This is a genomic window from Rhodococcus sp. NPDC058532 (assembly GCF_042719255.1).
In the GTDB taxonomy this organism is placed as follows: domain Bacteria; phylum Actinomycetota; class Actinomycetes; order Mycobacteriales; family Mycobacteriaceae; genus Rhodococcus_G.
In genome coordinates this window covers 1-55139 of sequence record NZ_JBHXNU010000006.1, presented here as the reverse complement: position 1 = coordinate 55139, position 55139 = coordinate 1, and the positions used below count along the sequence as shown (strand labels likewise).

55 protein-coding genes, 1 tRNA gene and 2 riboswitches (1 of these 58 running past the window's edge) are annotated in these 55139 nt (G+C 71.3%); of the genes, 34 read left to right on the top strand and 22 right to left on the bottom strand.

Going from position 1 to position 55139, the window contains the following annotated elements; all coding sequences use genetic code 11:
* The 6 genes from ACFWQG_RS09400 to ACFWQG_RS09375 form a co-directional block, all read left to right on the top strand.
* Window positions 1-536 carry the 3' portion of an ABC transporter transmembrane domain-containing protein gene (locus ACFWQG_RS09400; RefSeq protein WP_378507342.1) on the top strand. Its footprint begins 1183 nt before the window's first position, so 536 of the gene's 1719 nt are visible here — the last part of the coding sequence; its start codon lies beyond the left edge, outside the window; it ends in the stop codon at window positions 534-536.
* A complete protein-coding gene (locus ACFWQG_RS09395; protein ID WP_378507341.1) occupies window positions 533-2284 on the top strand; it encodes an ABC transporter ATP-binding protein in 1752 nt (583 codons plus the stop codon). The genes ACFWQG_RS09400 and ACFWQG_RS09395 overlap by 4 nt, the downstream gene beginning before the upstream one ends.
* Before the next feature lie 88 nt (window positions 2285-2372).
* Window positions 2373-3149 (top strand): bifunctional 2-polyprenyl-6-hydroxyphenol methylase/3-demethylubiquinol 3-O-methyltransferase UbiG, encoded by a 777-nt coding sequence (gene ubiG / locus ACFWQG_RS09390; protein WP_378507340.1) that lies wholly within the window; start codon window positions 2373-2375, stop codon window positions 3147-3149.
* 73 nt (window positions 3150-3222) lie between these two features.
* Window positions 3223-4023, top strand: a complete 801-nt coding sequence (locus ACFWQG_RS09385) for an alpha/beta fold hydrolase (RefSeq protein WP_378507339.1) — start codon at window positions 3223-3225, stop codon at window positions 4021-4023.
* Window positions 4024-4157: 134 nt separating this feature from the next.
* Complete coding sequence (locus ACFWQG_RS09380) at window positions 4158-5522, top strand: lysine N(6)-hydroxylase/L-ornithine N(5)-oxygenase family protein (RefSeq protein WP_378507338.1); 1365 nt, start codon at window positions 4158-4160, stop codon at window positions 5520-5522.
* Entirely contained in the window at window positions 5519-5752 is a 234-nt protein-coding gene (locus ACFWQG_RS09375) for an MbtH family protein (RefSeq protein ID WP_378507337.1), read from the top strand. The genes ACFWQG_RS09380 and ACFWQG_RS09375 overlap by 4 nt, the downstream gene beginning before the upstream one ends.
* Before the next feature lie 9 nt (window positions 5753-5761).
* On the opposite strand, the gene ACFWQG_RS09370 is transcribed toward ACFWQG_RS09375, so the two are convergent.
* Complete coding sequence (locus tag ACFWQG_RS09370; RefSeq protein WP_378507336.1) at window positions 5762-7207, bottom strand: threonine/serine exporter ThrE family protein; 1446 nt, start codon at window positions 7205-7207, stop codon at window positions 5762-5764.
* 1 nt (window position 7208) lies between these two features.
* Entirely contained in the window at window positions 7209-7583 is a 375-nt protein-coding gene (locus tag ACFWQG_RS09365; RefSeq protein WP_378507335.1) for a nuclear transport factor 2 family protein, read from the bottom strand.
* A 161-nt stretch (window positions 7584-7744) separates the two neighbouring features.
* Here ACFWQG_RS09365 and ACFWQG_RS09360 point away from each other — a divergent pair, with 161 nt between their 5' ends.
* Together ACFWQG_RS09360 and ACFWQG_RS09355 are read left to right on the top strand one after the other, a co-directional pair.
* Window positions 7745-8158 carry a VOC family protein gene (locus ACFWQG_RS09360; protein ID WP_378507334.1) on the top strand — a complete coding sequence of 138 codons (414 nt, stop codon included), beginning with the start codon at window positions 7745-7747 and terminating at the stop codon, window positions 8156-8158.
* A gap of 121 nt (window positions 8159-8279) precedes the next feature.
* Window positions 8280-8351 (top strand) — tRNA-Thr (locus ACFWQG_RS09355).
* A gap of 53 nt (window positions 8352-8404) precedes the next feature.
* On the opposite strand, the gene ACFWQG_RS09350 is transcribed toward ACFWQG_RS09355, so the two are convergent.
* Window positions 8405-8773 carry a hypothetical protein gene (locus ACFWQG_RS09350; RefSeq protein ID WP_378507333.1) on the bottom strand — a complete coding sequence of 123 codons (369 nt, stop codon included), beginning with the start codon at window positions 8771-8773 and terminating at the stop codon, window positions 8405-8407.
* Between the two features lie 159 nt (window positions 8774-8932).
* Here ACFWQG_RS09350 and ACFWQG_RS09345 point away from each other — a divergent pair, with 159 nt between their 5' ends.
* Together ACFWQG_RS09345 and ACFWQG_RS09340 are read left to right on the top strand one after the other, a co-directional pair.
* Entirely contained in the window at window positions 8933-9061 is a 129-nt protein-coding gene (locus tag ACFWQG_RS09345) for a hypothetical protein (protein WP_378507332.1), read from the top strand.
* 5 nt (window positions 9062-9066) lie between these two features.
* Window positions 9067-9474 (top strand): tail fiber domain-containing protein, encoded by a 408-nt coding sequence (locus ACFWQG_RS09340; protein ID WP_378507331.1) that lies wholly within the window; start codon window positions 9067-9069, stop codon window positions 9472-9474.
* Window positions 9475-9487: 13 nt separating this feature from the next.
* Here the strand turns inward: ACFWQG_RS09340 and ACFWQG_RS09335 are convergent, their stop codons facing one another.
* Both ACFWQG_RS09335 and ACFWQG_RS09330 read right to left on the bottom strand, forming a co-directional pair.
* Window positions 9488-10297, bottom strand: coding sequence for an ABC transporter (locus tag ACFWQG_RS09335; protein WP_378507330.1), 810 nt, complete (start codon window positions 10295-10297; stop codon window positions 9488-9490).
* 65 nt (window positions 10298-10362) lie between these two features.
* Window positions 10363-10677 (bottom strand): DMT family transporter, encoded by a 315-nt coding sequence (locus ACFWQG_RS09330; protein WP_378507329.1) that lies wholly within the window; start codon window positions 10675-10677, stop codon window positions 10363-10365.
* 14 nt (window positions 10678-10691) lie between these two features.
* A riboswitch (guanidine-III (ykkC-III) riboswitch) is annotated at window positions 10692-10757 on the bottom strand.
* A 116-nt stretch (window positions 10758-10873) separates the two neighbouring features.
* Between ACFWQG_RS09330 and ACFWQG_RS09325 the strand changes: the two genes are divergently transcribed.
* Together ACFWQG_RS09325 and ACFWQG_RS09320 are read left to right on the top strand one after the other, a co-directional pair.
* Window positions 10874-11578 (top strand): response regulator transcription factor, encoded by a 705-nt coding sequence (locus ACFWQG_RS09325; protein WP_378507328.1) that lies wholly within the window; start codon window positions 10874-10876, stop codon window positions 11576-11578.
* A gap of 5 nt (window positions 11579-11583) precedes the next feature.
* Window positions 11584-12990, top strand: a complete 1407-nt coding sequence (locus tag ACFWQG_RS09320) for a sensor histidine kinase (protein WP_378507327.1) — start codon at window positions 11584-11586, stop codon at window positions 12988-12990.
* 9 nt (window positions 12991-12999) lie between these two features.
* Here the strand turns inward: ACFWQG_RS09320 and ACFWQG_RS09315 are convergent, their stop codons facing one another.
* From ACFWQG_RS09315 to ACFWQG_RS09300, 4 genes are all read right to left on the bottom strand, one after another.
* Entirely contained in the window at window positions 13000-15330 is a 2331-nt protein-coding gene (locus ACFWQG_RS09315; protein ID WP_378507326.1) for an arylsulfatase, read from the bottom strand.
* A 104-nt stretch (window positions 15331-15434) separates the two neighbouring features.
* Window positions 15435-16577 (bottom strand): 12-oxophytodienoate reductase, encoded by a 1143-nt coding sequence (locus tag ACFWQG_RS09310; protein ID WP_378507325.1) that lies wholly within the window; start codon window positions 16575-16577, stop codon window positions 15435-15437.
* 121 nt (window positions 16578-16698) lie between these two features.
* Window positions 16699-17124, bottom strand: a complete 426-nt coding sequence (locus tag ACFWQG_RS09305) for an HIT family protein (protein ID WP_378507324.1) — start codon at window positions 17122-17124, stop codon at window positions 16699-16701.
* Window positions 17125-17168: 44 nt separating this feature from the next.
* Window positions 17169-17969: an SDR family NAD(P)-dependent oxidoreductase gene (locus ACFWQG_RS09300; protein WP_378507323.1), complete on the bottom strand. Its 801-nt coding sequence runs from the start codon at window positions 17967-17969 to the stop codon at window positions 17169-17171.
* 33 nt (window positions 17970-18002) lie between these two features.
* On the opposite strand from ACFWQG_RS09300, the gene ACFWQG_RS09295 reads away from it, so the two are divergent.
* Window positions 18003-18386, top strand: a complete 384-nt coding sequence (locus ACFWQG_RS09295) for a hypothetical protein (protein ID WP_378507322.1) — start codon at window positions 18003-18005, stop codon at window positions 18384-18386.
* 13 nt (window positions 18387-18399) lie between these two features.
* Here the strand turns inward: ACFWQG_RS09295 and ACFWQG_RS09290 are convergent, their stop codons facing one another.
* Both ACFWQG_RS09290 and ACFWQG_RS09285 read right to left on the bottom strand, forming a co-directional pair.
* Window positions 18400-18882, bottom strand: a complete 483-nt coding sequence (locus ACFWQG_RS09290; protein WP_378507321.1) for a hypothetical protein — start codon at window positions 18880-18882, stop codon at window positions 18400-18402.
* Window positions 18879-19991 carry a MerR family transcriptional regulator gene (locus ACFWQG_RS09285; protein WP_378507320.1) on the bottom strand — a complete coding sequence of 371 codons (1113 nt, stop codon included), beginning with the start codon at window positions 19989-19991 and terminating at the stop codon, window positions 18879-18881. The genes ACFWQG_RS09290 and ACFWQG_RS09285 overlap by 4 nt, the downstream gene beginning before the upstream one ends.
* A gap of 108 nt (window positions 19992-20099) precedes the next feature.
* On the opposite strand from ACFWQG_RS09285, the gene purD reads away from it, so the two are divergent.
* Complete coding sequence (gene purD / locus ACFWQG_RS09280) at window positions 20100-21350, top strand: phosphoribosylamine--glycine ligase (RefSeq protein ID WP_378507319.1); 1251 nt, start codon at window positions 20100-20102, stop codon at window positions 21348-21350.
* Window positions 21351-21431: 81 nt separating this feature from the next.
* Here purD and ACFWQG_RS09275 read toward each other — a convergent pair whose 3' ends face one another.
* Entirely contained in the window at window positions 21432-22550 is a 1119-nt protein-coding gene (locus ACFWQG_RS09275; RefSeq protein WP_378507318.1) for an alpha/beta hydrolase family protein, read from the bottom strand.
* Window positions 22551-22903: 353 nt separating this feature from the next.
* On the opposite strand from ACFWQG_RS09275, the gene ACFWQG_RS09270 reads away from it, so the two are divergent.
* The 4 genes from ACFWQG_RS09270 (at window position 22904) to purB (ending at window position 27947) form a co-directional block, all read left to right on the top strand.
* On the top strand, window positions 22904-24469 hold the full coding sequence (locus ACFWQG_RS09270; protein WP_378507317.1) for a GMC oxidoreductase: 1566 nt from the start codon (window positions 22904-22906) through the stop codon (window positions 24467-24469).
* Between the two features lie 144 nt (window positions 24470-24613).
* Entirely contained in the window at window positions 24614-25756 is a 1143-nt protein-coding gene (locus tag ACFWQG_RS09265; RefSeq protein ID WP_378507540.1) for a pyridoxal phosphate-dependent aminotransferase, read from the top strand.
* A gap of 102 nt (window positions 25757-25858) precedes the next feature.
* A complete protein-coding gene (locus ACFWQG_RS09260; protein WP_378507316.1) occupies window positions 25859-26467 on the top strand; it encodes a TetR/AcrR family transcriptional regulator in 609 nt (202 codons plus the stop codon).
* A gap of 58 nt (window positions 26468-26525) precedes the next feature.
* Window positions 26526-27947, top strand: a complete 1422-nt coding sequence (gene purB / locus ACFWQG_RS09255; RefSeq protein WP_378507315.1) for an adenylosuccinate lyase — start codon at window positions 26526-26528, stop codon at window positions 27945-27947.
* Window positions 27948-27998: 51 nt separating this feature from the next.
* Here purB and ACFWQG_RS09250 read toward each other — a convergent pair whose 3' ends face one another.
* Window positions 27999-28415 carry a MarR family winged helix-turn-helix transcriptional regulator gene (locus ACFWQG_RS09250; protein WP_378507314.1) on the bottom strand — a complete coding sequence of 139 codons (417 nt, stop codon included), beginning with the start codon at window positions 28413-28415 and terminating at the stop codon, window positions 27999-28001.
* Window positions 28416-28505: 90 nt separating this feature from the next.
* Between ACFWQG_RS09250 and ACFWQG_RS09245 the strand changes: the two genes are divergently transcribed.
* Genes ACFWQG_RS09245 through ACFWQG_RS09235 form a run of 3 tightly spaced genes read left to right on the top strand, consistent with a single transcriptional unit; the run spans window position 28506 to window position 31579 of the window.
* Window positions 28506-30350 (top strand): ABC transporter ATP-binding protein, encoded by a 1845-nt coding sequence (locus ACFWQG_RS09245; protein ID WP_378507313.1) that lies wholly within the window; start codon window positions 28506-28508, stop codon window positions 30348-30350.
* Between the two features lie 55 nt (window positions 30351-30405).
* A complete protein-coding gene (locus ACFWQG_RS09240) occupies window positions 30406-30855 on the top strand; it encodes an HIT family protein (protein ID WP_378507312.1) in 450 nt (149 codons plus the stop codon).
* 49 nt (window positions 30856-30904) lie between these two features.
* Window positions 30905-31579 carry a PaaI family thioesterase gene (locus tag ACFWQG_RS09235; protein WP_378507311.1) on the top strand — a complete coding sequence of 225 codons (675 nt, stop codon included), beginning with the start codon at window positions 30905-30907 and terminating at the stop codon, window positions 31577-31579.
* Here ACFWQG_RS09235 and ACFWQG_RS09230 read toward each other — a convergent pair.
* Genes ACFWQG_RS09230 through ACFWQG_RS09210 form a run of 5 tightly spaced genes read right to left on the bottom strand, consistent with a single transcriptional unit; the run spans window position 31576 to window position 35506 of the window.
* Window positions 31576-31893, bottom strand: a complete 318-nt coding sequence (locus tag ACFWQG_RS09230; RefSeq protein ID WP_378507310.1) for a SelT/SelW/SelH family protein — start codon at window positions 31891-31893, stop codon at window positions 31576-31578. The genes ACFWQG_RS09235 and ACFWQG_RS09230 overlap by 4 nt on opposite strands.
* Before the next feature lie 4 nt (window positions 31894-31897).
* Window positions 31898-32662 (bottom strand): ferredoxin, encoded by a 765-nt coding sequence (locus tag ACFWQG_RS09225; RefSeq protein ID WP_378507309.1) that lies wholly within the window; start codon window positions 32660-32662, stop codon window positions 31898-31900.
* On the bottom strand, window positions 32659-33471 hold the full coding sequence (locus ACFWQG_RS09220) for an ABC transporter ATP-binding protein (RefSeq protein ID WP_378507308.1): 813 nt from the start codon (window positions 33469-33471) through the stop codon (window positions 32659-32661). The genes ACFWQG_RS09225 and ACFWQG_RS09220 overlap by 4 nt, the downstream gene beginning before the upstream one ends.
* Window positions 33468-34526 (bottom strand): FecCD family ABC transporter permease, encoded by a 1059-nt coding sequence (locus ACFWQG_RS09215; protein WP_378507307.1) that lies wholly within the window; start codon window positions 34524-34526, stop codon window positions 33468-33470. The genes ACFWQG_RS09220 and ACFWQG_RS09215 overlap by 4 nt, the downstream gene beginning before the upstream one ends.
* On the bottom strand, window positions 34523-35506 hold the full coding sequence (locus ACFWQG_RS09210; RefSeq protein WP_378507306.1) for an ABC transporter substrate-binding protein: 984 nt from the start codon (window positions 35504-35506) through the stop codon (window positions 34523-34525). The genes ACFWQG_RS09215 and ACFWQG_RS09210 overlap by 4 nt, the downstream gene beginning before the upstream one ends.
* Before the next feature lie 30 nt (window positions 35507-35536).
* A riboswitch (cobalamin riboswitch) is annotated at window positions 35537-35727 on the bottom strand.
* A gap of 83 nt (window positions 35728-35810) precedes the next feature.
* On the opposite strand from ACFWQG_RS09210, the gene ACFWQG_RS09205 reads away from it, so the two are divergent.
* The 3 genes from ACFWQG_RS09205 to ACFWQG_RS09195 all read left to right on the top strand — a co-directional run bounded on the left by ACFWQG_RS09205 (window position 35811) and on the right by ACFWQG_RS09195 (window position 39707).
* Window positions 35811-36695 carry a phosphoribosylaminoimidazolesuccinocarboxamide synthase gene (locus ACFWQG_RS09205; protein WP_378507305.1) on the top strand — a complete coding sequence of 295 codons (885 nt, stop codon included), beginning with the start codon at window positions 35811-35813 and terminating at the stop codon, window positions 36693-36695.
* A gap of 18 nt (window positions 36696-36713) precedes the next feature.
* Window positions 36714-38837 (top strand): S9 family peptidase, encoded by a 2124-nt coding sequence (locus ACFWQG_RS09200; protein WP_378507304.1) that lies wholly within the window; start codon window positions 36714-36716, stop codon window positions 38835-38837.
* A 72-nt stretch (window positions 38838-38909) separates the two neighbouring features.
* Window positions 38910-39707 carry a DUF2334 domain-containing protein gene (locus tag ACFWQG_RS09195; RefSeq protein WP_378507303.1) on the top strand — a complete coding sequence of 266 codons (798 nt, stop codon included), beginning with the start codon at window positions 38910-38912 and terminating at the stop codon, window positions 39705-39707.
* On the opposite strand, the gene ACFWQG_RS09190 is transcribed toward ACFWQG_RS09195, so the two are convergent.
* Complete coding sequence (locus tag ACFWQG_RS09190; protein ID WP_378507302.1) at window positions 39632-40354, bottom strand: TetR/AcrR family transcriptional regulator; 723 nt, start codon at window positions 40352-40354, stop codon at window positions 39632-39634. The genes ACFWQG_RS09195 and ACFWQG_RS09190 overlap by 76 nt on opposite strands.
* 83 nt (window positions 40355-40437) lie before the next feature.
* Between ACFWQG_RS09190 and ACFWQG_RS09185 the strand changes: the two genes are divergently transcribed.
* Entirely contained in the window at window positions 40438-40815 is a 378-nt protein-coding gene (locus tag ACFWQG_RS09185) for a VOC family protein (protein ID WP_378507301.1), read from the top strand.
* Between the two features lie 7 nt (window positions 40816-40822).
* Here ACFWQG_RS09185 and ACFWQG_RS09180 read toward each other — a convergent pair whose 3' ends face one another.
* Window positions 40823-41470: an MBL fold metallo-hydrolase gene (locus ACFWQG_RS09180; RefSeq protein ID WP_378507300.1), complete on the bottom strand. Its 648-nt coding sequence runs from the start codon at window positions 41468-41470 to the stop codon at window positions 40823-40825.
* 140 nt (window positions 41471-41610) lie between these two features.
* Between ACFWQG_RS09180 and purS the strand changes: the two genes are divergently transcribed.
* The 5 genes from purS (at window position 41611) to ACFWQG_RS09155 (ending at window position 45549) form a co-directional block, all read left to right on the top strand.
* A complete protein-coding gene (purS, locus tag ACFWQG_RS09175) occupies window positions 41611-41856 on the top strand; it encodes a phosphoribosylformylglycinamidine synthase subunit PurS (protein ID WP_378507299.1) in 246 nt (81 codons plus the stop codon).
* Complete coding sequence (purQ, locus tag ACFWQG_RS09170; protein ID WP_378507298.1) at window positions 41853-42530, top strand: phosphoribosylformylglycinamidine synthase subunit PurQ; 678 nt, start codon at window positions 41853-41855, stop codon at window positions 42528-42530. The genes purS and purQ overlap by 4 nt, the downstream gene beginning before the upstream one ends.
* 91 nt (window positions 42531-42621) lie before the next feature.
* Window positions 42622-43821 (top strand): macrolide family glycosyltransferase, encoded by a 1200-nt coding sequence (locus ACFWQG_RS09165; RefSeq protein WP_378507297.1) that lies wholly within the window; start codon window positions 42622-42624, stop codon window positions 43819-43821.
* A 112-nt stretch (window positions 43822-43933) separates the two neighbouring features.
* The gene (locus ACFWQG_RS09160) at window positions 43934-45073 is read left to right on the top strand and encodes a dihydrodipicolinate reductase (protein ID WP_378507296.1); all 1140 of its coding nucleotides are present in this window, start codon (window positions 43934-43936) and stop codon (window positions 45071-45073) included.
* Entirely contained in the window at window positions 45070-45549 is a 480-nt protein-coding gene (locus tag ACFWQG_RS09155) for a carboxymuconolactone decarboxylase family protein (RefSeq protein ID WP_378507295.1), read from the top strand. Before ACFWQG_RS09160 ends, ACFWQG_RS09155 begins: the two co-directional genes overlap by 4 nt.
* Before the next feature lie 155 nt (window positions 45550-45704).
* On the opposite strand, the gene surE is transcribed toward ACFWQG_RS09155, so the two are convergent.
* Both surE and ACFWQG_RS09145 read right to left on the bottom strand, forming a co-directional pair.
* Complete coding sequence (gene surE, locus ACFWQG_RS09150; RefSeq protein WP_378507294.1) at window positions 45705-46604, bottom strand: 5'/3'-nucleotidase SurE; 900 nt, start codon at window positions 46602-46604, stop codon at window positions 45705-45707.
* A 114-nt stretch (window positions 46605-46718) separates the two neighbouring features.
* The gene (locus tag ACFWQG_RS09145; protein WP_378507293.1) at window positions 46719-47675 is read right to left on the bottom strand and encodes a Dyp-type peroxidase; all 957 of its coding nucleotides are present in this window, start codon (window positions 47673-47675) and stop codon (window positions 46719-46721) included.
* A gap of 132 nt (window positions 47676-47807) precedes the next feature.
* Between ACFWQG_RS09145 and ACFWQG_RS09140 the strand changes: the two genes are divergently transcribed.
* From ACFWQG_RS09140 to ACFWQG_RS09125, 4 genes are all read left to right on the top strand, one after another.
* Window positions 47808-49094, top strand: coding sequence for a M18 family aminopeptidase (locus ACFWQG_RS09140; RefSeq protein WP_378507292.1), 1287 nt, complete (start codon window positions 47808-47810; stop codon window positions 49092-49094).
* Between the two features lie 205 nt (window positions 49095-49299).
* Window positions 49300-50670 carry a DUF4185 domain-containing protein gene (locus ACFWQG_RS09135; RefSeq protein ID WP_378507291.1) on the top strand — a complete coding sequence of 457 codons (1371 nt, stop codon included), beginning with the start codon at window positions 49300-49302 and terminating at the stop codon, window positions 50668-50670.
* A 201-nt stretch (window positions 50671-50871) separates the two neighbouring features.
* Window positions 50872-53151, top strand: a complete 2280-nt coding sequence (gene purL / locus ACFWQG_RS09130) for a phosphoribosylformylglycinamidine synthase subunit PurL (RefSeq protein WP_378507290.1) — start codon at window positions 50872-50874, stop codon at window positions 53149-53151.
* 73 nt (window positions 53152-53224) lie between these two features.
* Window positions 53225-55006: an alpha/beta hydrolase gene (locus ACFWQG_RS09125; RefSeq protein WP_378507539.1), complete on the top strand. Its 1782-nt coding sequence runs from the start codon at window positions 53225-53227 to the stop codon at window positions 55004-55006.
* Window positions 55007-55139 lie beyond the last annotated feature (133 nt).

The following is a 55139-nucleotide window of genomic DNA, read 5'->3' as shown; positions in this document are numbered from 1 at the left end:
CGGCGCTCGCCGAGATCGACCTCGCGCACGCGCGGCGGGCACTGCTCGTCGAGCCGCACCACACCGACCTGTTCGCCGGGACGATCGGCTCGAACGTGGCGGGCGGTCGTCCGGACGCCGACCCCGACGCGGTGCGGCGCGCGCTGGCGGCGTCCGCCGCCGCCGACGTCGTCGGGGCGCACCCGGAGGGCCTGAACCAGCCGGTGACCGACCGCGGTGCCAGCCTGTCCGGTGGTCAGCGGCAGCGGGTCGCGTTGGCGCGGGCGCTGCTCGCGCGGGCCCCGGTCCTGGTCCTGCACGACCCGACGACGGCGGTGGACGCGGTGACCGAACAGGCCATCGCCGACGGCATCGCCGCGATGCGTCACGGTGACACCGACCGCGCCCACACCACGATCCTGATCACCTCCAGCCCGGCCCTGCTCGCTGCAGCGGACCGGGTGCTGGTGCTCGGCGCAGGCTCGGTGGTCACCGAGGGGCGGCACGCGGACCTGGTCGCCACCGATGCGACGTACCGGAAGGTGGTGCTGCGGTGACCGCGCACGACGCTGTGCTGCTGCCGATCGCCACCACCCGGCGGTGCTGGTCGTGGCTGCGCGGCGAACTCGGCAGGCGCCGCCGGTTGACCGCGCTGACCGCCGCGGCCGGGACCGTCGGCGCCGCGACGACGCTGGTCCCGATCTACGCGTTCGGTGTGCTGGTGGACCGGGTGCGGGAGCAGGCGGGCGGGACCGCGATCGTCGGGGTGGTCGCCGTGATCACCGTCGCGGCGATCGTCGGCGGCCTGTTCGCCGGGTGGACGTCGATCCTGATCAGCAGGCTCGGTGAGGGGATGCTCGCGGGACTGCGGGAGGACACCGTCGACCGCGCGTTGACGCTGCCGGTGGCCACGGTGGAACGGGCGGGCACGGGCGACCTGCTGTCCCGGGTCGGCGACGATGTCGCGGTGATCGGCAAGGCGGTCGCGGACGTGGTCCCGAGCCTGGTGTCGGCGGTGCTGCTGGTGGCGTTGAGTCTGGTCGCGATGCTGGGCATGGACTGGCGTCTCGGGGTGGCGGGTGCGGTCGCCCTGCCGCTGTACGGGCTCGCGCTGCGCTGGTACCTGCCGAGGTCGGGGCCGGTGTTCGCCGCCGAGCGGGTCGCGATGGGGGAGCGGGCGCAGGCCCTGGTCGCCACGATGTCCGGTGCCCGCACGGTCCGCGCCTACGGGCTCGAGGACCGGCATCTGGCCGAGATTGACCGGGCCTCCTCGCGGGCGCGGGACCTGGCGACCGGGGTGTTCGCCCTGTTCACCCGGCTGGCCGGACGCGGCAACCGGGCCGAGTTCGTCGGCCTGTCGGTGATCCTGGTCGTCGGTTTCGTGCTGGTCCGCGACGGGCACGTCACCGTCGGTGCCGCCACCGCGGCGGCGCTGCTGTTCCATCGACTGTTCAACCCGATCGGGATGCTGATGTTCACCTTCGACGAGGTGCAGTCGGCGGGCGCGTCGCTGGCCCGGCTGGTCGGTGTCGTCGACATTCCGGTGCCGATCCGCGGTGCGTCCGGGGCGGTCCCGCGGTCCGCGGAACTACGCCTGGACGGGGTTCGCTACAGCTACGACGGTGAACGGGACGTGGTGTGCGGCATTGACATTCGGCTGGCACCCGGGGAGCGGGTCGCGCTCGTCGGGGCCACCGGCGCCGGCAAGTCCACGGTCGCGGCCATCGCAGCAGGATCGCTGGCCCCGACCGGCGGCGCCGTTACCCTCGGCGGCGTGCCCGTCGCCGACCTCGGGGACGGGCTGCGTGAGCGGGTGGTGATCGTCAGCCAGGAGGTGCACGTGTTCGCCGGCCCGCTGATCGAGGATCTGCGGCTGGCCCGGCCGTCCGCCACCACCGAGCAGGCGGAGGCCGCGCTCGCCGCCGTCGGCGCGCTGGACTGGGCGCGGGCCCTCGACCGTGGGCTGGACACCGTCGTCGGTGAGGGCGGGTCGCTGCTGACCGCCGCCCAGGCCCAGCAGTTGGCGTTGGCCCGGCTCGTGCTGGCGGACCCGCTGGTCGCGGTGCTCGACGAGGCGACCGCGGAGGCGGGCAGCGCTGGCGCGCGGGATCTCGAGGCGGCGGCCGAGGCGGCCACCCGCGGCCGCACCACCCTGATCGTCGCGCACCGGCTCACCCAGGCCGCCGCCGCGGACCGGGTGCTGGTGCTCGACCGCGGCGTCGTCATCGAATCCGGGACGCACCCGGACCTCGTTGCGGCGGGTGGGCGCTACGCGACGCTGTGGACGGCCTGGTCCGGGCGGTGACCGCGATGGCACGACGGCGCCGATCGTGCAAGGGTGGTCCGGGGGACGGGTCCGTCCCCGCCGAGACCCAGGACGCGCAGGTGATCCGGTGCCGATCGACAACGACGTCTACGACCGTGTCGGGGACGGCTGGTGGGACGAGGACAATCCGCTCAACATGCTGCACGGGAGCCTGACGCCGGGCCGATTCGCGTACTTCCGTGAGGTGCTCGCCGCGCGGATCGGTGCCGACTTCACCGGGATGTGCGCTCTGGACATCGGCTCGGGCGGCGGCTTCCTCGCCGAGGAGTTCACCCGGATCGGGTTTCGTGTTGTCGGCGTCGACCCCTCCGCCGTCTCGGTGACCACGGCCCGCGCTCACGCCGCGGCGAGCGGCCTCGACATCGACTACCGGCTGGGCTCGGGGGAGCGAATCCCGGTGCGGGACGCGGAGTTCGACGTCGCCTACTGCTGCGATGTGCTCGAACACGTGACCGATGTGGACGCCGTCATCGGGGAGACGGCCCGCGCCCTCAAACCCGGCGGCGTGTTCCTCTTCGACACCATCAACCGGACCCGCACCAGCAGGCTCGTCGCGATCAAGCTCATGCAGCAGTGGCGGTGGTCCCGGCTGTTCGACACCGACGTGCACGACTGGGCGATGTGCATCAGGCCCGCCGAACTGGTCGATGCGCTGGGCCGCGGGGGCCTGCGGGCTGGCGCGATCGTCGGACTAGGACCCCGGTCCCGGAATCCGCTGCGGGTCCTCGACATGGCCCGCGCGTCGCGGGGCAGGCTGCCCTGGGGCGAGGTCAGCCGCCGCCTCGACTTCGGCAGGACCCGGTCCACCGCGATCTCGTACATGGGGCACGCGGTCAAGGCCTGACAGGGCGCGGGGTGCCCGGATCGCAGCAGGGTACGGTGACCAGCGTCGTTGCCGCCCTCGGAAAGGTCTGTTCATGCCGCTCGCCACGATCAACGGGATTCAGCTGAATTACCAGGTCAAGGGCTCCGGAGATCTGGTCGTGCTGATCATGGGGACGGGCAGCCCCGGCCGGGTGTGGGATCTGCATCAGGTGCCCGCGCTGGTCGCCGCGGGCTACCGGGTGTGCACGTTCGACAACCGCGGCATCGCCCCCACCGACGAGTGCGCTGCCGGATTCACGATCGAGGACATGGTCGCGGACACCGCGGCACTGATCGAGCATCTCGGCGGCCCCGCCTACGTCGTCGGCACGTCGCTGGGCGCCCGGATCGCGCAGGAGTTGTCGCTGACCCGCCCGGACCTGGTCCGCAGGGCGGTGTTCCTCGCCGCGCACGGTAGGCGCGACACCCTGCAGAAGGCGCTGCGGGACGGCGAGCGGGAACTGGACGAGAAGGGCATCACCCTGCCCGACACGTACCGCGCCGCGATCACCGCGGTGCTGAACCTGTCGCCCACGTCGCTGGCCGACCCGATGGCCGCGCAGGACTGGCTCGACATTTTCGCGTTCTCCAAGGGCACCCCCTCGCCGGGGGTGCGTGCGCAGGAGGGTCTCGACGACTTCGGTGACCGCCTGCCCGCCTACGGGAGGATCACGGTGCCGTGCCTGGCGATCGGGTTTGCCGACGATCGTCTCGTCGCGCCCGGCCTCGCCGCGGAGGTCGCGAAGGCGATCCCCGGCGCCCGGTACATCGAGTTGGAGGACTGCGGCCACTACGGCTACCTGGAGCGTCCCGAGGCGGTGAACTCCGCGGTCCTCGACTTCCTGAAGGGCTGACGCCCGGGTCCTCGCCGCACCGACCGAACCCCCCTCGTATTAGGGTAGGCTGCGCTACTAATACGGGGGCCTCGGTTCGATGCGGGGTGCCGGAGAACGGGACCGCCGCTCCGCGGCGAGGATGGACTGCTGCCATGACTTCGACTCGGACGAGCGGGGATTCCCGGTCCGAAGTGTTCGACATCGTCGGCGTCGGGTTCGGGCCCTCGAACCTCGCGCTCGCCATCGCGATCGAGGAACACAACGCGGCATCCGCGCCGGAGGATCGGATCCGGGCCTGCTTCGTTGAACGCCAGGACCGGTTCGTCTGGCATCCGGGGATGCTCCTCGACGGCGCCACCATGCAGATCGCGTTCCCGAAGGACCTGGTCACCTTCCGCAACCCGGCCAGCACCTTCAGCTTCTTCTGCTACCTGTTCGACAAGGGCAGGCTGGTCGACTTCGTCAACCATCAGACCTTCTTCCCCAGCCGCCTCGAGTTCAACGACTACCTGCAGTGGGCGGCCGACCGCGTCGACGCCGACGTCCGCTACGGGTTCACCGTGACCGGGGTCAGCGGGGTGCGCTCGGCGGCGGGCACCGTCGACGAGTTCACGGTCGCGGCGTCGGACGGTCGGACGCTGCACGCGCGCAACATCGCGGTCGGCGCCGGGCTGCGGGAGCGGCTGCCGGAGTGGGCGACCCCGTCGCCGCGGTGCTTCCACAATCACCGGTTCCTGTTCCATCTCGACCAGATGCCGGAGCCGCGGCACCAGCGGTTCGCGGTGCTCGGCGCCGGGCAGAGTGCCGCCGAGGTGGTGCAGTACCTGCATCGCAACCACCCGCAGGCCGAGGTGCACAGCGTGTTCTCGCGGTACGGCTACAGCCCAGCCGACGACAGCCCCTACGCCAACCGGATCTTCGACCCGGCCACCGTCGACGAGTTCCACGGCGCCAGCCCCGACGAACGGGAACGGCTGCTCGGCGTGCACAAGGGCACCAACTACTCCGTCGTCGACATCGACCTGATCAACGAGCTGTACACCGCTGAATACCAGGAACTGGTGAGCGGCAGGCGTCGCCTGTTCATGCACCGCGCCTCGGACATCGTGTCCGTGCAGGACGGCGCGGACGGCATCGAGGTCGCGATCCGCAGCAACCTCGACGGGCTCACCGACACGCTGACCTGCGACGCGCTGGTCCTGGCCACCGGTTTCGCCCCGGCGCCGCTCGACGAGCTGCTCGGCGAGTTCGCGCCTGCCTGCGCCGTCACCGACGTGGACCGGGACTACCGCCTCGGCACCCCGGACGACGTGCGGGCAGGCATCTATCTGCAGGGCGGAACGGAGAAGACGCACGGTTTGACCGCGTCGCTGCTGTCGAATGTCGCGATCCGGTCCGGGGAGATCCTCAATTCGATCGTCGTAAGTCGGTCAGCGAGACGCGATCTTGATAGGGTCGAGTCCTCCACAGGGGTGGACAGCACCACGAACGAGTTTGCGACAAGCGAGGCCAAATGAGCACGAATCCCTTTGACGACGAAGACGGTCGCTTCTATGTTCTCGTCAATGACGAGGACCAGCACTCGTTGTGGCCCACCTTCTCCGAGGTGCCGCAGGGATGGCGGATCGTCTTCGGCGAGGAGAGCCGCCAGGCGTGCGTCGAGTACGTCGAGAAGAACTGGACCGACATGCGTCCGAAGAGCCTGCGTGAGGCGATGGAGAAGGACAAGGCCGCAGGCAACGGCTAGCCATCCGGTTCACCGCCGAAACCACCGCGCTCCGGGCCCGTCCTGCCATCGCTGCAGGAATGGGTACCGGAGCGCTTCGGTTCGCGGGAGTCGCCGTGGCCGCCGCAGCGTCCGGGCCAGCCATTCGCCGAGGGTCACCCCGGCCGCGAGCGCGACCCCGATGCCGAGCGCCGACATCAGCGCGCCGATGCCGAGCAGCAGGTCGTTGTTCAGCAGCGCGTACAGGCCCCGGTACAGCGACAGGCCGGGCAGCAGCGGGGTGATGCCCGCGACGGCGATCACCTGCGGCGGCGTCAGCGCCCGCCTGGCGAGCAGGCCGCCAACGAACCCGACCACCGTCGCCGCGATCGCGGTCGCGATCACCGGCCCGATCGACAGGGTCAGCGCGGTGAAGTAGACGAGGATGCCCGCCGCCCCGCTCAGCCCGGCCACCGCGAGCGCGCGCCGCTCCGCGTAGCAGGCGACGGCGAAGAACAGCGCGGTGAACGCGCCGGCGACGACCTGTACGGGGATCTCGCTGAAGCTCGGCGACAGCGGATCCGGAGTGGTGTCCGGCAGCGGCGTCCCCAGCGCGGCCGCGATCCGCAGCGACACCGCGACACCGGCGATGATGCCGCCGGTCAGCATCAACACCTCGAAGAACCGGGCGACGGCCGTGACCGGGGCGCCGGTGATGGCGTCCTGCACCGAACCGACCAGCGCCAGCCCGGACAGCAGCACGATCACCCCTGCCGCGATGACCAGCGACGGTTTCACGTCGAGCCCAAGCGGGTCCCGCAGGGCGTAGAGCACCGCGGCGGGCGCCGCGGCGATGAAGCCGCCGACCACCTGCTGGAAGAAGAACGGCAACCCGAACCGGTTCAGCATCAGGTTCGTCAGGTAGATGACCGCCGTCGTCAGGAAGCTGACCACCGCCACCAGCGCGCCGCCGCCGAGCAGGACGGACGCGGACGCGGCCATCCCGGACCAGCCGAACGTGGCGACCCACCGGTTGTACGGATGCGGCGACCGATTGATCGCACTGATCTCCGCCAACGCGATCGCCGGGTCGAGGGCCTCGGTGCGCAGCTGCCTGGTCAGCTTGTCGACGGCAGCGAGCCGGGTGAAGTCGAGGGAGCGGTAGTGCACGATCCGCATGCTCGTCGCCGGGGGCATCGTCGGGCCGCGGTGGGCGCTGACGCGGATCGCGTTGTAGGTGACGTCCACATCGCAGCGGGCGAGGCCGTAGGTCGCGGCGACGAACCGGACCTGGGCGGCGGTGTCGGTCGCGGACGAGCCGGACGCCAGCAGCACCTCCCCGGAGCGGACCGCGAGATCGAGCACCTCGGCGACCCTCGCGTCGTCGGTCAGGTCGATCGGGCGCAGCGGTGTCGGCGCGGCGACCGGCTCGTCGACGACCGCGCGTTCACCGACGAGGTTGTTCAGGGTGGTGATGGCGCTGCGCCACCGCGACATGTCAGGACACCAGGTCCTCTTCGGTGAGGTCGGTCGCGTCGAACGCGGCGGCCAGGTCGGTGTGCCGGAACACCGACGTCACCTGGTCGTGCACGACGCGGAAGGCGAGGGCAAGCGGAATCGTCTCGCCGGGGCGTGCGGCGACCGACTGCCGCTCCTCGACGACAACCACGCCCTGGTGCACGAACATCCGGCCGGGTTCAAGCGTCAGCCCGGCCGTCGACGCCCACTCCCGCAGGGCGCCGAGACCCTGCCCGGCGCCCTCGGCATCGGCGATCTCGACGTCGTCGCTGGACAGCGCGAGGAGGGTGTCGATGTCGTCGGAGTTCAACGCGTCATGCCACGCGAGGACCGTGGCGATCTCGGATGTACTCATGGATGCCACGCTATCGGTTCCCGGCGCAGCCCGGCGGGTGGGTGGTGTTGGCGCGGCGGCGGCAGAACGGATTCCGGGACGCGAGGGGAATGTGCTCGAACGGCGGGCAGTTCACCGGTAAGGATGATCTCGACCCCCCGTGAACGAGGAAGGATCCACCGATGTTGCGAGGACTCAGCACCGTCAGCTTCTACGCCGACGACGTGGCGGCCGCAAGGGACTGGTACGCCGAGGTGCTCGGCACCGAGGCGTACTTCGCCCGCGAGATCGACGGGCACACCGCCTACGTCGAGTTCCGCATCGGCGACCTGCAGCACGAGCTCGGCATCGTCGACGCACGGTTCGCGCCGCATCCCCGCCCCGAGCAGCCGGCAGGCCAGGTCGTCTACTGGCACGTCGACGACGTCGATGCGGCGTTCGCTCGGCTGCTCGCCCTCGGCGCCACCGTGCACGACAAGCCCCTCGAACGCGGGCCGGGATTCGTCACCGCCTCCGTCGTCGACCCGTTCGGGAACATCCTCGGCGTGATGTACAACCAGCACTATCTCGACGTGCTCGCCGCGACGGGAGCGTGAGCCGCGCCAGCAGGAAGGCTTGCGCGGCAACGTTCCCGCGGGCGGATTTCGCGCGGGCGGTCCGGGCGGTCCCGTGTTCGGGGTGGTCCGGGCGGATGGATATGATGGGCGCGCCCTGCCCGCCTCCTTAGCTCAGTGGTAGAGCACTCGCCTTGTAAGCGAAAGGTCGTCGGTTCAATCCCGACAGGGGGCTCCGTTCGGCCCTGAACTGCGCACCGCAGTTCAGGGCCGTTGTCGTTCCCGGCGTCAGCAGGTGCCCGCGACACCGTCCGCGACGCCGCGCTCGAAGTCGGCCTGCTCCTGCGCCGACTTGCCCGCCCAGTCCGGCTCCGACTTCGCCAGGTTCAGGAACTCGTCGCCGATCGCCTGCACCTTCGCGTCGTCGGCGGCGAGACCGGCGTCCTTCATGGTCTGGATGTAGGACCGCACACCGTTGCAGGTGTCGGTGTACACGTCACCGGTCGAGACGGGATCGGCGTAGCCGCCCGTCGCCGACTCGGCGGCCGTGGTCGCCTCCACCGTCGCGGCATCGGTCGAGTCGGAGCCCGATCCGCACCCGACGGCGAGCACGGAGACGGAGGCGGCGGCGAGGACGGCGAACATGATGCGTTTCATGACCGGTATCTGTATCAGACCGTGCCGGCCCTTCCGACATCGGTCGCATGGTTGCAATCGGCGTGCGGGAGGACGACCGTGGAAGGTGTTCATCTCGTGGGGCCGCCCCCACGCCGAGGCCGCCCCGACATTCGACTCGACGAGAGCCTTGGAGGAATCATGCTTGGACTCGCGATCGGCCTGGGCGGAGCGGCGCTGGGTCTCGGACTCGGACTGCTCGGCGGCGGCATCGGACTTCTGCTCAGCGACATTCGGGCGAAGCAGCACATCCGCCCGCTTCGCCCCTGATCCCGGTGGACAACAGGGAAGACGATCGGCGGCGGCTCGGTGGCGCCCACCATCCGCTCGCGTGGATGCGGTCGCACGCGACCCGCCGGCGGGGCGTGTCGACCGACGCGGCGGTGCCGGACGGCGCCAACGAGGTCCTCGAACGGCTCGCGGACCTGCCGCTCAGCGTGTGGACGTACCGGTTCGACCACGAGTCGGTGCGCCACCTCGGGCCGATGGCGCAGGATTTCGCCGCGACCTTCGCACTGGGGTCGTCGGATCGGGTCATCGCCCAGGTCGACGCCAACGGGGTGTGCATGGCGAGCATCCAGGCGCTATACCGGCGGCTGGTTGAAGTCGAGACCGAACTCGACCGGCTGCGCGTCGCGTCCGGCGCGGCGCCGGGAACGCGGGGCACCGCGGCGTCCGGGTGAGCGCTCCGAACCGTCAGTGCAGCTCGTTTCCGTTCGGCCGTCCGCCCTTGAGCCACCGCCCCGGCAACCGCCCGGCAAGCTCGCCGAGCGGCCCGACGGCCGCGCCGAGCACGCCCACCGTTTCCCGGAGCAGTTCGACGCTGTCGCCCAACTGCTCCAGGTTCGGGGCCAGCGAGGTGAGGGTCTCCGACAGCGACACGATCTGATCGAGGGGACCGCCCTCGGCGATGATCCGTTCCAGCGGACCGTCCTTCGCGAGCAGCGACTCGAGCACGCCGCCCTCCTCGAGGGCGCGGTCGATGATGCCACCCTCCTTGGTCAGGGTTTCCAGGGGGCCCGCGGTCGCGGTGAGCCGTTCGAGCGGGCCATCCTCGGCGGTCAGCCGGTCGAGCAGGCCGCCGGGTGCGAGGAGTCGCTCCACCGGTCCGTCCTCGTCGAGGAGACGATCGACCGGTCCGCCGGGCGCGAGGACCCGCTCCAGGGGCCCGCCGGGTTCGAGGACCCGCTCAAGGGTGCCGCCGGGAGCGGTGAGCCGGTCCACCACGCCACCCGGTTCGAGGATCCGGTCGAGCGGGCCGCCCGGCCGCATCGCCTGCCCGAGGGGGCGCTGATCGGATGCGAGTTCCGCGATCTGCTGGAGCAGCTTCAGCGGTCCCGACGGGTTCGCCGTTGCGAGCCCGCCAAGGCCCGCGACGTTCCCGGTTGCCGACGCGGCCACCGCAACGCGGGCGGCGCCGAGCGCGGACTCGGCAACGCCGAGGGCCGTGTCGGTGAGCGCGAGGCCCACCCGGGCAGGCGCTGTGACCATCGCCACCAGGTTCATGCGGTCACTGTAACCGGACCCGACGGGCACCGGCCCGTGTCACGGCGCCTGCGTCGTGGGGGAGGTCAGTGCAGCGCCTTCAGTCCGATCACGCAGCCGACGATGCCGAGCATCAGCAGCACCTTCATCACCGACGCCGACTCGCTGCCGGTGACCATCGCGTATCCGACGGTGAGGGCGGCGCCGATGCCCACCCACACCGCGTACGAGGTGCCGACCGGGAGGGTCCGCATCGCGTAGGCGAGACCGGCCATGCTGGCGACGATCGCGACCCCGAAGACCGCCGTCGGCCCGAGCCGGGTGAATCCGTCGGACCTGCCGAGGGCGGTGGCCCACACCGCCTCGAGGACACCGGAGATGACGAGGACGACCCATGCCATGGTGTTTCACTCCCAGGGCACCGTCTTGTCGCTGGCCGGGTACGGTGCGCTCGTCCGGATGTCGTCGTCGACGTCCCCCACCGTAGCAACACCGCGGTGGCGGCCCGGCGCCGCCGTGACCAGCGGGCCGCCGATTCACAGGAGACATTCAGCTTCCTGGCGGCTCGCCGGAAGGTGACTGCCCGACACTGGTCGGGTGACTGCCGCGCGGACCGAAGCGAAGATCCTGATCGTCGACGACGAACCGAACATCGTCGAACTGCTCTCGGTGAGCCTGCGGTTCCAGGGATTCGAGGTGGCGACCGCGTCCACCGGCGCGGAGGGCCTCGACCGGGCGAAGGCGTTCCGCCCCGACGCGATGATCCTCGACGTGATGATGCCCGGCATGGACGGATTCGGTCTGCTGCGCAGGCTGCGGGCCGACGGCATCGACGCGCCGGTGCTGTTCCTCACCGCGAAGGACGCCGTCGAGGACAAGGTGTCGGGGTTGACGCTCGGTGCCGACGACTACGTCACCAAACCGTTCAGCCTCGAGGAGGTGGTCGCCCGGCTCCGGGTGATCCTGCGGCGGGTGTCGCGGGACCCGGCCACCGCGGCGCCGGCGCGGATCACGTTCGCGGACATCGAACTCGACGACGACACCCACGAGGTGTGGAAGGCGGGGGAGCCGGTGTCGTTGTCGCCGACCGAATTCACCCTGCTGCGCTACTTCATGGTCAACGCCGGTGTCGTGTTGAGCAAGCCGCGCATCCTGGACCACGTCTGGCACTACGACTTCGGCGGCGAGGTCGGCGTCGTCGAATCCTATGTGTCGTACCTGCGGCGCAAGGTCGACACCACCGAGCCGCGGCTGATCCGTACGCTCCGCGGCGTCGGATACGTCATGCGGGAGCCGAGGTAGCGGGGATGCCGCGGCCGCGCCGGGCTCCGCTGCGGGTCACCCTCGTTGCGGTGCTGCTGGTGCTCGCGGCGCTCGGGCTGCTCGCCTCCGGCGTCGCGGTGACCTCCGCGATGACGAACTCGCTGATCTCCCGGATCGACACCTCCCTGCGCGACGCGTCGCTGACGTGGGCGCGGCCCCGGGTGTACCCACAGCCCCCGCCGCCGTCCGAACCGGGGCCCTCCCGTCCGCCGAGCCCGTTCTACATCCGGACCGAAACCCCGGACGGTCCACCGCCGCTCGTGATCAACGACCAGCCCGTCGACCCGGACCTGACCGAGATCACCGGCGCCGCCCCGGTCACCATCGGCTCGGTCGGGGAGGCGCGCGAGCGGTGGCGGGCGCTGACCACGACAACCCCGAACGGCACCGTCACCGTCGCGGTCCGACTCGACGACGTCGACGCCACCGTCGGGCGCCTCGTCGCCCTGCAGATCGGGATCGGCGTCGGGGTGCTTGCCGTGCTCGGCGTCGTCGGGTACTTCCTGGTCCGGCGCAGCCTGCGGCCGCTCGCCGAGGTCGAGGAGACCGCGGCGTCGATCGCGGAAGGTTCCCTACACCAACGGATCCCGGTTCGGGAGGCCCGAACCGAGGTCGGTCGGCTCACCGTTGCGCTGAATGGGATGCTCGAGCAGATCCAGGCGGCGTTCGCGGCGACCGAGGCCTCCGAGGAGTCGGCACGGCGTTCCGAGGAGCGGATGCGCCGGTTCGTCGCCGACGCCAGCCACGAACTGCGCACCCCGCTGACCACGATCCGCGGATTCGCGGAACTGTACCGACAGGGCGCGGTCACCGATGCCGGGCAGGCGATGACGCGGATCGAGGCGGAGGCGTCCCGGATGGGCCTGCTCGTCGAGGACCTGCTGATGCTGGCCCGACTCGACGCGCAGCGTCCGCTGGCGATGGCCCCGGTCGACCTGCTGACGATCGCGTCCGACGCGGTGCACGCCGCCCGGGCGTCCGTGCCCGACCGGTCCATCGACGTGCAGGTCATCGACGGGCCCGGGCGTCCCGAGGTGCTCGGCGACGACGCCCGGCTGCGGCAGGTGCTGACCAACCTGGTGAGCAACGCCCTCGGGCACACCCCGGCCGACGCGGCGATCACCGTCCGCGTCGGCACCGTCGGCGGGTCGGCGCTGCTCGAGGTCGCCGACACCGGGCCCGGACTTTCCGCCGAGGCGCGGGAGCGGGTGTTCGAGCGCTTCTACCGCGCCGACTCGTCCCGGGCCCGCGGGTCGGGCGGCAGCGGGCTCGGCCTGTCCATCGTCGCGGCCCTCGTCGCAGCGCATGGCGGCACCGTCGCCGTCGACTCGCCGGACAGTGGGGGAGCGGTGTTCCGGGTGCTGTTGCCGCGCACCGGGATCGGTGACTGACCCGGCAGCTCAGGTGTACTCGACGGTGACCCTGTCGATGGTGCCGGTGAACGGGAACGGGGCGCGGTCGTAGTAGTCGAGGGAGACCGGGGACCCGAGGCAGGTGCCGATGTCGAGGCAGTCGTTGGCGGTGAAGAGCAGCGGCGCGCTGACCGGGACGGTTGTCGCGGCAACCTGATTGCCGTCGACGCTCATCCGAACATCGAGGGGGCCGCCCGGACGGGGCTCCGCGTAGCCGGTGGTCACGACGATGGTGTGCCGTCCCGGGGATACCGGTGCGGCGGACCGCATCTTGGTGCGCATCAGGATGAAGAGGTTGTATTCGTAGCAGAGATACCCCCCGTCTAGGAAGCACGTCAGCCCGCCCGCATTGGCCCCAAGCGCATAGAGGACGCCGTGCGCGTCGTCGGGAACGGTGAGGTCGACGGTGACCCGATTGTTCCTGTTTCCGAGGGCGGGAGCGCAGAACTCGGGCATTCGGGTGACGTCCCCGGTGAACTCCCAGCTGGTGTACGGGGTCGAGATGCGCTGCTCGGGGTGCATCGCGACCACCCACAACCCGCCGCCGACCGGGAGGGCATTGTTCTTGGCCGCTTCGATCGCGAACATCTCCCGTAACTGGGCGAGCTTCTCGGGGTGTCGCTCGGCGAGGTCGCGGTTCTGCGTCCAGTCCTCGTCGAGGTGGTACAACTCCCAGGTGTCGTCGTCGGGACTCCAGTCCCGGATGCCGCCGGGCACCCCGGCCAGCCACGGCGCGCGCGGACCGAACGCCGACGCCATCCAGCCGTCGTGGTAGATCGCGCGGCTGCCCATGATCTCGAAGTACTGGGTGAGCTTGCCCGCCTTCGCTTCCCGATCGACCAGGGTTGGCGCGAAGCTGGCACCGTCGAGAGGATCCTGCGGGACACCGTGCACCGTCCGCGGGGCGGTGATGCCGAGGATGTCGTAGAAGGTGGGCACCAGGTCGTTGCAGTGCAGGAAGTGGGGACGCGGCACCGGGTCCGGGTCGACCCGCGCAGGCCAGCGGGCGACCATCGGGTTCCGGGTGCCGCCGAGGTGCGAGGCGAGCAGCTTCATGCCCTTGTATGGTGTGCTGCCCGCCCACGCCCAACCCGCGTGATACATGTTGTCCGTCTTCGGCGAGCCGAGCACGTCGAGCCCGCCGAGTTCGTCGAGCGCGGCGATGTGCTGGGCCGGGGTGCTGGGGATTCCGTTCTGGGCGAGGAGTTCACTGATCGTCCCGTTCTGGCCCTCGCCCGACGAGCCGTTGTCGCCCCAGATGTAGAGCACGAGGGTGTTGTCGCGGTAGCCGAGCCGGTCGAGTTCATCGAACAGGCGCCCCACCTGGACGTCGCAGTGCTCGGCGTATCCGGCGGCGACCTCCATCAGCCTGCGCTGGAACGGCTTCTCCTCGTCCGGGATGTCGTCCCACGCGGTCATCGTCGGGTCGCGGTCGGTCAGTTCGGCGTCCCGCGGAATCCAGCCCCGTTCCTTCGCCCGCGCGAAGACCCGCTCCCGGTAGGCGTCCCACCCGTCGTCGAACTTCCCGGCGTACCGGTCCGCCCATGGCTTCATGATGTGGTGCGGACCGTGCAGGCACCCACTGGCCCAGTACATGAAGAAGGGTCGGTCGGCGTCGAGGGCCTTGTGCCTGCGCAACCAGCCGATGGCGTCGTCCGCGAGATCCTCGCTGAGGTGGTATCCCTCCTCGGGTGTTCGCGGCGGCAGCATCACGGTGGTTCCGCGGACCAGATTCGGTTCGTACTGGGAGGCCTCCCCGGCGAGAAACCCGTAGAAGTAGTCGAATCCGACCCCGGTCGGCCAGTTGTCGAACGGTCCAGCGGCAGTGGTCTCCTCGGCCGGGGTGTTGTGCCACTTCCCGAACGCCGCCGTGGTGTACCCGTACTGGCGCAGGACCTCGGCGCCGGTGGCGCTGGACTTTGGGATGTGGCCGGAGTACCCGTCCCAGTCGTTGGCCAGTTCGGCGATCTGCCCGTTGCCGACCCGGTGGTGGTTGCGCCCGGTCAACAGTGCCGCCCGGGTCGGCGAGCACATCGCGGTGGTGTGGAAGCGGTTGTACGAGACACCCTCGTCGCGCATTCGTTCGAGTGTCGGGGTGTTCACTTCGCCGCCGAACGCGCTCGGCAGACCGGGTCCCGCATCGTCGATCAGGACGACCACGATGTTCGGGGCGTCGGATGCCAGCCGGGAGGTCGGCGGGCGCGGGCTGTACACGGACTCCTGCATCGTGCGGCCCGCGATGCTCCCCGATGGCCTCGGGGGGAAGGGGAGGGTGTCGCCGCCCGCTACCGGCTCGAATCCGAACGCATTGCCCGCCATTGCCTGCTCCCGCCCTCGAGATCACAGCTCTGCCTCGGAGCGAAGATACCCCGAGCCGGCCTCGCTCGCGCGGGACCGGCTCGGGGTATCGGCGGTGCTGGATCCTAGGTCAGGACCGACTCGTGCCTGCGCCGGTCGAACTCCGGCAGCGGTCCGCCCGCACGCAGGGTTTCCGCGATCCGCGGATCGGCCAGGTGCAGTCGGCCGATCGCGGCGAGATCGAATTCGTCTGCGGCGAGCCGCTGTTCGAGTTCGGGAAGGTTGTCGACGGACTCCACCGTCGGGCCTGCCAGGCGTCCGTCGCGCAGCGACTTGCCGAGCCCGACGCAGCCGACGGCCATCGTGATCGCGCCGGTCGTCTGCTTGGCCCAGCCGGCAAGCGAGAGGTCACTGCCGTCGAACGCCGGGGCGTCGAAACGACGGGAGCTGGCGTCAAGGACGTCGGCGCCCGCGTCGACGAGGGCCCCGAGGATGATGCCCAGTTCCTCCGGGGTCTCGGCGTTCCGCGCGGTGAAGTCCTGCTGCTTGTGCTGCGAGAAGCGGTAGATGATCGGCAGGTCGTCGCCGATCGCCGCGCGGATCGCCCGGACCACCGCGGCGGGGAACGCGGTGCGCCGCTGCAGGTCCCCGCCCCAGGCGTCGTCGCGCCGGTTGGTCGACGCCCACAGGAACGCGTCGAGCAGGTAGCCGTGGCCGCCGTGGATGGCGATCGCGTCGAACCCGATCTCGGCGGCGGTGCGCGCGGCGTCCGCGTAGGCCTCGATCACCGCGGTGATGTCGGCCTCGGTCATCGCGGCGGTCGGGACGACCGCGCGCTCGACGTACTCCTGCGGGTAGGAGGTGACGCCCGGCTCGCCCCACACGCCGGACGGGCGCATCGGCGTCACGTCGTCGACGGTGCGCATCGCGCCGAACAGCGGACCGACGTGCCAGAGCTGCGGTGCGATCCGGCCACCCGCCTCGTGCACCTGATCCACCACCCGCTTCCAGCCCTCGCGGGCGGCGGGGTCGTGCAGGTTCGGAACGTCCGGGTGGTCGATCGCGCTGGGGTGGTCGATCCCGACGCCCTCGGTCACGATCAGGCCGGTGCCGCCCTCGGCGCGCCTGCGGTAGTACTGCGCGACGTCCTCGGTCGGCACGCCGCCAGGGGACTGGGTGCGGGTCATCGGGGACATGACGATGCGGTTCGGCAGCTCGAGGCCGCGGATGCGCAGCGGGCGGTAGAGCGGGGAATCGGTGGCGGTCACGTTGGCGGTACTCCTCAGGGACGGTCGGTTGGATCCAATCAACCGTGTCGACCGCCGGGGCGCAGCCCCGTTCCCGCTCGCCGGGACCGCCCCCGGGCCCCGGCGCGGGGCCAGGGGACGGTCAGGCGGGGACGTTCGCGCCGTGACCGAGCTCGCGCAGCGCCGCCTTGATCGTGGCCTGCGCCTGGTCGAGGGACTCCGGCGACGGGTCCGGGTCGGCTCCGGAGATGTTGAAGTCGCCGAGGCTGTACGCCGGGAACACGTGCAGGTGCAGGTGCGGCACCTCGAGTCCGGCGATCAGCAGGCCGGCGCGGGGGGCGTCGAAGCCCGTGCGGACGGCCCGGCCGATGATCTGCGCGACGCGGGAGCACGTGGCGAACACCTCGCCGTCGAGGTCCTGCCACTGGTCGATCTCGGCGCGCGGGACCACCAGCGTGTGCCCGGGGGTGATCGGGTTGATGGTCAGGAAGGCGACGACGTCCTCGTCCTCCCAGACGAACCGACCCGGCAGGTCGCCGGCGATGATCATGCTGAACACGGATGCCATGCGGGTGATTATGCGCCACGGGTCGGGTTGGTGGACCCGGGCGCTCAGCTGTCGAGCGGGACCCGCCTGCTCGCCGCGATCGGGGTCTGTGCCATCAGGCCGCCGTCGAGCACCAGGGTCTGTCCGCTCATGTAGCGGGACTCGTCCGACGCGAGGTACACCATCGCCCAGCCGATGTCCTCCGGATCGCCGATCACGTTGAGCGGGTTGTGGCGGCGGATGTCGGCGACCACCTCGGCGGGGACGTTGTCCCGCAGGGCTGGCGTCATGATCGCGCCGGGGGCGATGGCGTTGCAGCGCACCCTGTCGGGCCCGTACTGGGTGGCGATGTACTGGGTCAGCCGGATCACGGCGGCCTTGGTCGCGCCGTACGCGCACTGCAGGACGTTGCCCGCCAGGCCCGCGACCGAGGCCGTGTTGACGATCGATCCGCCGCCCGCGGAGATCATGTGCGGCAGCGCGAGGCGGGAGGCGACCACCGTGCTGCGGGCGTTGAGCGCCATCGCCCGGTCCCACTCGTCGAGGTCCATGTGGAGCAGGTCGAGATCCTTGCGGGGGTCACTGCCGCCGACGTGGTTGCAGAGCACGTCGATGCCGCCGAACTCGTCGACCGCCGCGCCGATCATCGCGGCGATCGAGTCCTCGCTCAGCACGTCCGCCGCCACGCCGATCGCGCGTCCCGGTCCGTCGCCGCTGATGCCCGATGCGGCGGACTCCGCCGCCGAGCGGTCGAGGTCGGCGACCAGCACCTGCGCGCCCTCGGCGACCATCAGCCGGGCGGCAGCAAGGCCGATCCCGCTGGCCGCTCCGGTGACGACGATCCGCTTACCGTTCAGGCGATCCATGACGTACGTCCTTTCCCTTCGGTGGGCCGGACCATGACGATGTCAGACGAGTTCCTCGAGGTGGTGCGCGGTCCGCTCGACGGGCTCGGCGCGGCGCTGGTCACCTTCGTCGTCGACCGGACCCGGCGCGGGCAGCCGGCCCGGCCCGCCGCGGTGTACGCGGCGCTGATGCGCGCGTCCGACCGGCCCGCGGTCCGCGCGCACCTGCAGGAGGCGATCGACCAGATGATCGTCGTGCCACTGACCCCGCGACTGCGCGGGGACGACGCCGAGCTGCGCGCGCACCTGATCGGCACCCAACTGGCCGGGCTGATGGCCGCGCTGTACGTGATGGAGAGCCCCTGGCTGCTCGCAACGCCGACGGACGGGATCGTCGCCCGGTACGGTGCCGCGCTGCAGGCGCTCGTCGACGGCTGACCGCGCCGAGCGGTCAGCCCTGCGGGGTGGGCCGCGGCGCCGTCGAGCGCCGCGCGACCTGCTGCTCGACCTCGTGCAGCGCGCCCCGGATCATCGCCCCGTACTCGTCGTCGCCGAGCGTGCCCTCGCACCGCCGTGCCGCGGCGAGATGGTCACCTGCGGCGTCGAACGAGCCGAGCCTGCGGAGGTTGTCCGCGATGTTCAGGTGCAGCGACGGGTAGAAGCCGGCCACCCGGAGGCCGGGGTGATGCCGCTCGGTGCGCTCGTCGGTCAGCGCGGCGGCGGCGTCCAACGCGCGGACGTCCCAGACCAACGCCTGTGCCGGGTCGGTGTGCAGGTCGGCCACATAGTGAGCCAGGGTGCAGCGGTGCAGGGCGTCCCCGGACGGGGTGATCTCCTCCCACAGGTCGAGCAGGCGGGCGCGGGCGGCATCGGTTGCGCCGCCGCGCCCGAGCATCGTTGCCTCGGCGATCGCGTCCATCGTTGCGTCGGTCATGCGGGGTCTCCTTCGTGCGGGGTGGGGTGGGCGACGGGCATCACCAGCGTCGTCAGGTCGCCGTCGTCGGCGGACCGGACCAGGACCGGAAGGTCCGGGCCCGCGATGTCGAGCATCAGGTCGGGGCCCGCGGCGACGGAGATCGCCGGGTACAGGGTGGTGATCTCGAAGGCGAGGGTGGTCGCGGCGCCCACGGCCGTCGCGGGCACCGGCACCGGCCGCGGCTCCGGGCCCGGTGATGCCACCGTCACGGCATCGCCCGCCGCCGCCAGGACCACCCGGTCGCCGGTGCGCTGCTCGACGGCCCGCACCAGCGCGGCCCGGTCCAGCACCAGGCGGGTGCGCACCGGCGGGATCCCGGCGACGACGGCGCGATGGTCGGGGAACGGGTCGGTGAGCAGCCCGCAGGTGCGGGCCCCCGCCTCGGCCGCGTCGACGATCAGGTCCGCGGCACCGGCCCGCAGGTCGACGACCGGCCGGCGCCGAATCCACGCCGCGGCCAGCCGCAGGTCGTCCCCGGCGACGGTGCCGGACCAGTCGGGGGCGCCGGGCCGGTCGAGGGTGATCGTCCGGGTGGACAGGCGGTAGCGGTCGGTGGCGGTGAGGGTCAGGCTGCCGTCCACCGCCTCCAGGTGCACGCCGGTCAGCACCGGGTGCGTGTGGTCGTGCGCGGTCGCCGAGAGGACCTGGTCCACCGCGGCCGCGAGCACCGGGCCGCCGACCGTCGCGACCGGCGTCCACGACCCGACCCCGCCGAGACCCGCACGGACCGCGGCTGCGGTGGCCCGTGCCTGCCCGGCGCGGGCGGCGAGGGCGTCGACGTGCTCCTCGATCAGCGTGCCCGCCCGCCCGGTGTCGGCGTCCAGCACCGCGGTGACAGCGGCGAGCGGCATGTCGATCTCGCGCAGCAGGCGCAGCGTGACCGCCCGCTCGAGTTGGCTGGGCGCGTAGTAGCGGTATCCGGTCGCCGGGTCGGTCCACTCCGGATCCAGCACGCCCGCATCCGCGTAGAAGCGCAGCGCGCTCGGGGTGATCCCGCTGGCCCTGGCGAAGGCGCCGATCGGCAGCAGGTCGTCGGGGCGGGGGAACGGGTCGGGGGAGTTCGGCACGGGAACCATCATTGGGTCTCGACCAACGTGAAGGTCAAGCAGTCGAGGGGGGGACGCCGTGCGACCTGACGTCGCGCCCCAGACGGACCGGAACGTAGTCTGAGGTTCGTGCGCGTACTCGTTATCGGCTCCGGAGCCCGTGAACATGCCCTCCTGCTCGCCCTGTCCCGCGATCCGGGGGTGACGGCGCTCATTGCGGCCCCCGGCAATGCGGGCACCGCGAAGATCGCCGAGCAGCATCCCGTCGACGCCGCCTCCGGTGACGCGGTTGTCGCCCTCGCGAAGCAGGTCGAGGCGGACCTGGTGGTGATCGGGCCCGAGGTGCCGCTGGTGGCTGGCGTCGCCGACGCCGTCCGCGCCGCCGGGATCGCCTGCTTCGGGCCGTCGGCGGACGCCGCCCGGATCGAGGGCTCCAAGGCATTCGCGAAGGACGTGATGGCCGCGGCCGGGGTGCGGACCGCGCACAGCGAGGTCGTCGACAACCCGGCCAGGCTCGATGAGGCCCTCGACCGGTTCGGCCCCAATTGGGTCGTCAAGGATGACGGGCTCGCCGCGGGCAAGGGCGTCGTCGTCACCACCGACCGGGCCGCCGCGCGCGCGCACGCCGCCGACATCCTCGAGCACGGGCACCCGGTGCTGCTGGAGTCGTTCCTCGACGGGCCCGAGGTGTCGCTGTTCTGCCTCGTCGACGGCGAGACCGTGGTCCCGCTGCTCCCCGCCCAGGACCACAAGCGGGTCGGCGACGGTGACACCGGCCCGAACACCGGCGGCATGGGCGCCTACACCCCGCTGCCGTGGCTGCCCGCCGACATGGTCACCCGGATCGTCGACGAGGTGTGCGTCCCCGTCGCCGCCGAGATGGTGAAGCGGGGTTGCCCGTTCAGCGGCCTCCTATACGCGGGCCTGGCGATCGGTGCCGACGGCCCCGCCGTCGTCGAATTCAACTGCCGCTTCGGCGATCCCGAGACCCAGGCCGTGCTGGCGCTGCTCGAGTCCCCGCTCGGGGAGGTGCTGAACGCCACCGCGACCGGCACCCTGTCCTCGCTGCCGCCGCTGCGCTGGCAGGACGGCGCCGCCGTCACCGTCGTCCTCGCCGCCGAGAACTACCCGGGAACGCCCCGCACCGGTGACGCGATCGTCGGTGCCGACAACGACGGGGTCCTGCACGCCGGAACCAAGGTCGTCGACGGCGCGGTCGTCTCCGCGGGTGGTCGGGTGCTCAGCGTGGTCGGGACCGGGGCGGACCTCACCGCAGCCAGGGTCGACGCCTACGCCAAGCTCGACGCGATCAAGCTGCCCGGCGGGCACTTCCGCACCGACATCGGCCTCGCCGCGCTCGAGGGGCGCATCAGCATCTGACCGTCGCGGCCGAGAGATCGAGTGAACGGCACATTCATTCGATCTGATCGACTGAACGCTTCCGTTCACTCGGTGGGTCGGTCAGCTGAGGATCCGTTCAAGGAAGGCGCCCGCCGCCGGAATCGATTGGGCCAGACCGCCGACGTGCCCGCCGCTCGGCAGTGCCAGCTCGAGTCGTTCGCCGGTGAGCGCGAGCTCGGCGGCGAACCACAGGGTCAGCGGCGGCGGCACCACCTGGTCGTCGAGTCCCTGCACCAGCATCACCGGCCGGTCGACGCCCGCCGCCGACACCCCGAGGTAGTCGGTCAGGGCCTGCGGGACGGGGGTGCCCGCGAGCGGGAGCGCGAACATGTCGCCGACCGGCAGCGCGTTCGCGCGGGGCTTGAAGTCGGCGAGCGGGGTGCTGTCGGCGGCGTCGACCAGCGTGCGCCCCGCGGGGGTGAGGTACCGGTCCAGGTCGAGATCGGGCCGGGACTCCCGCAGGCCCGCGGCGGTGTACGCCAGGTACAGGGTGAGCCCGTCGAGGCGCACATCCGGGAAGTCGGGGCCCGCGAGCCCCGCCAGCCGGTCCAGGTTGGTCGGTGCACCGCTGGCGAAGGTGCCACGGAAGTCCAGGTCCGGCGCGAGGGCATCGGCGCGGGTCGCGGTCGCGAGCGCGGCATGCCCACCCTGGGATTGGCCAGCCACCGCCCAGCGGGACGACGCCGCGGGATACAGCTGCCGCGCCGCCCGAACCGAGTCGACGACGTTGCTGGCGGCGACGTCGGCATTCAGGTACGGGTGGACGCCGGGGGTGCCGAGGCCCGCGTAGTCGGTTGCGACGACGAGGAACCCGCGGCGGAGCCAGTCGCCGAACAGGTCGCGGTAGAGCTGATGGTTCACGCCGGTGCGGGAGGGGGCGTCACCATCGGCCATGCCGACGGTGCCGTGCGCCCACGCGACGATCGGCCAACCGCCCCGCGGCGGGACGCCGTCCGGTTCGAATACCAGGCCGCCGGACAGTCCGTCCGCCCCGGAGGTCCGGTAGGTGAACCTGCGGACCTCCGCCGCGCCGGGGACCGCCGCCGCCGGGCCTGCCGGGGCGCTCGCGACGACCGGACCGGGGGTGGGGTCGGCTCCGGCGGATCCGGCACCGGTGCCCGCGGCGATCACGAGGGCGGCGGCGAGCGCGGTTGCCGCGCGTCGGGCGGCGGTGGGCATGGCGGCCTTCCGGTCGGGTGCGACGAATCGTTGCCGACCCTAGTGAGGGATCGGCCCGCCGTGGGGTGCGTCGTCGCCTGCCCGCTGCCTGCCGGGGCGGCGGGGCAAGCACCCTACCGTGGAAGGGGCTGCCGCGGGGCGGCTTTCAGCTCATGCGCATCATTCGCACGAAGCACAAGAACTACTCGCCGGTAACTGTCGTTCCGGAGGGGTCACGGCTGTATAACGAATCCGACCAGATCTGCTTGTGACCGAAAGAGGTTTCGTTGAGCGAGTTTCGGACCACCCGTGGCAATGCCATCACGTCTTCCCGGTTGAACCGCCGAAGGTTCCTGGCGGCATCGGGTGTCGCGGTGGGAGCCGCTGCCCTGTCCTCCTCCTGGGTCTCCGCGGCCGCCGCGCCGCGGAGGGCACTCAACAGCGGTGACCGGGTGCCCGCCCTGATCATCGGCAGTGGCTACGGCGGTGCGGTCACCGCGCTGCGCCTGGCCAAGGCGGGCATCCACGCACACGTCGTCGAGATGGGCCGCGCCTGGGACACCCCCGGCTCCGACGGCAAGATCTTCAGCGGAATGCTGAACCCCGACAAGCGGTCCACCTGGCTGGCCACCTCGACCGACCAGCCGGTCAGCAACTTCATGGGCTTCGGCATCAACAAGAACGTCGAGAAGTACGTCGGCATCCTCGATTCGGAGAAGTTCTCCGGCATCAAGGTCTACCAGGGCCGCGGCGTCGGCGGCGGATCGCTCGCCAACGGCGGTATGGCCGTCACCCCGAAGCGCGCCTGGTTCGAGGAGATCCTGCCCTCGGTCGACTCGACCGAGATGTACAACACCTACTTCCCGCGCGCGAACGCGGGCCTGGGGGTCAACAGCATCGACGAGGCGTGGTTCGAGACCACGCCGTGGTACCAGTTCGCCCGCGTCGGCAGGAAGACCGCCAAGCGGTCCGGATTCTCGACCACCTTCGTCCCGAACGTGTACGACATGGAGTACATGAAGAAGGAGGCCGCCGGTCAGGTCACGACGTCGGCGCTGAACGGTGAGGTCATCTACGGCAACAACGCGGGCAAGAAGTCCCTCGACAAGACCTACCTCGCCGAAGCGGCGGCCACCGGCAAGCTGACCATCACCACCCTGCATCGGGTCACCAAGGTCGCGCCCGCCGGAGGCGGCGGCTACGACGTCACGATGGAGCAGATCGACGAGCAGGGCAACGTCGTCGCCACCAAGACGGTGACCGCGGACAAGGTGTTCTTCGCCGCGGGCAGCGTCGGCACCAGCAAGCTGCTCGTCGCGATGAAGGCGCAGGGGCACCTGCCGAACCTCTCCTCGGAGGTCGGCGAGGGCTGGGGCAACAACGGCAACATCATGGTCGGCCGCGCCAACCACGCGTGGGACGCCACCGGCAGCAAGCAGGCCACGATCCCGACGATGGGCATCGACAACTGGAACGACTCCGCGGCACCGATCTTCGCCGAGATCGCCCCGCTCCCGGCCGGTCTGGAGACGTTCGTCAGCCTTTACCTGGCGATCACGAAGAACCCGGAGCGGGCCCGGTTCGTGTACAACTCGGGCACCGGCAAGGTCGACCTCACCTGGCAGCAGTCGCAGAACCAGAAGGGGATCGACATGACCAAGGCGGTCTTCGACAAGATCAACAAGAAGGAGGGCACGATCTACCGGACCGACCTGTTCGGTGTGGTCAAGACCTGGGGCGACCACTTCACGTACCACCCGCTCGGCGGCTGCGTGCTGAACAAGGCCACCGACAACCATGGCCGCCTGCACGGCTACCAGGGCTTGTACGTGATGGACGGCGCGCTGGTTCCGGGCAACACCGGTGTCAACCCGTTCGTGACGATCACCGCGCTCGCCGAGCGCAACATCGAGAACATCATCGCCACCGACATGCGCTGATCCGCCGTCGACGGGGTGTTCGGGCACGCGGCAATGGGCCGTGAACGGTGTCCGGACACCCCGTCGGGGCATTGCGGGGCGGGCAGGTAGCGTCGGGACGTGTACGCAGAATCCCAGCGGTCCCGGGTCCCCACCTTCCACGTGATGGACGTGTGGAAGGCGGCCACCGAGCGGGCCCGCACCCACGGCGACGTGCTGACCCTCGCGGCGGGTCAACCGTCAACGCCCGCACCGGCGCCCGTCCTGCGGGCCGCGCGGCAGGCCATCGACACCCACGTGCTCGGATACACCGAGACCCTCGGCATCGCCGCGCTGCGGGAGGCCATCGCCGGGTACCACTCCGCACGGTCGGGGATCGCGGTCGACCCCGACAACGTCGTCGTCACCACCGGCTCCTCCGGGGCGTTCACGCTGCTGTTCCTCGCCGCGTTCGACGCGGGCGACACCGTCGTCGTCGCGCGCCCCGGCTATCCCGCCTACCGCAACACCCTCACCGCGCTCGGCTGCCGGGTCGTTGAACTCGACTGCGGACCGGAGACCCGCTACCAGCCGACCGTCGCGATGCTCGACGCGCTGGACACCGCACCCGCCGGACTGATCGTCGCCAGCCCGGCCAACCCCACCGGCACCGTCATCGACCCGGCCGAGCTGGCCGCGCTGGCCCGCTGGTGCGAGGACCACGGGACGCTGCTGATCTCCGACGAGATCTACCACGGCATCGAATTCGGCACCTCGACCGAGCCGGGTGGGGTGCCGGTGGCCGTGACCAGCGCGTGGGAAACCTCGCGGGAGTCCGTAGTCATCGGGTCGGTGTCGAAGTACTTCTCGATGACGGGGTGGCGGCTCGGCTGGGCGCTGGTGCCCGACGCGATGCTGCGCCCCCTGCAGCGGCTCGCGTCCAACATGACCGTGTGCCCCCCGGCGATCTCGCAGTACGCGGCGGTGGCGGCATTCACCGACGAGGCGCTGGCCGAACTGGACGGGCACGTGCGTCGGTACGCGGTCAACCGCGACCTGTTGCTCGCCGAACTTCCGCGCCTCGGCATCACCGATCTCGCGCCGGCGGACGGCGCGTTCTACGTGTATGCGGGGATCGGGCACCTGACCGACGACTCGACGGCCTGGTGTGCGGACCTGTTGCGGGAGACCGGGGTTGCGGTCGCGCCTGGCGTCGACTTCGACACCGTCCACGGCGACCGGACGCTGCGGATGTCGTTCGCAGGCGCGACCGACGACATGACGGAGGCGCTCGCCCGGCTCGAACGCAGTGCGGCACTGCGGCGCTGACGCTCACCGGGCACTGCGTCGCTGACGCTCACCCGGCGGGCGGGGTGAATGCGAATTCATCATTTCCGCACCGCCGTTCGTGACCGCTGCGAAGATGATCCGATGACCGCAGCGGCGACCCCCAAGGGCGAGAAGCGACGACTGGCCCTCGTCGACGCGGCGGCCGACCTTCTCGTCGAGGGCGGTTTCGACGCCGTCCGGCACCGGGCGGTCGCGGCGCGGGCGGGGGTGCCGTTGGCGTCCACCACGTACTACTTCGCCTCGCTCAGTGACCTCACCGCCGCCGCCGTCGAGCGGTGCGGCACCCGCGAGCTGGCGGTGATGCGCGCGCGGATCGACGACGTGTCGCAGTGCAGCCGCGGCGATGCGGCGACGGTCGAGTTGATCGTCGACATGCTCGTCGGCGTCTTCGAGGGGCCGACCAGCCACGACCAGCTCGTCAACCGGTACGAGCGGTTCGTCGCCTTCGCCAGGCACCCGGAGCTGCGGGAGGTGCAGCGGCGCCTGCGGTCCGAACTCGACGCGCTGATCATCCTGGTGCTGCACCGGTCCGGGAGGGATGTGCAGGCGGACGGTCTGCGTCGGCTGGTGTATGTCGTCGACGGTGCGGTCGTCGGTGCGCTGAGCGAAGGTGACCCGGACCCGAAGGCGGTCGCCCGCGAGATGTTGACGCAGGTGATCGACATCGTCGCCCCGCCCGTGCCCGCCTAGCCGGGCCGGGTGTGGCCGTGGACCCGGCCGCGGGGGTGTGGCCGTAAACTGGGTGTCCGTGAGCCGCATCCCGAACGTCCTTGCCACCCGCTACGCCAGCCCCGACCTGAAGGCGCTGTGGTCGCCCGAACACAAGATCGTCCTCGAGCGTCAGCTGTGGCTCGCGGTCCTGCGGGCGCAGGCCGAGCTCGGGATCGAGGTGCCCGCGGCGGCGGTCGCCGACTACGAGCGGGTCATCGACACCGTCGACCTGGACTCGATCGCCGCGCGGGAGCGCGTCACCCGGCACGACGTGAAGGCCCGGATCGAGGAGTTCAACGCCCTCGCCGGCCACGAGCACGTGCACAAGGGCATGACCAGCCGTGACCTCACCGAAAACGTCGAGCAGCTGCAGGTGCTGCGCTCACTCGAGCACGTCCACGCGCACGGCGTCGCGGTCGCGGCGCGGCTGGGGGAGAAGGCCGCCGAGTACGCGTCCCTGGTGATGGCCGGGCGCAGCCACAATGTCGCCGCGCAGGCCACCACCCTCGGCAAGCGGTTCGCCTCGGCCGCCGACGAACTGCTCGTCGCCCTGACCCGGCTGCGGGACCTGATCGACCGCTACCCGCTGCGCGGCATCAAGGGTCCGATGGGCACCGCCCAGGACATGCTCGACCTGCTCGGCGGGGACGCGGAGAAGCTCGATGCACTGGAGGCGAAGGTCGCCGAGCATCTCGGCTTCGCGCACGTGCTGACCAGCGTCGGGCAGGTGTACCCGCGGTCGCTCGACCACGACGTGCTGTCCGCGCTCGTCCAGGTCGGCGCCGGGCCGTCGTCGTTCGCGCACACCATCCGGCTGATGGCCGGGCACGAGCTGGTCACCGAGGGCTTCCAGCCCGGTCAGGTCGGTTCGTCGGCGATGCCGCACAAGATGAACACTCGCTCCTGCGAGCGGGTCAACGGTCTGCAGGTGGTGCTGCGCGGCTACGCGTCGATGGCCGCGGAGCTGGCAGGCGCGCAGTGGAACGAGGGCGACGTGTTTTGTTCGGTGGTCCGCCGTGTCGCGCTGCCGGACGCGTTCTTCGCGATCGACGGCCAGATCGAGACGTTCCTGACCGTGCTCGACGAGTTCGGCGCCTACCCGGCGGTGATCGAGAAGGAGCTCACCCGCTACCTGCCGTTCCTGGCGACCACCAAGGTGCTGATGGCCGCGGTCCGCGCCGGCGTCGGGCGGGAGACGGCGCACGAGGCGATCAAGGAGCACGCGGTCGCGGTCGCGTTGGCGATGCGGGAGCAGGGCAAGGAGCCGGACCTGCTGGATCGGCTCGCGGCGGACGATCGGCTGCCGCTCGACCGGGCGGCTCTCGACGCGGCCCTCGCCGACAAGTCGGCGTTCATCGGTGCCGCCGAGGCGCAGGTCGCGGCCGTGGTGCGGCGGGTCGAGCTGCTCGTCGAGCAGTACCCCGACGCGGCGGGCTATGCGCCGGCTCCGATCCTCTAGGCGGCTCCGCCGCCCGTGAGTCCTTTTGGCCCCTAGGTGGGCCAAAAGGACTCACGGGCGCCGCAGGCGCTCCAGGATCCGGCGCAGCTCGGCGCGGTCGTGGTCGTCGAGGGCGGCGAAGTAGTCGTCGGCGTCAGCGTCGCGGGTCCGCCGCAGGTCGGCGACGGTGCGCAGGCCGGACGGGGTGAGTCGGACGCAGATCGCTCGACGGTCCGCCGCGTCCGGGACCCGCTCGACCAGCCCGCGGTCCTGGAGCCGGTCGACCACCTCGGTCGCCGAGCGGGGTGCGATTCGCAGCGACTTCGCGACGTCGCCGAGCCGTGGTTCGCCGCGCCCGATGACGTGCAGCGCCCGGTATTCGTGCGGCGTCAGCTGCCACGGTTCGAGCGAGTCCAGCCAGCGCCCGCGCAGCCCCCGTGCGGTCGACATCACGAGATCCCGGAGCGTGTCGGGACGGTCGGTGGTCATGGTGATTCACCCTACAGCTGCTTGACGGTTACCTCATGGTGAGGCAACCTCAGTATGTCTTACCCCGACACTTTCGAGAGGGGTGGTCACATGACAGGCCCCCACTTCGGCGGACCCGGACCGGGACGCCCGACGAAAATCGATCCCGCCGATCGCGCCCAACTGGCCGAGCAGCCGGTGAGTCTGCGCCGGATCGGCGCACTGTTCGCCCCCTACCGCACCCAGATCGCCGTCGTCGTCGCGTTGATCGTGGCGTCCTCGGTGATCACGCTCGCCAACCCGTTCCTCGTCCGCGCCGTCATCGACCGCGCCATCCCGCAGCAGGACGTGCCGCTGCTGGTGTGGGCGGTGATCGCGATGCTCGCCGTGACCGTCGCCGGCTCCGTCCTCGGCGTCGTCCAGACCTGGATTTCCACCACCGTCGGCCAGCGCATCATGCACGGCCTGCGTACCAGCGTGTTCACCCACCTGCAGCGGCAGTCGCTCGGCTTCTTCACCCGCACCCGCGGCGGCGAGATCCAGTCCCGCCTCACCAACGACATCGGCGGCATGCAGACCGTCGTCACCTCCACCGCCACGTCCATCGCGTCGAACGTCACCACCGTCGTCGGCACCGCGGTCGCGATGGCCGTGCTCAGCTGGCGGCTGTCCCTGCTGTCGCTGATCGTGCTGCCGCCCGCGATCTGGCTCACCCGCCGGGTCGCGCGGATGCGACGGGAGATCACCGCGCAGCGCCAACGCACCCTCGCCGACCTGCAGACCCAGATCGAGGAGTCGCTGTCGATCAGCGGCATCCAGCTCGGCAAGACCCTCGGCAACGGGCCCGCGATGTCGCAGCGGTTCGCGGACACCTCCGCACACCTGTCCGACCTCGAGGTCCGGGCGCAGCTGTCCGGCCGCTGGCGGATGGCCACGATGAACATCGTCTTCGCGGCGATCCCTGCGCTGCTCTACCTGGTCGCGGGCCTGCCCGGGACGTCCGGTGGCATGTCGATCGGCACCCTGGTCGCGTTCACCGGCCTGCAGGGTGCCCTGTTCCGGCCGCTGATGAGCCTGCTCGACGTCGGGGTCTCGGTGACCAGCTCGCTGGCCCTGTTCAGCCGCATCTTCGAATACCTGGACCTGCCCGTCGAGATCGACGACCCGGAGCGTCCCGTCCCGATGCCCCGCGGCGCGGTCGCGGGCACCGTCCGCTTCGAGGACGTCACCTTCCGTTACCCGGGCGCCGACCGCGACGCCGTCGGCCGCGTCACCCTCACCACACCGGCGGGCAGCTCGCTCGCCCTGGTCGGCGAGACCGGGTCCGGCAAGACCACGCTCGCGTCGATGATCGCCCGGCTGCACGACCCGACCTCGGGCCGGGTCAGCATCGACGGCGTCGACCTGCGCGACATCACCCTTGCCGAGCTGTCCGACCTGGTCGGTGTCGTCTCCCAGGAGACCTACCTGCTGCACGCCAGCATCCGCGACAACCTGCGGCACGCCAGCCCCGCCGCCACCGACGCGCAGATCGAGGACGCCGCCCGCGCCGCCCAGGTGCACGAGCTGATCGTCTCGTTGCCCGACGGCTACGACACCCTGGTCGGGGCCCGCGGCCACCGGTTCTCCGGCGGCGAGCAGCAGCGCCTCGCGATCGCCCGCACGCTGCTGCGGGACCCGCGGATCCTCGTCCTCGACGAGGCGACCAGCGCCCTCGACAACGAGACCGAGGCCGCCGTGCAGCGCGCCATCGACGCCGTCAGCCGGGGGCGCACCACGATCACCATCGCGCACCGGCTGTCCACGATCGAGGGCGCCGACCAGATCGTGGTCCTCGACCACGGCCGTGTCGCCGAACGCGGCGACCACGACGAGCTGGTCGCCCGCGGCGGCCGGTATGCGGCGCTGCTCGAGCGCGGCGGCAGGCCGGCGGCCGAGCTCGTCCCCGCCGGGTAGCGGACGCCGGGACCCGCACGCCACGCCCGGGCGCGGCGTGCCTACGGTGGCGGGCATGCCCTGCGTCTTCTGCGCCATCGTCGCCCGCACCGCCGAGGCGAGCATCGTCCACGAGGACGAGCACACGCTCGCGTTCATGGACATCCGCCCGTTCACGCCGGGACACCTGCTCGTGGTCCCGAGGGTGCACGCGTCGGGGCTGGCCGAGCTCGACCCGGAGGACGGGCGGCGGGTGTTCGCGGTCGGGCAGCGGATCGCGACGGCGCTGCGGGCGGGCGGTCGCGGGGTCCCCGGCGAACCCGAGGACGGCCCCCGCGCGGACGGGGTCAACCTGTTCCTCGCCGACGGGGTCGCGGCGGGCCAGGAGGTGTTCCACGTCCACCTGCACGTCATCCCGCGGAGCGCCGGCGACGGGTTCGGGCTGCGGGGCAGGCCGACGACCCCGCGCCGCGACGACCTGGATTACCTGGCAGGCACGATCCGGCGACGGCTCGGCACCGGCTGATATGTAGCATGCACATCGCGTGTTTCGTGAAGATCCGGAGTGAGGCGACGTGACCGAGCAGATTCCCGACCAGCAGCTTCTCTACGTCAACGACGGGCTGTCCGACGAGGAGATCCAGCAGCAGGCCGACCGCTATGGTCCGTTGACCGACAGCGTCCGGGCGCTGATCGCAGCCACCCTGCAGACCGAGGTCGACGACCCGGAGATTCGGCGCGCCAGGGAACTCGTCGAGGAGGCCACCGCGCTGCTGCGGGCCAAGGCGATCCCCGGGCCATATGGGGTCCGCTGGGGCGCCTCCGGGCGGAAGCGGGCCTGGGGCAACGCCGCCGACGGGCTGCGCAACGCGGTCGCGCCGCCCCTCGACATCCAGCACGACGCGGACGGGCTCGGCTGGGCCGAATTCCACCTCGGACCGCAGTACGAGGGCCCGGCCGGACTCACCCACGGCGGGGTGTCGGCGCTGATCCTCGACCAGCTCCTCGGGGACACCGCGGTCGCGGCGGGCAGCCCCGGCATGACCGGGACGCTCACCCTGCGCTACCGGCGTCCCACCCCGCTCGGCAGGCTCCGCGCCGAGGCACGGTTCGACCGGATCGAGGGGGTCAAGGCGTTCGTGAAGGGGCACATCGCCGACGCGGACGGGGTGACCGTCGAGGCCGAGGGCATCTTCATCCTGCCGCGCTGGGCGCGGGAGGCCACCGACGCCGCGGCCACCGCCGGTTAGGACAGGCCGGTTGCCGGCCTGCCGCTGCGCGGGTCCACCGGCCGGTCCGCGTGGCCCAGGTCCCGGCCGGGGGCGACGACGTCACGGACCCGCTGCTTGAGCACCTTCGCCTCCGGGAACCCGCCGTCGCGGGACCGATCCCACACGGGGGTGCCGTCGACGTCGACGACGAACACCCCGCCGGTGCCGGGGACGAGGGCGACCTCGCCGAGGTCGGCGCCGAACGTGGTCAGCAGTTCCTGCGCCAGCCACGCCGCCCGCAGCAGCCACTGACACTGCGTGCAGTACGTGATGCGCACCCGCGGGGATCCCATCCGGTCAGCCTGCCAGCTCGGGGTCGGCCGGGTCCCTGCGCGCCCGGCGCTGCCCCGCCCACGCGGTGACCGGTCGGCCCGCGATCAGGTGTTCGTCGACGAACCGGTCGACGCGGTCCGCCGTCAGCTCGGAATACCAGACGTCGTCCGGGTACACCGCCACCACCGGCGCCTGCGAGCACGGAAACATGCAGCCGGTCAACGTGATCAGGACGTCGTCGTCGCCGAGGCCCCGAGCGGTGACGGCGTCGTCGAGGGCCCGTCCGGTCTCGGCGCCGCCGCGCGCCGAACACCGCGGTCCCCGGCACACCAGCACGTGCCTGGTGAAGCCGGGCACCTCGTCCCACGCGGGGGAGGTGAGCGGTGCGGTGGTGGTGCGGGCCGGGGAGGTCGGTCCGGTGATCGCCGCCTCCAGCAGATCCGGGTAGGTGGCGGTGTCGGTGAGCGGTGCCGCGATCCGCACATCCGGGGTGGTGGCGTCCCCGCGCCCGCGCAGCCAGTGCCCGATCACCCGGCGGAACCACGCGTCCATCTTCCGGTCGAGCACGGTCTGCGCGCTCACCACGATCACCTCGGACGCGCCCGCGCCCGCGGCCTCGTCCAGCGCGGCCGTCACGGTCGTCCCGGTGCCGCCGAGGACCGCGGTCCGGTACTCGGTGCCGGGGTGCCTGCCGCGCAGCACGCCGACCGCGCCGAGCACCTGGTCGCGGGGGTCGTCGCCGCGGTCCGTCGGGGCGGTGACAATCACCCAGCGTCGAAAATCGTTCATGGTGTTGCCCTTTCGATGTCCGCGCCGCGCGTGCCGCACAGCACCACCATCGGGCGCCCGGTGCGGGGATGCGGCTGCACGAGCGCGTCGAGGCCGTACACGTCGGCCAGCAGGTCCGCGGTGAGGACGGTTTCGGTGGGCCCCTCGGTGATCACCCGGCCGTCGTGCAGCACCACCAGGTGATCGCAGTACATCGCCGCCAGGTTCAGGTCGTGCATCGCTGCGACCGTCGTCAGCCCCCGCGCCCGGATCAGGTCCAGCAACTCCAGTGACGCGGACACGTCGAGGTGGTTCGTCGGCTCGTCCATCAGCAGCACGCACGGCCGCTGCGCGAACGCCCGCGCCAGCTGCGTCTTCTGCCGCTCGCCGCCGGACAGGTTCCGCCACACCCGGTGTCGCAGGTGGCCGATCCCGGCTGCCGCGAGGCCGTCGGCGACGAGGTCGCCGTTGCCGAGGCCTGCGGGGCGGGCCCAGCCGCCGCGGTGCGGAATGGTGCCGAGCTCGACGATCTGCTCCACCGTCAGGTCCAGGTCGGTCGCCGAATGCTGCTCCACCAGAGCGACGGTGCGCGCGAACTCCCGACGGGCGATCGCGGTTGCGGGGTCGTCGCCGAGCAGCACTCGTCCGCGGTCGGGGCGCACGAGCCGGGCCATCGCCGACAGCAGCGACGTCTTGCCGGAGCCGTTGGGGCCGATCAGCCCGGTCACCCGCCGGGACGGCGCCCGGCAGCTGACCCGGTCGAGGATCGTTGCGCCGTCCACCGACCAGGTGAGGTCCTCGACGCGGACCTCGGGGGAGTGGTGGCTCATCCGCGGGCCCCCCGCCTGCGCAGCAGCAGGACGAACACCGGGACGCCGACCACCGCGGTGACGATGCTGATCGGCAGCTCCCGCCCCGGCAGGATCGTGCGGGCCGCGACATCCGCCCACACCAGCAGCACCGCGCCGACGAGTGCGACGACGGGCAGCAGTCGGGCGTGCAGCGGTCCGGCGAGCATCCGGGCGGCGTGCGGGACGACGAGCCCGACGAAGCCGATCACCCCGGCCTGCGCGACGAGGGCGGCGGTGCACAGCGACGCCACCCCGTACAGCACCCAGCGGGAGCGGTCGACGTCGGTGCCCAGGCTCGCGGCGGCGCGCTCGCCGAATGCGAACGAGTCCAGCACCCGGGCGTGCCCGAGCATCACGACGGCGGTGACCGTCACGACCGCGGCGATCGCCACCAGCCCCGACCACCGCACCCCCGCGACCGACCCGAGCGTCCACTGCAACACCCGATGGGCGGCGTCCCGGTCCCCGAGCAGCACCAGCGCCGACGTCACCGCCGCCGCGAACTGCCCGACCGCGATGCCCGCCAGCACCAGCCGCCCCGGCAGCAGGGCGCCCGACCGGGACGTCGAGATGAGGAACACCAGCAGCAGGCACCCGAGCGACGCGACGAACGCCGCCGCCGCCACCGACCCGACCCCGAGGACGCCGGCCGTCCCGACCCCGGCGGTCAGGGCGAGCACCGCACCGAGCGAGGCGCCGCCGGACATGCCGAGCAGGTAGGGGTCGGCGAGCGGGTTGCCGGTCAGCGACTGCAGCACCGCCCCGCACAGCGCAAGCCCGGCCCCGACCAGCGCCGCAGCGAGCACCCGGGGCAGCCGCAGGTCGACGACGATGTGCGTGGTCAGCAGGTCGGTGCCGGGACCGAGCCCGAGCCGCCCGGCGACGGCCTCGACGACGGTGCCGATCGACAGGTCGGCAGCCCCGATCGTTACCCCCGCCGCGCAGCTCACCGCGAGCAGCGCGGCCAGTGCCAGCGTCCAGCCTGCTGCGGTCGTCGACCGGACCCGGGTGGGCACCCGGGTTGCCGCGCTCATGCCGGGCCGCCGCCCAGTTGCTCGGCGACCAGGGTCGCGCCCTCGATCAGTCGCGGTCCGGGGGTGCTCGCCGAGAACGGGACGACGACGAACGCATCGCCGCGCACCGCGGTCAGGTCCCGCAGCGCCGGATCGGCGCGCAGGTACGCCTTCTTCTCCTCGGCGGTGTCCCACGACGCGTCGGCCAGGACGATGACGTCGGGGTCCGCGGCCAGCACCGTCTCCCAGCTGCCATCGGCCCAGGACCCGTCGACCCCGGCGAAGATGTTGGTGCCGCCGACCGCGTCGATGATCAGCTGCGGGCCGCCCGCATTGCCGCCGACGTACGGGATGTCGGTGTTGCTGTCGTACCAGAAGATGCTCTTGCCCTCCGCCGGTGCGGCTGCCTCGATGCCCGCGACCGTCTCGCGCATCTGCGCGACCACCGCCGCCGCCTCGGACTCGCGGCCGAACAGGGTGCCGTAGTCGCTGATCTCGGTGCCGATGGAATCCCACGCGACCGGCGGGCGCGCCGCGCGGTTCGGGCAGCCGAACGGCGAGACGTAGGTGCCGATGCCGAGGTCGTCGAACGAGTCCTGCGAGCCGACGGCCTTGTCGTCGAACGCGGTCGCATACGACGCCAGCACCAGATCCGGTTTCGTCTCGAGCAGCGCCTCGCGGCTCGGGTAGTCCTGCTCGTTCAGCGGCGGCACCTGCGCGTACGCGGCCTGCCACTGCGGGGCGATGGTGTCGTCGAGGTATGCGGTGCCGACCAGGGCGTCCTGCGCGCCGATCGACAGCGCCGTCTCGGTGGCCCCCTGGTTGAGGGTGACGCCGCGTTCGGCCGGGCCGTCGAGGGTGACGGTGCGTCCGCAGTTCTGCAGGGAGATCGCGGCGGTGTCCGGGGCCGGGTCCGACCCGGCGCACGCGGAGAGAAGGAGCGTGGCCGCTGCGGTGGCAGCGACGGCGGCGAGGGCGCGGGGTGAAACGGGGGTACGCAAGGTGACCCGCCTTCCATGACTCGTGGAAAACGTGCAGGCAGGTGTCGCGGCCGGTCTCCTGGCTCGGCAGGGTGACCGCCGACCACGCCTTCCCGGATGTGCGCATCCAGTGGCTGGGGCGAGCCCCGGGTGGTCGACCAACCTGCCCACAGTGGCGAGTACCGCGCCGGATTCGTACCGGACTTCCCGTTCACCGTGACACCGGGAGGAAGGATAGTCGACGGCCCGCCCGCCGCCCTGCCCCGCTTGTCCGGTTCGCCGCGGCTCCGGCGGCCGACGGACCGAAACCCGATAGGGTTGGTTCGTGCGCCCCTCACTTTCCGACTACGCCCACCTGGCCGGCGGCAAGGTCCGCGACCTCTACACCATCGACGACGAGCACCTGCTGCTCGTCGCGAGCGACCGGATCTCGGCCTACGACCACATCCTCAGCACCCCGATCCCGGACAAGGGGCGGGTGCTGACCGCGATGAGCGTGTTCTTCTTCACCCGGCTGACCGCCCAGAACCACCTGGCGGGCCCGCCGGACGACGAGCGGATCCCCGCCGAGGTGCTCGGCCGGGCCCTGGTGGTGAAGAAGCTGAACATGGTGCCCGTCGAGTGTGTTGCGCGCGGCTACCTCACCGGGTCGGGGCTGGCCGACTATCAGAGCACCGGCGCGGTGTGCGGTGTGCAACTGCCGGAGGGCCTGGTCGAGGCGTCGCAGCTGCCGGAACCGATCTTCACCCCGGCGACCAAGGCCGCGCTCGGCGACCACGACGAGAACGTCGACTTCGCGACCGTCGTCGACCAGCTCGGCCAGAACCTCGCCTTCAAACTGCGCGAGGACACCCTCGACATCTACACGCGCGCCGCGATTTTCGCGTCTGAGCGCGGAATCATCCTCGCGGACACCAAGTTCGAGTTCGGGATCGACGCCGACGGCAACCTGGTGCTCGCCGACGAGGTGCTCACCCCCGACTCGTCGCGGTACTGGCCCGCCGACGGCTACGAGGCGGGCCGGGTGCAGCCCAGCTTCGACAAGCAGTTCGTCCGCAACTGGCTGACCGGTCCCGAGTCCGGCTGGGACCGGGCCTCGGACACCCCGCCGCCGCCGCTGCCGCAGGAGATCGTCGACGCCACCCGCGCCCGCTACATCGAGGCCTACGAGCGGATCTCCGGGCTGTCCTTCGCCGACTGGATCGGGTGACGACATAGGCTGACGGGCATGAGCTCGCCTGATGCCGCACCCCCGGTCGCGAAGAAGGTCCCCCAGCCGCGCACCCATCACGGCGACACGTTCGTCGACGACTACGAGTGGCTGCGGGACAAGAGCGACCCGGAGGTCGTCGCGTATCTCGAGGCGGAGAACGCCCACACGGACGCGCGGACCGAGCACCTGGGGCCGCTGCGGGAGGCGATCTTCGGCGAGATCAAGTCCCGCACCCAGGAGACCGACCTCTCGGTGCCGTCCCGGATGGGGCAGTGGTGGTACTACTCGCGCTCGTTCGAGGGCAAGCAGTACGGGGTGCACTGCCGCTGCCCGATCGCGTCCGCCGACGACTGGACCCCGCCGGTGCTGACCACCGACGCCGAGATCCCCGGCGAGCAGGTGCTGCTCGACGGCAACGAGCTCGCCGAGGGGCACGACTTCTTCGCGCTCGGCGCGCTGTCGGTGACCCTCGACGGCAGCCTGCTCGCGTACTCCGTCGACACCGCGGGCGACGAGCGCTACCTGCTGCGGTTCAAGAACCTCGACAGCGGCGACCTGCTCGCCGACGAGATCGCTGGCACCGCGCCGGGCGCCACCTGGTCGCTGGACAACCGGCACGTCTTCTACCTGACCGTCGACGAGGCGTGGCGCCCGGACACCGTCTGGCGGCACGAATTGGGCACCCCGCGGTCCGCGGACGTGCGGGTCTTCCACGAGCCCGACGAACGGTACTGGGTCGGCTTCGGATCCACCCGCAGCGAGAAGTACCTGACGATCTGGATCGGGTCGAAGATCACCTCCGAGATCTGGTACCTCGACTCGGCGGACCCGGAGGGCGAGTTCACCGTCGTCCTGCCCCGGGAGGAGGGCGTCGAGTACGCCGTCGACCACGCCGTCGTCGGCGGCGAGGACCGCTTCCTGATCCTGCACAACGGTGCCGCGGACGGGGTGAAGGCGGAGAACTTCACCCTCGTCGACGCCCCGGTCGCCGACCCGACCGAGCAGCGGACGCTGATCGAGCACCGCGCCGATGTTCGGCTCGAGGACGTCGACGCGTTCGCGGGCCATCTGGTCGTCACCTACCGGCGGGAGGCGTTGACCCGGCTCGCGGTGTGGCCGCTGACCGGGGCGGGCTACGGCGAGCTGCGCGAACTGGAGTTCGGTGAGGAGCTGTACTCGGTCGGCGCGGGCTCCACCCCGGAGTGGGAGAGCCCGCTGCTGCGGCTTGGGTACACCTCGTTCATCACGCCGAGCCGCGTGTACGACCTCGAGATCGCGTCCGGGGCCCTGCTGCTGCGCAAGGAACAGCCGGTCCTCGGCGGCTACGATCCCACCGACTACGAGCAGCACCGGGACTGGGCGACCGCCGCGGATGGGACCCGGATCCCGATCTCGATCGTGCGTCGTCGCGGCGCCGACGCCGACCCGGCGCCGCTGCTGCTGTACGGATACGGCTCGTACGAGTCCAGCATCGACCCCGGGTTCTCGGTGGCGCGGCTGTCCCTGCTTGACCGCGGGATGGTGTTCGCGGTCGCGCACGTACGCGGCGGCGGCGAGATGGGCAGGCACTGGTACGAGGACGGCAAGATGCTGTCGAAGAAGAACACCTTCACCGACTTCGTGTCCTGCGCACGGCATCTCGTCGACACCGGGCGCACCGCACCGGATCGGATGATCGCCGACGGGGGCAGCGCGGGCGGCCTGCTCGTCGGTGCGGTCGCGAACCTGGCGCCGGAGCTGTTCGCCGGGATCCTGGCGAACGTGCCGTTCGTCGACCCGCTCACCTCGATCCTCGACCCGTCGCTGCCGCTGACCGTCATCGAATGGGACGAGTGGGGAAATCCCCTCGCGGACAAGGACGTCTACGACTACATGCGCTCGTACAGTCCGTACGAGAACGTCGGCGCCCACGACTACCCGGCGATCCTGGCGATCACCAGCATCAACGACACCCGGGTGCTGTACGTGGAGCCGGCCAAGTGGGTCGCGAAGCTGCGCGCGACCAAGACCGGCGCCGCCCCGCTGCTGCTGAAGACCGAGATGAGTGCCGGGCACGGCGGGGTCAGCGGCCGGTACGAGAAGTGGCGCGAGGTGGCGTTCGAGTACGCCTGGGTGCTGGACACGGTCGGTCTCGGCTGACGTCGGGCGGGTCCCCCGGATGCACCACTGCGCGTCAGTGCCCGTTCACCTTCGGCTGCCACGCTGGGGGTCATGACCGCAACGCTGATCGTGTCGGTGTCGGGAATCCGGGACGAGACCCGGGAGCTGGTTGCCGGGTTCGCGGGTGCGATGGACGCCCGCGGGGTCCGTCTGTCGCTGCTGGTGGCGCCGCGGCTGAAGGACAAGTATCGGCTGGTGCGCGACGAGCCGACCCAGGACTGGTTGCGCGCCCGCCGGGACCGGGGCGACGCCATCGTCCTGCACGGCTACGACCAGGCCGCGACCAAGAAGCGGCGCGCCGAGTTCGCCGCCCTCCCGCAGCACGAGGCGATGCTGCGTCTGGTCGCGGCGGATCGGGTGCTGGAGGAGACGGGGCTGCGGACCCGGGCGTTCGCCGCGCCGCGGTGGCAGGCGTCACCGGGGGCGGTCGCCGCGCTGCCCGGCGCGGGCTTCCGACTGCTCGCGGGACTGTCGAGCATCGACGACCTCGACCGCGGCACCGCGGTGCGGGCCAGGGTGCTCGGCGTCGGGGGCGGGTTCGGCAGTGAGCCGTGGCGGTGCCGGGCGCTGGTCCTGCGGGCCGGTCGGATCGCCCGCCGCGGCGGCACCGTCCGGCTCGCGGTCACCGCAAAGCAATTGGCGCACCCCGGTCCGCGGCAGGCGATCCTCGACGCCGTCGACCTCGCGCTGCACCATCGGGCGGGCCCGGACGCCTACCGTTGGCGTCCGCGTCGCGGGGGGCATCGAGGTGGCGTGAGGGCCGGCCCTGCGCGTCACGCGCGGGTCGGTCCGGTCAGCGCGTCGAGGACCCGCTCAAGCCCGAACTCCCAGGCGGACTCGGCGCTGTAGGAGCTGTTCATGGCCTCGCCCGCTGCGGCGCCGACCCGCCGGGCGAGCGGATGCGCGTCGCCGAGATAGCCGCCCAGCGTCGTGTGCCACCGCACCCACGCCTCGGCCATGTCCGCGGCGTGCGGGTCGGGCCGCCGGGATCGGGCGGCGGACCGGACGAAGTCGGTGACGAAGGTGAGGGCGGCGTCGCGGGCGACGTCGCCGAGGCCCATGCCGTCGAAGGCGTGCAGGTCGTGGTCGTACTTGGCGATCGTGCCCGGGCCGAAGGAGGCGCGTTCGTCGGTGACGTCGAGCAGCCACGGGTGCCGGGTGTGGAGCGCGAGTTCCTGGCCGGCGAGCTGGCGGATCCGGTCGCGGCCGGTGCCCGCCGGGTACGGCGCGGGCGTCCAGCCCGCCCGGACGGCGTCGACCATGAGCACGAGCAGGTCGTCGCGGGACCCGACGTGGGTATAGAGGGCCATCGACGAGATGCCCAGGTCGGCGGCGAGGCGGCGCACCGTCACGGCGTCGATTCCCTCGGCGTCGGCGAGGGTGATCGCGGCGTCGACGGCCTGCGAGGTCGTGACCTTCGAGCGCGGGCCGCGGCTGCCGCCGGTCGGGGCGGCGGGGTGCTCGCGCCACAGCAGGTCGATCAGATCGCGCGCCATCGGACACCTCCACCGGTGGGAATACTTCGCCGCGACACGTACTTTATACATTGCATAAGGTTTCTCGTCTCGATGGAGGTCGCATGAAGATCACCGGTACCGCCCTGTCCCTGAACGTCGCGGACCCCGCCGCGTCCGCGGAGTTCGCCGCCACCCATTTCGGTTTCACCGAGGCCATGGCCGACGACGGCTTCATCTCCCTCGCCCACCCGGACGCGGGCGTCAACGTGATCTTCCTGCGCACCGGACTCGGCACCTTCAAGCCGGCGTCGATCGCCGGACCGGCGGGGCAGGGCCTGCTGATCGTGTTCGTCGTCGACGACATCGACGCCGAGTTCGCCCGCATCGCCGCCGCGGGCGCCGTCGTCGTCACCGAACCCGAGACCGAGCCGTGGGGTGAGCGCTACTGCCAGTTCGCGGACCCCAACGGCCTGGTGTGGCAACTCGTGCAGTGGGTGTGAATCCCGCTCAGGACAGCTCGGTCCCCGATTCCCCGGGCAGCACCCGGAACTCGGTGCCGTCCGGGGCCATGTCGGTGTAGCGGCCGTAGAAGATCCCGGTCGCCTCGTTCGCGAGGATCGCCTGGTGGATCGGCACCGCGACCCGCGGCGCGACGGCGCGCAGGTAGTCGATCGCCTCGGCGATCTTCAGCCACGGCGCGGCGGCGGGGAGCGCGAGCACGTCGACCCGCTCGTGCGGGATGTACAGCGAGTCGCCGGGGTGCAGCAGCCGGGCCGGGTTGTCGTCGTCGCCGAGCAGGAACGCGGTGTTGTCGATCACCGCCAGGTCCGGGTGGATCACCGCGTGCCTGCCGCCGGTTCCCCGCAGATGCACCCGGCCGACGTCGAACGCGTCACCCGGGCGCACTGGGGTCCACCGGTCGCCGAACTGCGCGGCGGTCTGCGGGTCCGCGAACAGGGCGGCGCCCGGATTGGCCTCGACCAGCGCGGGCAGCCGGGCCGTGTCGGCGTGATCGGGATGCTGGTGGGTGATCGCGATCGCGTCCAGGCCGGTGATCCCCTCGAAGCCGTGCGAGAAGGTGCCGGGATCGAACAGGATCGTCGCGCCGAGGTGCTCGACGAGCAGGCAGGAGTGGCCGAAGTGGGTGAGCCGCATGCCCCCGAGTATGCGCTGGTTCACACCGCGGCGGGGCACCCGCGACCGTGTGCGCGAGCCAGCGGGGCGGACCGGTAAACTGCCAGTTGCCCGGCGTGATTCTCCCGGGCACAACCGCAGCACCAAGCGAGGAGCAGCACGTGGCCCGTGTCGTTGTCGAAGTCATGCCCAAGGCCGAGATCCTCGACCCGCAGGGGCAGGCCATCGTCGGGGCGCTGTCCCGGCTCGGCTTCGCTGGCGTGTCCGATGTCCGCCAGGGGAAGCGGTTCGAGTTGGAGATCGACGGCAGTGTCGAGGACGCCGAGCTGGAGAAGATCGCCGAAGGTCTGCTGGCCAACACCGTGATCGAGGACTGGGTCGTGCGGCGAATCGACGTCGAGGCATGAGCGCCCGCGTCGGAGTCATCACCTTCCCCGGCACCCTCGACGACGTCGACGCCGCCCGCGCCGTGACCCTCGCTGGTGGCGAGGCCGTCAGCCTGTGGCACGGCGACGCCGACCTCAAGGGCGTCGACGCGGTCATCGTCCCCGGCGGCTTCTCGTACGGCGACTACCTGCGCTGCGGCGCGATCGCGCGGTTCGCCCCGGTGATGGGCAAGGTCGTCGATGCCGCGAAGGGCGGGATGCCGGTCCTCGGTATCTGCAACGGCTTCCAGGTGCTCTGCGAGGCGGGCCTGCTGCCCGGCGCGCTGACCCGCAACCAGGGTCTGCACTTCATCTGCCGCGACCAGTGGCTCAAGGTGGAGTCCACCTCCACCGCGTGGACCAGCCGCTACGAGTCCGGCGCCGAGATCCTGATCCCGCTCAAGTCGGGTGAGGGCCGCTACCAGGCGTCCGAGCGGGTGCTCGACGAGCTCGAGGGGGAGGGCCGCGTGGTGTTCCGCTACTCGGGCGACAACCCGAACGGGTCGCAGCGCGGCATCGCGGGCATCGCGTCCGAGAACGGCCGCGTCGTCGGTCTGATGCCGCACCCCGAGCACGCGACCGAGCCGCTCACCGGCCCGAGCGACGACGGGCTCGGCATGTTCTACTCGGCGCTGGAGAGCGTCGTCTCCGCCTGATCGGACGCTGACGGGAGGCCCCGGAAACTCACTGGAGTTTCCGGGGCCTCCCGTGTTCCTATGGCCGGGTCACCCGCACCGGAAGGAACCGATGTCTACCGCGCATATCGCCGTGATCAGCATTCCCGCACCCGGCCACGTCAACCCGAGTCTCGAGATCGTCCGGGAGCTCGTCGCGCGTGGTCACCGGGTCAGCTATGCGAACGACCCGTCGATGGCGGCGGTGATCGAAGCCGCCGGCGCCGAGCTGCGGCCCTATACCTCGACGTTGCCCGGCGTGAACACCGGCGACTCGGGGACCGCGTCGGAGAAGTCCTGGGACGGCGACATGATCGACCAGTTGACGTTGTTCCAGGAGGACTACGAGTCGATGCTGCCGCAGCTGCGGGCGCTGTACGACTCCGACCGGCCGGACCTGTTCCTGTACGACATCGCGGGCGGTCCGGCGCGGATCCTGGCCGAGGAGTGGGGGATTCCGATCGTGCAGCTGTCCCCGACCTACGTCGCGTGGGAGGGCTACGAGGAGGACATGGCCCCGGTTCTCGCCCCCATCCGTGAGGAACCGAAGGGGATCGCGTACCGGGAGCGGCAACGAAAGTTCCTGCAGGACAACGGTGTCACGGCCGACCCCGACGCCTTCTTCGGGCGGCCGACGCGCGCGGTGGTGCTGATCGCGAAGTCGATGCAGCCCAACGCGGACCGGGTGGACGAGGACGTATACACCTTCACCGGGCCTGCCCTTCCGCTGGATCGTGCGTCGGAGGGCACCTGGACGCGTCCGGCAGGCGAGTCGAAGCTGCTGCTGATCTCGCTGGGTACCGCGTTCACCGATCAGGCCGATTTCTACCGCCGCTGCGTCGCGGCGTTCGGCGATCTCGTCGGATGGCACGTCGTCCTGCAGATCGGCACCCAGGTCGACGTCGCCGATCTGGGTACGGTTCCCGCCAACGTGGAGGTGCACCGCTGGGTGCCGCAATTCGACATCCTCCGTGAGGCGGATGCGTTTCTCACCCACGCGGGGATGGGCGGGTCGAGCGAGGGAATGGTCACCGGGACACCGATGATCGCGGCGCCGCAGGCCGTCGACCAGTTCGAGAACGCGGACGCGCTCGTCACGGCCGGGGTGGCGGTGCGCGTCGACAGCGAGTCGGCGACCGTGGCGGAGTTGCGGGACGCGCTCCGGACCGTGGACGGTCCCGAGATCCGCAACCGCAGTGATGCGCTCGCCGACGAGCTCCGGGCCGCGGGAGGGGTGCGGGTCGCGGTCGAGGTGATCGAGGGTTACCTCTGACCCTCGGCCGATCACCGAGCGCAGCGCCGCGAGTTCGGCGGCGAGCGCGTCACGGCCGGTGATCTGGTTGAACCTCTGCGGGAACCTGTTTCAGGTGGGTACCGTTCCCGGCATGATCACCACCGTCGTGTGGGGCACCGGTAACGTCGGCCGGGCGGCGATCCGTGCCGTGGACGCGCACCCCGCGCTCGATCTCACCGCCGTCCTCGTCCACAACCCCGACAAGGTCGGTCGCGACGCGGGCGACCTCGGCGCCGCCGGGCGCGATCTCGGGGTCGCGGCGACCGACGACATCGACGCGGTCCTCGCCGCCGGGCCAGCCGCCGTCGTGTACGCCGCCTCCGGGGACGTCCGGCCGGCCGAGGCGCTCGCCGACATCTGCCGGGCGATCCGGGCGGGCGCGGTGGTCGTCAGCCCCGCCCTGTACCCGCTCTACGACCACCGCAGCGCCCCGCCGGAGCTGCGGGACCCGATCCGCGCGGCCATCGCCGAGGGGGGCGGCTCGTTCTTCGCCTCCGGCATCGACCCCGGATGGGGCAACGACGTGTTGCCGATCCTGCTCAGCGGCCTCGCGACCCGGATCGACGCGATCCGCTGCCAGGAGATCTTCGACTACACCACCTACGACCAGCCCGATTCGGTGCGCTACCTGGTCGGGATGGGGCAGCCGATGGACTACCTGCCGCCGATGGTCGCGCCGTCCGTTCCCACCATGGTGTGGGGCGGCCAGGTTCGGATGATCGCGCGGGCGCTCGGCGTCGAGCTCGACGAGATCCGCGAAACCCTGGACCGGCGGGCCCTCGACGCCACCGTCAGCACCCCGGCCATGGGCGACTTCGAGGCGGGCACCCAGGGCGCCCTGCGGTTCGAGGTCCAGGGCATCGTCGACGGCGACCCCGTCATCGTCATCGAACACGTCACCCGCATCCACGCCTCCTGCGCCCCCGACTGGCCGACGCCGCCGGATGGGGACGGCGCGCACCGGGTGATCATCGAGGGCAGGCCCCGGATCGAGGTCGCCGTCGAGGCAACCGATGAGGGCGGCAACCGGTCGGCGGGCGGCAACGCGACCGCGGTCGGGCGGCTGGTCGGGGCCATCGACTGGCTCGTCGACCACGAGCCGGGACTCTACGACGCACTCGACGTGCCGCTGCGCCCCGCGGTCGGCAGGCTGGCAGTGCACGGCACATCGGCAACTCACGGGACCGGGGCAACGCACGGGACCTCGGCACCGGAAAGGACCCCGGCATGATCATCGACCTCCCCGAGGACAAGGACCCGATCGGCTACGTGTGGGGCGAGATGGTGCCCGGCATCGGGATCCCCGCCTCCCAGTTCTCGCTGTCCGTGTACGAGCACTCGACGATCGACCTGCGCGCCTTCGAGGCGGCCCGGTTGCGGATCGCGCAGATCAACGGGTGCATCTTCTGCCAGGACTGGCGCACCGAACGCGACGGCGTCAAGGTCGAGGACGGGTTCGACGAGGCCGTCGAGAGTTGGCGCACCACCGAGACTTTCGACGATCGCACCCGGCTCGCCGCCGAGTACGCCGAACGCTACGCACTCGACCATCACGGCCTCGACGACGAGTTCTGGGCGCGGATGAAGGCGCGGTACACCGACGCCGAGATCGTCGAACTGTCGATGAGCATCGGCGCGTGGCTGGCGTTCGGCAGGCTCAACCACGTGCTGGGCCTGGACACCGCCTGCGTGCTGCCGGGGCACTGAGGTGGGCTAGGGGTGATCAACCCATAGACCAAGGGTGATCCCCACCGGCACCGCCCGGACCGGTGTGGAGCCCCGCCGATGAGGTCCAGGCAGGGAGGCGACACTCGGGCGGTGGGTCGGCATCCGGGACGGGACGCGGACCCACCGCAGGCGCGTCAGCTCAGGGACCTGACCAGGCCGGTGATCGTTGCCGCATCGGCGCGGTCCGCGGTGCGGTCGGCGTCGAGGAGGGTAAAGGTGACGAACCCGGCGTCCAGCTCGGCGAAGTCCGTGCCCACCGCGGGCGGGGTCGCGGCCCGGCCGGGCTTGATCTCGTAGGTGGTGTCGTCGATCCGGGAGTACCGGATGTCCGCCGCGGACGCGGACGACATCGGCGTGTACTTCATCCCCTTTGGCGCGGTGGCGCCGTCCTTGAGCAGCGGGTAGTTGATGTTGAGGACGGTGCCGGGGGAGGTGCGCGGGACCCCGCCGTCGAGGATCCGTACCAGCAGGGCCGCGGTCTGGTCGTATGCGGGGACGAGCTCCGGGTCGCGGCTGGTATCGGTGCTGATCGCGATCGCGGGGATGCCGAAGGCGCCGCTCGCGACGACGGCGGCGCCGACGGTCCCCGAATAGTTGGTGTCGAAGCCGACATTGGACCCGACGTTCGTCCCCGACACGACGAGATCGGGCTTGGCGTCCTTGAACACCTCGTTGATCCCGAACATCGCGGACCCGGCCGGTGTCGAGGTGACCGAGTACACCTTCGGATCGCCGCTCGGGTGGGTGACCGTCAGCTTGCCCTGGAAGTCGATCGCCGCCGACTTCCCGCTCTGGTTCTGCGCGGGCGCGACCATCGTCACGTCGTGACCGGCCGCGGTCAGTGCCCGATAGGTCGCGGTGATCCCCGGCGCATCCCAGCCGTCGTCGTTGGTCAGCAGGATCCGGAGCGGGCCGGGGGTGTCGCCGGACGGCGGTGCCGCACTGGATCCCTCGAAGGCCGAGGCGCCGGACGCGGCGGTGAGTAGCACCGCGGCGGCGGCAACGGTGACGATCAGCGGGCGGGTGAATCGCACGGGAGTGTGTCCCTTCTCAATGACAACGGGGATGCGAAGGTACGGGTCTTCGCCTCCGGATTCGTGATCCGTGTCACTGAGTGGGACCGGGGCAGGCTCGCCGCGGTACGGCGGCTACGCGGGGGCCGCGGGCAGCGCGTCGAAGAAGTCGGCGCTCGGCGTGAAGAACGCCGAGCCCGTCACCGCGACCGAAAAGTCCAGCAGCCGATCGTAATTGCCGCGCGGATCGCCGAGGAACATGTTCTCCAGCATGCGCTCGGTGACCGCCGGATCCTTGCAGTAGCCGATGAAGTAGGTGCCCATCTCGCCGCCGACCCGGCCGTACGGCAAGTTCGCGCGCAGGATCTCCAGCGCGTTGCCCTGCTCGTCCTTGATCGCGGTCAACGCCACGTGCGAGTTCGCCGGCTTGACATCGTCACCCATCTCGATGTCCTCGAGTTTCGTTCGGCCGATCACGTTTTCCTGCTCGGGCACCGGCAACGCCTCCCAGGAGACCAGGTCGTGCACGTACCGCTGCACGTGCACGTAGGAACCGCCAGCGAAGTGCGGGTCCTCCGCGCCGACGGTCACCGCCGCGACCGCCTTGGTCCCGCTCGGGTTCTCGGTTCCATCCACGAACCCGATCAGGTCCCGGTTCTCGAAGTACTGGAAGCCGTGCACCTCGTCGACGACGGTGACGGCGTCGCCGAGTCGCTTGGTGATCTGGTGCGCCAGTTCGAAGCACGCGTCGATCGTCATCGCCCGAATGTGGAACAGCAGGTCGCCCGGTGTCGACGGTGCCTGGTGCGTGCCGCCGCGCAGCGCCGGGAACGGATGCAGGGCGGCCGGACGTGGGCCGGTGAACAGCCGGTCCCACGCGGCCGAGCCGATGCTGACGATCAGTTCCAGGCCAGCGCCGGGCACCCGCAGTCCCACCGACCGGCGCAGTCCGGCGGCCTCGGCGAGCACCCGACGGGCGACATCCTCGCCGTCGTCGTTGATCGTGACGACCAGAAAGACCGCCGCAGGTGTCAGCGGGTAGGACACCGTCTGAGGTTCGGGAGTGGCTGCGGCGGGCGATGTTTCAGGCATTCGGTACTCCCGTGATTGGGGCGGGCGGCAGAGCTGATCCGGTCCGTCAACCCTAGACGAGCCCGGACCGGCCGGACGGGATCGGTTTCCGCGTATCGGGGCAGGAGTCCGGACGGTTCTAGGATCACGGTCATGTCCACGATGACCGACGCCACCGCTTCCGGGCTCTGTTCCTTCGTCGATGCCTCGCCGTCCCCGTTCCACGTGTGCGCGACCGTGGCGGCCGAGCTGGCCGCGGCCGGCTTCGTCGAACTGCGCGAAACCGATGGCTGGCCCGCAGCGCCGGGCCGGTACTTCCTGGTGCGCGGCGGGTCGCTGGTCGCGTGGAGCACCGAGGAGGCCGGGTCCGGGGCGGCGCCGTTCCGGATCGTCGGGGGGCACACCGACAGCCCGAATCTGCGGGTCAAGCAGCACCCCGACCTCGACTCAGCTGGCTGGCAGATGGTCGGTCTCGAACCGTATGGCGGTGCGTGGCTGAACTCGTGGCTGGACCGCGACCTCGGCATCTCCGGTCGGCTCAGCGTTCGGGAGGGAAACGGACTGCGGGAACATCTGATTCGGGTGGATCGGCCGATCCTGCGGGTGCCGCAGCTGGCGATTCACCTGTCCGAGGAGCGCAAGGGCGTCAGCCTCGATCCGCAGCGGCACCTGAACGCGATCTGGGGGGTCGGGTCGTCGCCGCGCAGCTTCCTCGCGTTCCTCGCCGGGGAGGCCGGGGTCGACGCGGACGCGGTGCTCGGCTGGGAACTGATGACCCACGACCTGGCGCCGAGCGCGGTCGTCGGACTGCACGACGAGCTGGTGTCCGCGCCGCGGCTGGACAACCAGGGCACCTGCTACGCGGGCAGCCGGGCGCTGCTCGCCGCGGCCGAGGCCCCTGGCGAGGCGATCCCCGTCCTCGCGCTGTTCGACCACGAGGAGGTAGGGTCGATGTCCGACCGGGGCGCCTTCTCGGACCTGCTGAACTCGGTGCTCGAGCGAATCGTGCTCGGTCGCGGCGGCGGCCGCGAGGACTTCCTGCGTGCGATGGCGGGGTCGGTGTGCGCGTCCGGGGACATGGCGCACGCCACCCACCCCAACTACCCGGACCGGCACGAGCCCGCCCATCGGATCCTGGTGAACGGGGGACCGGTGCTCAAGGTGAACCAGAACCTCCGCTACGCCACCGACGCCGCTGGCGCTGGCGCGTTCGCGTTGGCGTGCGATCGTGCCGCGGTTCCGCTGCAGCGGTACGTGCACCGCGCGGACCTGCCGTGCGGATCGACGATCGGGCCGATCACCGCATCCCGGACCGGGCTGTCCACCGTCGACGTCGGGGCGCCGCAACTCGCGATGCATTCGGCGCGGGAGCTGATGGGCGCTGCGGACGTCGCGTCGTACGCGGACGCGCTCGCCGCGTTCCTTACGCCGCAGGAGTGACCACCGGCGCCCGCGCCGTGACTGTCGATCGAACACCGGATGGCGTCCGCCCCGCCGACCCGGTGACGATGTGCGTACCGGGACCCGCTCCAGATAACAATTGCCTCATCAGTCCCAGCAGCCACTCCGGTGTCGTGGTTGGGTGGGTGCGGCGGGGCCGGGTGGGTCCGCGGGTCACGTCCGTCGATCGGGAGGACACACGCTCGTGCACAGTCCCAGTCAGTCGAAGTCGTCCGTCCTCGGCCGCGGCCGGGCCGCGGCGGTCGCCACCGGGGTCGCGGTGCTGATCGCTGCCACCGCAGCGGCGCCGTCGTCGGCACAGTCCCTCGGATCGTCGGGGTCCTCGGGGTCGTCGATCACCCCGCCCGGTGGGCCGTGCGGCCAGAATTCCGGCGGCTCCGCCGGTTCGATCGGCAGGGCGCTCCCGTGGATCACCGGGTCGCCCGACGGCGCGGTGCCCCGGCTGACCGGCGCAACGAAGGCGATCGAGATGGTCACCGGGCCCGGCAGCCCGAACGACACCATCGACCGGTTCAGCGTCTCCGGAACCGATCTCGGGATCATGTGGGACAACGGGGGCGCCGGCGCCGATCACCGCGTGCTCATGGCGTTCGGCGACACCGTCGGCGAGTGCGGTGTCGACGACGACGACTGGCGCAGCAACGTGCTGTTCCGCAGCTCGGACACCACGCTCGCCGACGGGATGCGAATCGACAGTTCGCCGCTGGACCGGCCCAACCACTCGAAGGAGATCATCCCCGGCTTCGGCATCCCCGGCGAGTACACCACCATCCCGACCGCGGGCATCGCGATCGGCGGCAAGCAGTACGTGCGGTACATGTCGGTCCGCAGCTGGGACACCCCCGGTGAGTGGACGGTCAACTATTCCGCGATCGCCGTCTCCGGCAACGACGGGGAGACCTGGACATCGGACGTCGCGTCGGTGCGGGCCAATGTCGACGGTCTCGGCATCCCCGGCATCCCCGCGGTGGACCCCGGCAATGCGAACTTCCAGCAGAGCGCGTTCGTGGACGGTAAGGACGGCTTCGTCTACGAGTACGGCACCCAGTCCGGCCGCAGCGGCGGTGCCCGACTGGCACGGGTGCCGAGCAACCAGATTCTGGACCTGACCGCGTACCGGTACTGGGATGGCAGCGCGTGGGTCGCCGAGATGACTCGGGCGGTGCCGGTCATCCCGGCGCCGGTCAGCGAGCTGTCCGTGCAGTGGAACGACTACCTGAACAAGTACGTCGCGATGTCCACGGACGTCACCGGGCTGGTCATCCGGCAGGCGGACCGGCTCGAGGGTCCGTGGTCCGGCAAGCAGACCATCGTCAGCTCGGTCCTGCTGCCCGGCCTGTACGGCGGGTTCATGCACCCGTGGACGCGGGGGCAGCATCTCGAGTACGTCATCACCACCTGGGATCGCTACAACGTCATCTACATGCGCACCGATCTGAGCGGGCTGCGGATGGCGTCGACGGACCAGGTCGACCGGCCGGACCCGGCGACGACCGGCGACGCGGAGCTCCTCGGTGTCGACGTCCCCGCCGAGGGGCAGACGATCGACGGCTGAGCGACCGGCGCCGGCCCGGCAGCGACCCGAAGGTCCTGCCGGGCCGGTCCGTTCGGCTCGACGGTGACCCCGCGCTGACGTGACCGTGCCCACGTGCGGTGACCAGTGCGGAAGGTGTCGGGGCAGCGGGCTAGACTTTGCGCTGGCAGCGCCTCGCCGGACTGCCCATTCGATTCCTCCAGGGAAGGGACCCGACTCCCCGTGTCACCGCAGGTCGATACCGTCACCCACGCCGCAGCGACCCCCGACGTCGCCCAGCCCTACCGGGAACTGGGACTCAAGGACGACGAATACGCCCGGATCCGGGAGATCCTCGGCCGCCGTCCCACCGACGCCGAACTGGCGATGTACTCGGTGATGTGGTCCGAGCACTGCTCCTACAAGTCCTCCAAGGTGCACCTGAAGTACTTTGGGGAGACCACCACCGACGAGATGCGGGCGTCGATGCTCGCGGGCATCGGGGAGAACGCGGGCGTCGTCGACATCGGCGACGGCTGGGCGGTCACCTTCAAGGTGGAGTCGCACAACCATCCTTCGTACATCGAGCCGTACCAGGGCGCCGCGACCGGCGTCGGCGGCATCGTCCGGGACATCATGGCGATGGGTGCCCGCCCGATCGCGGTCATGGATCAGCTGCGCTTCGGTGCGGTCGACCACCCCGACACCCGCCGCGTCGTCGACGGTGTCGTCCGCGGCGTCGGCGGCTACGGCAACTCCCTCGGCCTCCCGAACGTCGGCGGCGAGACCGTGTTCGATGCGTCCTACCAGGGCAACCCGCTCGTCAACGCGCTGTGCGCCGGCGCGATGCGGGTCGAGGACCTGCACCTGGCGTTCGCGTCCGGCGTCGGCAACAAGATCATCCTGTTCGGTGCCCGCACCGGCCTCGACGGCATCGGCGGCGTGTCCGTCCTCGCGTCGGAAACCTTCGACGAGAGCGCGGGCGGGCGCCCGAAGAAGCTGCCCGCCGTCCAGGTCGGCGACCCGTTCACCGAGAAGGTTCTCATCGAGTGCTGCCTCGACCTGTACCGGGAGAAGCTGGTCGTCGGTATTCAGGACCTCGGCGGCGCCGGGCTGTCCTGCGCCACGTCGGAGCTCGCCGCGGCAGGCGACGGCGGCATGCACATCAGCCTCGAGCAGGTGCCCACCCGCGCCACCGGGATGACCGCAGCCGAGGTCCTCTCCAGCGAGTCCCAGGAGCGCATGTGCGCCGTGGTGACCCCGGAGAACGTCGACGCGTTCATGGCCGTCTGCAAGAAGTGGGACGTACTGGCCACCGTCATCGGCGAGGTCACCGACGGTGAACACCTCGTCATCGACTGGCACGGCGAGACCGTCGTCGATGCCCCCGCCCGCACCATCGCCCACGAGGGCCCCGTCTACGAGCGTCCGGTGCAGCGCCCGGACAGCCAGGACGCGCTGGTCGCGAACACCACCGCCGGGCTCAAGCGTCCGGAGACGGACGCCGAGCTCGAGGCGACACTGCTGAAGATGGTCGGTTCTCCGCAGCTGGCCAGCCGCAAGTGGATCACCGAGCAGTACGACCGCTACGTCCGCGGCAACACGGTCCTCGCCGAGAACGCCGACGGCGGCGTGATCCGGGTCGACGAGAAGACCGGCCGCGGCATCGCCCTCGCGACGGACGCGTCCGGCCGCTACACCGCCCTCGACCCGTACACGGGTGCGCAGCTCGCGCTGGCCGAGGCGTACCGCAACGTCGCCGTTACCGGAGCCACCCCGAAGGCCGTCTCCAACTGCCTCAACTTCGGGTCCCCCGAGGATCCGGGCGTCATGTGGCAGTTCCAGCAGGCGGTGCGCGGGCTCGCGGACGGCTGCGCGCAGCTCGGCATCCCGGTCACCGGCGGCAACGTCAGCTTCTACAACCAGACCGGCGCCACCGCGATCCTGCCGACCCCCGTCGTCGCCGTGCTCGGCGTCATCGACGACGTGCACCGCCGCATCCCCACCGGTCTCGGCCTGGAGCCGGGGGAGACGCTGATCCTGCTCGGCGACACCGGGGACGAGTTCGACGGCTCCATCTGGGCGCAGGTCGAGCACGACCATCTCGGCGGGGTCCCGCCGAAGGTCGACCTCGAACGCGAACGCCTGCTCGCCGACATCCTGCTCGCCGGGTCCCGCGACGGGCTGATCTCCGCCGCCCACGACCTGTCCGAGGGCGGTCTCGCGCAGGCCGTCGTCGAGGCCGCGCTGGCGGGGGAGACGGGCTGCCGGATCCTGCTGCCCGAGGACGCCGACCCGTTCGTCACGCTGTTCTCCGAGTCCGCGGGCCGGGTGCTGGTCGCGGTGCCGCGCACCGAGGAGACCCGCTTCACCGGCATGTGCTCGGCCCGTGACCTGCCGTGGGTGCGGATCGGCGTCGTCGACGAGGGCTCCGACTCCGTCGAGGTCCAGGGGCACTTCTCCGTCACCCTCGACACGCTGCGCGCGACCTCCGAAGGAACGCTGCCTGCGCTGTTTGGATAGCCATGTGACCGACACGGAAGCGACCCGGGAACCCGGGACGGACCAGGCAGCCGCCGAACCGTCCCGGGTTCCGGTGCGTTCGGGCGAGGACCGCGCCCTCGATCGGTGGGTCAACCGGGTCCGGGAGTGGACGGCGCCGTGGGCGCCGGAGCGGCTCGCCGACAAGCATCCGTTCGTCGCGTGGGCGTGGGGCCTGCTCAGCCTCGACTTCACCGGCGTCGCGTTCGGTGCCCTGTTCTTCTGCTGGTCGCTGACCCCGTCGCTGCTGCCGCGGGACTGGCTGTACCAGGGCCTGATCGGCGGCATCACCGCGGCGATCGGCTACGCCGTCGGGTGCGTCCTCGGCTGGGGTGCGCACCGGTACTGGCTGTCGAAACTGTCGTGGTGGCCGCCCCCGGCGCGGGTGACGACACCGATCAAGGTGGCCGTGCCGGTGCTGTCCGTGATCGCCGCGCTGGTGATGCTGGTGTACTCGGCGAGCTGGCAGCGGGAGCTGGCCGCGCTGATGGGCGCCGAGGGCACCACGACCACCGGCTACCTGCGGACCCTCGGCCTGAGCGTGCTCGTCGCCGCGCTGCTGATCTCGCTGTGGCGGGTGCTGCGGGACCTGGTGCGGCTGATCGCCCGCTACCTGAACACCTGGCTGCGGGTGCCCCGGTCCGCCGCCGCGCCGATCGGGTTCGCCCTCGTCGCGTTCCTCGGCTACACCCTCGTCACCGATGTGCTCGTCAACGCTGCGTACTCGTTCGTGAACTCGGCGTTCAGCCTGCAGAACGACGAGACCAGGGAGGGTGTGGTGCGGCCGATCCGGCCGGAACGGTCCGGGAGCGTCGAGTCGTACGCGCCGTGGGACACCCTGGGATACGAGGGACGCGAGTTCGTCTACCGAGGACTGCACGCGGACCAGCTCGCCGCGTACAACGGCGCCCCAGCGCAGGAGCCGATCCGGGTGTACGCCGGTCTCGGCACCGCCGACGACACCAATGCCCGACTCGACGTCGTGATCCGGGAACTCGAACGCACCGGCGCATTCCAGCGGGAGGCGCTGGTCGTCATCCCGACCACCGGCACCGGCTGGGTCAACCCGACCGCCGCCGACGCCGTCGAGCTGATGTACAACGGGGACACCGCACTGGTCGCGAGCCAGTACTCGTACCTGCCGAGCTGGATCTCGTTCCTCGCCGACCGGGAGAAGGCCGCCGAGGCGGGCCGGGCGCTGGTCCACCGGGTGCACGACCGCTGGCTGCAGGAGCCCGCCGCGACCCGGCCGAAGCTGTTCGTGTACGGCGAATCGCTGGGAACCCAGGCGGGCGAGGCCGCATTCGACGGGCTCGCCGACATCCGGGAGATGGTCGACGGGGTGCTGTGGGTGGGGCCGCCGAACACGAACCCGCTGTGGCGCACCCTCGTCGCGCGCCGCGACCCGGGCAGCCCCGAGGTTCAGCCGGTGTACTCGGACGGGCTGGTGGTCCGGTTCGCCGAGGACGCCGCCGCGATCGGCGCGGAGCCGGGGCCCTGGCTGTACCCGCGGGTGCTCTACCTCCAGCACCCGTCCGATCCGGTGGTGTGGTGGAGCCCGGAGCTGATCTTCAACCGCCCGGACTGGCTGTCCGAGCCGCCCGGCTACGACCGGCTGCCAAGCATGCGCTGGTTCCCGTTCGTCACGTTCTGGCAGGTCGCCGCGGACCTGGCGAATGCGGCCGGGGTCCCGGACGGGCACGGCCACAACTACGGAACCACGGTGCTCGACGGATGGGTCGCGGTCGCCGCCCCGGACGGCTGGACGCAGGCGGACACCGAACGCGTCCGCGCGGTGCTGGACGCGAACGCGGGTCGTCAGGGCCCCGAGAAGTGACCATCCACGACCGAGTGAACGGAACCGTTCAGTCGATTAGACCTGAATCCACCGATGGAGATCGGCGGTACAACGTGTCATAGAAGGGCAGGTGCCCTCTGCGCTGGGATGATCGTTCTTGCGAAGGAATGAT

Excerpts from the sequence above, each read along its gene's own strand:
- ACFWQG_RS09385 (WP_378507339.1), top strand. The coding sequence starts at position 3,223 with ATGCCGCTCGCCACGATCAACGGGATTCAGCTGAATTACCAGGTCAAG.
- ACFWQG_RS09380 (WP_378507338.1), top strand. The coding sequence starts at position 4,158 with ATGACTTCGACTCGGACGAGCGGGGATTCCCGGTCCGAAGTGTTCGAC.
- ACFWQG_RS09375 (WP_378507337.1), top strand. The coding sequence starts at position 5,519 with ATGAGCACGAATCCCTTTGACGACGAAGACGGTCGCTTCTATGTTCTC.
- ACFWQG_RS09370 (WP_378507336.1), bottom strand. The coding sequence starts at position 7,207 with ATGTCGCGGTGGCGCAGCGCCATCACCACCCTGAACAACCTCGTCGGT.
- ACFWQG_RS09365 (WP_378507335.1), bottom strand. The coding sequence starts at position 7,583 with ATGAGTACATCCGAGATCGCCACGGTCCTCGCGTGGCATGACGCGTTG.
- ACFWQG_RS09360 (WP_378507334.1), top strand. The coding sequence starts at position 7,745 with ATGTTGCGAGGACTCAGCACCGTCAGCTTCTACGCCGACGACGTGGCG.
- ACFWQG_RS09350 (WP_378507333.1), bottom strand. The coding sequence starts at position 8,773 with ATGAAACGCATCATGTTCGCCGTCCTCGCCGCCGCCTCCGTCTCCGTG.
- ACFWQG_RS09345 (WP_378507332.1), top strand. The coding sequence starts at position 8,933 with ATGCTTGGACTCGCGATCGGCCTGGGCGGAGCGGCGCTGGGTCTCGGA.
- ACFWQG_RS09335 (WP_378507330.1), bottom strand. The coding sequence starts at position 10,297 with ATGAACCTGGTGGCGATGGTCACAGCGCCTGCCCGGGTGGGCCTCGCG.
- ACFWQG_RS09330 (WP_378507329.1), bottom strand. The coding sequence starts at position 10,677 with ATGGCATGGGTCGTCCTCGTCATCTCCGGTGTCCTCGAGGCGGTGTGG.
- ACFWQG_RS09320 (WP_378507327.1), top strand. The coding sequence starts at position 11,584 with ATGCCGCGGCCGCGCCGGGCTCCGCTGCGGGTCACCCTCGTTGCGGTG.
- ACFWQG_RS09315 (WP_378507326.1), bottom strand. The coding sequence starts at position 15,330 with ATGGCGGGCAATGCGTTCGGATTCGAGCCGGTAGCGGGCGGCGACACC.
- ACFWQG_RS09305 (WP_378507324.1), bottom strand. The coding sequence starts at position 17,124 with ATGGCATCCGTGTTCAGCATGATCATCGCCGGCGACCTGCCGGGTCGG.
- ACFWQG_RS09300 (WP_378507323.1), bottom strand. The coding sequence starts at position 17,969 with ATGGATCGCCTGAACGGTAAGCGGATCGTCGTCACCGGAGCGGCCAGC.
- ACFWQG_RS09295 (WP_378507322.1), top strand. The coding sequence starts at position 18,003 with ATGACGATGTCAGACGAGTTCCTCGAGGTGGTGCGCGGTCCGCTCGAC.
- ACFWQG_RS09290 (WP_378507321.1), bottom strand. The coding sequence starts at position 18,882 with ATGACCGACGCAACGATGGACGCGATCGCCGAGGCAACGATGCTCGGG.
- ACFWQG_RS09275 (WP_378507318.1), bottom strand. The coding sequence starts at position 22,550 with ATGCCCACCGCCGCCCGACGCGCGGCAACCGCGCTCGCCGCCGCCCTC.
- ACFWQG_RS09265 (WP_378507540.1), top strand. The coding sequence starts at position 24,614 with ATGGACGTGTGGAAGGCGGCCACCGAGCGGGCCCGCACCCACGGCGAC.
- ACFWQG_RS09260 (WP_378507316.1), top strand. The coding sequence starts at position 25,859 with ATGACCGCAGCGGCGACCCCCAAGGGCGAGAAGCGACGACTGGCCCTC.
- ACFWQG_RS09250 (WP_378507314.1), bottom strand. The coding sequence starts at position 28,415 with ATGACCACCGACCGTCCCGACACGCTCCGGGATCTCGTGATGTCGACC.
- ACFWQG_RS09245 (WP_378507313.1), top strand. The coding sequence starts at position 28,506 with ATGACAGGCCCCCACTTCGGCGGACCCGGACCGGGACGCCCGACGAAA.
- ACFWQG_RS09240 (WP_378507312.1), top strand. The coding sequence starts at position 30,406 with ATGCCCTGCGTCTTCTGCGCCATCGTCGCCCGCACCGCCGAGGCGAGC.
- ACFWQG_RS09230 (WP_378507310.1), bottom strand. The coding sequence starts at position 31,893 with ATGGGATCCCCGCGGGTGCGCATCACGTACTGCACGCAGTGTCAGTGG.
- ACFWQG_RS09225 (WP_378507309.1), bottom strand. The coding sequence starts at position 32,662 with ATGAACGATTTTCGACGCTGGGTGATTGTCACCGCCCCGACGGACCGC.
- ACFWQG_RS09220 (WP_378507308.1), bottom strand. The coding sequence starts at position 33,471 with ATGAGCCACCACTCCCCCGAGGTCCGCGTCGAGGACCTCACCTGGTCG.
- ACFWQG_RS09215 (WP_378507307.1), bottom strand. The coding sequence starts at position 34,526 with ATGAGCGCGGCAACCCGGGTGCCCACCCGGGTCCGGTCGACGACCGCA.
- ACFWQG_RS09200 (WP_378507304.1), top strand. The coding sequence starts at position 36,714 with ATGAGCTCGCCTGATGCCGCACCCCCGGTCGCGAAGAAGGTCCCCCAG.
- ACFWQG_RS09195 (WP_378507303.1), top strand. The coding sequence starts at position 38,910 with ATGACCGCAACGCTGATCGTGTCGGTGTCGGGAATCCGGGACGAGACC.
- ACFWQG_RS09190 (WP_378507302.1), bottom strand. The coding sequence starts at position 40,354 with ATGGCGCGCGATCTGATCGACCTGCTGTGGCGCGAGCACCCCGCCGCC.
- ACFWQG_RS09185 (WP_378507301.1), top strand. The coding sequence starts at position 40,438 with ATGAAGATCACCGGTACCGCCCTGTCCCTGAACGTCGCGGACCCCGCC.
- ACFWQG_RS09180 (WP_378507300.1), bottom strand. The coding sequence starts at position 41,470 with ATGCGGCTCACCCACTTCGGCCACTCCTGCCTGCTCGTCGAGCACCTC.
- purQ (WP_378507298.1), top strand. The coding sequence starts at position 41,853 with ATGAGCGCCCGCGTCGGAGTCATCACCTTCCCCGGCACCCTCGACGAC.
- ACFWQG_RS09165 (WP_378507297.1), top strand. The coding sequence starts at position 42,622 with ATGTCTACCGCGCATATCGCCGTGATCAGCATTCCCGCACCCGGCCAC.
- ACFWQG_RS09160 (WP_378507296.1), top strand. The coding sequence starts at position 43,934 with ATGATCACCACCGTCGTGTGGGGCACCGGTAACGTCGGCCGGGCGGCG.
- ACFWQG_RS09155 (WP_378507295.1), top strand. The coding sequence starts at position 45,070 with ATGATCATCGACCTCCCCGAGGACAAGGACCCGATCGGCTACGTGTGG.
- ACFWQG_RS09145 (WP_378507293.1), bottom strand. The coding sequence starts at position 47,675 with ATGCCTGAAACATCGCCCGCCGCAGCCACTCCCGAACCTCAGACGGTG.
- ACFWQG_RS09140 (WP_378507292.1), top strand. The coding sequence starts at position 47,808 with ATGTCCACGATGACCGACGCCACCGCTTCCGGGCTCTGTTCCTTCGTC.